Genomic DNA, 57,671 nt, shown 5'->3' on the forward strand with positions numbered 1-57,671 from the left:
TCTTACTTAAAATAGATAAATGGCTACGCAGAAGACTTCGAATGTTCATCTGGAAAAGGTGGAAGAAAACGAGGACGAGATATAAAAGGCTTAAGCAACTTGGATATAATCACTCAAACGCGTTGAAATATGCGAATACAAGAAAAGGCTACTGGCACGTAGCCGGTAGCCAAATACTTTCTTGTTCTATTACTGATGAGCGCTTGCGAAAACAAGGCTACCAGTTCTTTTCTGACAAATACAAAACTGTTAATGCATAAACTTGGGAAGCGCCGTATACGAGACCCGTACGTACGGTGCTGTGGGAGGTCGGGAAAGTTATTTAACTTTCTCTCCTACCCGATTTTCTAAAGATGAAAATGCACTTATTTTGATACAATATAGAAATTTTACTGTCATAAAAACAGCGCATTTGCGGCTATTCAGGACATAAGCTTTTTCATAAAATTAAAGAGAAGGGAGAAATCCCAACAGGTACTTTTGGTGAAATATTTGTACAAATATTTATCATCAATAGCCATCGTATAACGCTGTTTATATACGTTATCTTCAAAGTATCCCCCCATCCTCATAGAAAATAAAAGATCAAACAGGAGGGGTAATAAGTGATGAAAAAGCAAAATTCTGTGCAGGTAATCACGGGTGGTGCAGGTGGCATGGGTCTTGAAATTTGTAAGCGTATTGCAAATAGGGGGCATCTCTTTGTTGTAGATATCAATCAGGAATCACTTGATCGAGCGAAGAGACTGTTGATGAGCGAAGGGATTGAAGAGGCAACTTATATCCAATGTGATATTAGCGACAGAGCGGAAGTTGAGGCGTTAGCTGCAGCAGTTGAAAAAGCTGGAACATTGGGAAGTTGTATTCATACTGCCGCATATGCACCCGTTCAAGAGACTGGGAAACGGATTTTGGAAGTTGATGCGATCGGTACAATTAATATGATTGACGTATTCTTTGATTTAATGGTCAAAGATGCTTCTATGATTACCGTTGCATCTATTGCAGGTCACGCTTTGCCGGTAAACGATGCGATTAAGAACATTTTTAGTAATGCACATGCACCAGATTTTTTTGATAATATGATGGCCTGCTGCAAAAGCGACGACCCACGGATGGAAGCGGCAAAAGCCTACTGTTTTTCAAAAGCATTCAATATGCACTATACAAAGCAGTGTACGAAGCGATTTGCAGGAAAAGGTGCACGTATTTTGACTGTCTCAGCAGGGATATTTACAACGCCAATGGGACTCGCCGACATGCCGGGTGGCGCTAGAGTTTTAAATGATTTACCGGTAGGACGTTGGGGGTATCCTGATGAAATTGCTGCTGTTATTGAGTTTTTATCTAGTGATGAAGCGAGCTATATCACTGGAACAGATATTTTGGTTGACGGCGGTTATCGGGCAAGTCAAGATACGACACAGTTGGAACATATGCTCTAAAGCGGGGGCAGGGTTAATGATAACGGTATAAAAAGGCGCAATACAACAGTATGATTGTAAAGGAGAAGGGTTATGAGTGAACACATTGACGAAAGAATGCCTAGAGAAGTTGGTAAGGGAGCACTTCCGGATCATCCAGGCATCAAAACCCCTTGGGACAGAATTTTTTCATTTCATGATACGTATAAAAATCTCGTAAGACATATAGCCGTTGTGGATACATCCTTTATGGAAGCAATGCGAATTTTGATACCGGATTATGTAGAACGCAGTAAAATGATGTGTGAAATTAATCATAAAATTTTAAGAGGCATGTTTGGCATGGATATGGTGAGAAATGGTGCCGCCATTTCGCAAAACTTCCATCCCTTTATGAAGGGTGTTTTCCTTGGTGGTTTAATCGGTGATGTAGGTGATGAGCGCCAATATATGCCGGGGCGTGTTAATGATTTTGGAACGTATCGCGTTGAAAAAGAGCTCGATGTATGCCCATGGGATATTTTAGGCTCTGAGTTTTGTCGTGCGACAACGGCAACACTTCAGGCGGCCGGTGAAAGCTATGGCGGACATCACTTAGAGTACAACATGGTTGAAGCAAAAGGCTGTGGTGATTTACACTGTCGTGTCATTGCAGAAAGTCGTGAGAAATTTCCCATGGCGGATAAAGAATCTTGGGAAAAATTTGGACCGATCGCAACATCTGATCAAATCAAGTTTACACCAGAAGAAAATATGGTGACAAAACCGCAGCAATTTCGTGAGGAATGTGACTATAAAATGAGAAATGGTTTAAATACTGAGTGGTCAGCGGCAGATCTCTATAACAGTACATTAATCAATCCACTCGGTGTCACCTATGTTGTGCCCGTGTTGGAAGCAAAAATTGCAGCTGGCGTCTACACGAGAGAGTATGTGCAGTCCGTCGTTGAATGCGTTTGCAGAGGGGCAGGAAAAGCGATGTTTGGCGAATACTTTGCCATTAAAGGATTGCGCGACTGGATGGGCGTTCCAAATGATGTTGATGATGGTCGTGTGCTCGGTGGTTATATTGAAGTCGTTCTTCAAACGATTTTGTGCCAATATGAAGTGGTTGCCTTTAACAAGAATGAAGTCATCTATGATATTAATCAAGCAGGCCTTGAACGAAGAGTACCAATGCTGACACCAGCATATATTGCGATGTGGTATGGTATGTGTAAAACACTTGTCGGTTCACTATGGTCGGTATGGCGTGAGACTGAAAATGTTCCTGAAGGCACAATTCGTCTTAAGATTGCAAAGAAAATCGATAAGTTCTGTTTGTAATTCGGATGTTTTCCAGATCAATAAGGAGGGGAATATATGTTTAAAAACGTTTATCAAGATGACATTATGAAAAAAGCGCAACACGACGCTGTTCGCAATACAGTTGGCTGGTATCTTTGGACGCACCAACTGCTTGTCGTGACAGGTGAAGATGCCGACAGCTTTCTGGATAAAATGTTTGCAAAACCCATTGCAAATCTTAAAATAGGCAAAGCGCGTTATACAACGATGCTGAATGAAGAGGGGATCATCATTGATGATGTCGTTATCTTCCGCTTGGAAGAAAAGAAATTTTGGATAACGACGTTATTTGTAAGAAAAATGATTGCCTGGTTTGATCAACATAAAGGGGACAGCAGTGTTGCCTATACTGATGAAACGCCTTCTTGGGAAATGTATGCTGTTCAGGGACCAAATTCTAAAGCATTGATTAACGCCATTGCTAAAGAAGACGTTGAAGATCAGTCATTCTTTTCAATAAGAGATAATAAAATTGATGATATCCCCGTAAAAATTACCAGAGCTGGTTTTACAGGTGAGAAAATGGGATTTGAAATTTATGTTGCACCGGATAAAGCGCCTCTGATTGAAGCTAAGCTGGCAGAAGCAGGCAAAGCATTTGACGCCCTACAAGTGACCGAGTTTCAAGTCATGGTTTGGACGCTGGCAACCGAAAAAGGGTTTTATTTAATGGGTGATATTGCTTATACAAATCCATTTGAAGTAGGATTGGAGCGTGGAATCAAGTGGGATAGAGACTTTATTGGGAAAGAGGCCTTGGAAAAAGTAAAAGAAGAAGGTCCTAAACGACAGATGGTAGGCTTTGTCGTTGACAATGAAGAAGCGCATATTCCAGATCGTGCTAAGGGAGGACCAGGCGTCCTGATCTATGTAGACGGTAAAGCAGTGGGAAGAGTCGCAAAATTCACATATGGCTTTACAGCCGGCAGGAGTATTGGTATTGCCGTTGTAGACAGTGAAAATGCTAAAATAGGTGATAGAGCCGTTATTAATGGTTATGATGCGACCCTGACAGACCGTGTTTTTGTATCATAAGAACCCTTGAAATGAAACCAAATCAACTTAATAACTGATGACGATAAAAAAGCAGCTGATTGTGATGATCAGCTGCTTTTCATCTTGATTGCTATCAATTCCGCTGGCTAAACAGCCTGTGATTTTGATGCGGCCGGCGTCGTTTGATCTTCTGTACTTTGGGTATCTTTTTTCTGTAAATAGCGCATGGCAAGTGCTTCTTCAAAATCGGGCGATGACGTTGTCCCTTTTTCTTTAGCGATCCGGTAATATTCGACCTTGTAATTAATGCGCTTTAAGGCCGTTTCCAATTCTTTGATTTTTTCTTCAGTCTTTTGTTTTTGTGCTAAAAACAATTCGTAGCGCTGATCAATGGTATCATCGCCAATTTCACACCATTCAAAGAACACTTTTATGTCTTTAAGGGGCATGCCGGTTGTTTTAAGACATTCAATCATATTGAGGCATTCGATGTCCGTATCATTGAATCGCCTAATATTGCCTTCGGTGCGATTGACTAAAGGCAGCAGGCCTTCTTTGTCATAATATCTCAGTGTGGAAATTGATATGTCTAGTAGGTTTGAAACTTCACCTATCGAATAAGTCATTGTATCCTCCAAAAAATTCAATTAAACTATTGACCTAAAGTTAAGTTTATGGGTTATGTTTATTATAGAGGATATGCTCTAAGATCGTCAAGTGAAACTCAATCGCTAATAAGATGTTTCTATATAACTGCAAAATACATAGGTTTTAAAGCAAGTATTAGAAACGCTGTTAAAGGTATTTAAAGGAGCGTGTACACATGAGGAAAAAGAGATTTTCAACACTTGTACTGGTAATTTTTTTGGTTTTTATAAGTACGAGTTGTTCACAGCAAGATCAATCCGCAGAAACAGAATCAGAAGCGGTAGCAAAAGTGGAAGTAAAGGCGGCGGCAGAAACGGAATCAGAGGCGGCAGCAGAAACGGAATCAGAGGCGGCAGCAGAAACGGAATCAGAGGCGACGGCTGAAACGGAATCAGAGGCGACGGCTGAAACGGAATCAGAAGCGGCAGCAGAAATGGAATCAGAAGCGGCAGCAGAAGTGGAATCAGAAGCGGCAGCAGAAATGGAATCAGAAGCGGCAGCAGAAGTGGAATCAGAAGCGGCAGCAGAAGTGGAATCAGAAGCGGCAGCAGAAGTGGGAGCAGAAGCGGCAGCAGAAGTGGAATCAGAAGCGGCGGCAGAAGTGGATGTAGAAGCGGCGGCAGAAGTGGAATCAGAGGCGACGGCAGAAATGGAAGCAGAAACAGAAGAGAATGAATCAATAGAGGAGAATGAAAAAGTGAGTGAAAATACAATGCATATTACAGTAAATGGAACGGTATTAACAGCAACACTTGTGAACAATTCATCGGTGGATGCACTAAAAACACTTCTTGAAGACGGTCCGATTGTTATTGATATGAAGGACTACGGCAGTATGGAAAAAGTTGGCGGTATCGGAACGAACCTGCCAACAAACAACGAACAAATAACGACGGAAGCTGGCGATATTATTTTATATCAAGGTAGTGCACTCGTTATCTATTATGAGCCAAATTCATGGAGTTTTACACGATTGGGAAAAATTGACGACATCAGTAAAGCGGATCTAAAAAAACTGTTGGGTACAGGGAGCGTGCAAGTCACATTATCGTTGCCGGAGTAGTAGGATCACTTAGACAGACTTTGGATATACGCATAAAATACGGTATTGATTAAGCAGATGCACTAAAATGTTAACAAATCATAAACTCATGAAATAGAATTGACCTCAAGTTATGTTTAGGGTGTAAGATGATAGAGGTAATAAGCGTGTGAATGAAATATAGAGAATAGAAGGATTTTAAATGAACAAATATTCAGAACAAAAATTTGTAGGCGAGAGAGCGCTTTTTCAAAGCTGCGAAGTAGAACTTAACGACTGTACTTTTGCAGAAGGCGAATCGCCGTTGAAAGAAAGTAAAAATCTCGTGATTAACAATACATTGTTTCAGTGGAAGTACCCATTGTGGTATTGTGCGAATGTTACTATGGAGAACAGTGTATTCTTCGAAATGGCAAGAGCTGGGATATGGTACTCAGATCACTTAAAAATTAAGAACTTCACAGTTCAGGCGCCAAAAACTTTTCGAAGATGTCAAAACGTTGAAATGGAAAAAGTAGAAATGCCTAATGCATCAGAAACACTTTGGTTTTGTAAAGATATAAAGATGAAGAATGTTTCCGCCAAGGGAGATTATTTTGCTATGGGCTGCGAAGACATTGATATTGATGGCTTTACACTGATTGGCAATTATTCATTCGACGGCGTTAAAAATATGACGATCAAAAATGCGAAAATACTCTCAAAGGATGCTTTTTGGAACAGTGAGAATGTGACGGTTTACGATTCTTTTATTTCTGGTGAATATTTAGGCTGGAATGCTAAAAACGTAACGCTTGTTAACTGTACCATTGAAAGTCTTCAAGGGATGTGCTACATGGAAAATATCGTTATGAGAAATTGTAAACTCTTAAATACGAACTTGGCATTTGAATATTCAACCGTAGATGCTGAAGTTACGACTCGGATTGATAGTGTTAAAAACCCGTACTCGGGTAAGATTATAGCCAAGGGAATTGATGAGGTTATTTTTGACAATAAAGAAATGAAAGCCGAAAATACAGAAATTATTATTAGAGATAAGGCAAAAGTATGTAATTTATATTGAGAAGGGAGATCGCATGTCATACAACTTTAATCAAGTTAACAATCGAAGAAACACGAATTCTTTAAAATGGGATGTTGCTGAGAACGAATTGCCTCTCTGGGTAGCCGACATGGATTTTCAAACGGCTCCGTGTATTGTTGAGGCACTTGAAAAACGTGTAAAGACTGGGATCTTTGGATATACAATTGTACCTGATGCATGGTACCACGCTATCCAGAAATGGTGGCAGAGAAGGTATCAATACGAAATTGACGAATCATGGCTGATTTTCAGTACCGGTGTGGTGCCGGCAATTTCGACAGCTGTTAAACGGCTGACAAACGTCGGCGACAATGTGGTGCTTCAAACACCTGTCTACAATATTTTCTTTAATTCTGTCGTCAATCACGGCAGACATGTTTTGGAGAATAAGCTTCAATACGAGGACGGCAATTATACGATTGATTTTAAAGATTTAGAGGCAAAACTGGCACATCCGCAAACCACGATGATGATCTTGTGCAACCCGCATAATCCCATTGGCAAACTATGGGATCGCGAAACATTAAGTCACATTGGCGAATTGTGCGATCGATATCATGTTACTGTTATTGCAGATGAAATACACTGCGACTTAACGAAACCCGGTAAAAAGTATACGCCGTTTGCCGCTGTTTCAGAGCAGTGTGCCATGGTGAGTGTCAGCTGCTATTCGGCGACAAAAGCATTCAGTATTCCGGGATTGCAGTCAGCGATTATTTCTATTCCAAATGAGGCACTCAGAGCAAAAATGTCTAGAGGGCTCAATTCAGATGAAGTTGCCGAACCAAATGCTTTTGCTGCAGAAGCGGTTATTGCTGCTTTCAATGAAGGTGAAGCGTGGTTGGAAGCATTGAATGCCTACATTGAGGCGAATAAAAATACCGTTCGAGTATTTTTAGAAAAAGAACTTCCGGCAATCAAAATGGTAGATTCTGAAGCGACTTACTTATTGTGGCTTGATATGTGTGCTGTTGATCCAAATGCGACTGAAATCTATCACTTTTTAAGAGCGCGCGTGGGGCTCTATTTATCCGATGGCAGTCAATTTGGCGGCAATGGCAGTCAATTTTTAAGGATGAATATCGCATGTCCAGAGGAGACGCTCATAGAAGCATTGAAGCGGTTGAAAACTGGTATTGATGCATATCAGCAAAAAGATGTTCATTAAGGATTTTAACTGAGATCGTAGAAGATGCGTGTCCATGTGCTTGAAAAATCTAAGTGAGGCAATTACCGTAGGTAAAACCACTTGAAATTAAATTATATAGGAGGCTTAAGATGAAAATTATGAATGAAGCGGCATTTAATGAACAGAACGTATTTGGTAAAGGACAGGAAAATACTTTTTTCGCAAAGTATTTCGTAGGAGAATCATTCTTGAATCCGTTGACAATGCCTGGTGAATACCCTGTTTTCTTGGCAAATATAACATTTGAACCGGGATGCCGCAATAACTGGCACATCCATCATGCCAAAGAAGGCGGCGGACAAATTCTGCTGTGTACAGCCGGCAGCGGCTGGTACCAAGAAGAAGGTAAAGAGGCAGTGAGCTTGGAGCCGGGTACAGTCATCAAAATTCCAGTAGGCGTTAAACACTGGCATGGAGCGAAAGCTGACAGCTGGTTCAGTCATATTGCCGTAGAAGTGCCTGGTGTCGATACGAGCAATGAATGGTGTGAACCTGTATCAGATGATGCCTATGCCAAACTGTAATGGTCAAGTGCTAAAAACAATCAAACGTTGAAAGGTCGATAAAGATGATAGATAAGTATAATTTAATGGCGACAGACCCTGAATTTATACAGCGTCATGAAGCTTTTGCCTCAGATGAAGTCGTTAACGAAGACGGACAGACATTGGATCATGAAACGCGCTATATGGCAATATTGGCGACACTGTTGGGATGTCAAGGTGTTGAAACGTTCAAGGTTATTTTAGCGGAGGCGCTCGATCAAAATTTTTCTCCAATTATGGCCAAAGAAATTGTTTACCAAGCAGTAGATTACTTGGGATTTGGAAGAGTGTATCCTTTTTTGACAGCTGCAAATGACGTGATGACTGAAAAGGGTATTCAACTGCCGCTTGAAGATCAAGCGACAACGACAATGGCAACGCGACTCGAAAAGGGTTCGGAAGCACAAATGGCAATCTTTGGCCCAGGGATGAAGGATTTCTGGCGCGGCGGTCATATTAATCGTTGGCTTGCGGCAAACTGCTTCGGCGATTATTACACGCGGAAAGGCTTGGATTTAAAACAGCGCGAGCTGATAACATTTTGCTTCTTAGCAGCGCAAGGCGGTTGTGAATCGCAGCTGTCCAGCCATATATTCGGTAATCTAAATTTAGGGAATGACAAAGCGCTCTTAATGAAAGTCGTTTCACAGTGTTTGCCTTTTATTGGTTATCCGAGAAGTTTAAATGCAGTTGCCGCCATTCAAAAGGTGACGGAAGAAATGCAAAAAAATGCGCCTAAATAGAGGTCAATAACAAATTGGAGAATCATTGTGGAGGAAATAAAAGTATGCGCATAAAAGTAGAAGCAGATACGCGTTCAGTTGTCTTTGAACTAAATGACAGCGCAGCATCAAAATCGCTGCTATTACAGCTGCCAATGACGATTGAGGTTAAAAATTACAGTAACGATGAAAAAATTTTTTACCCGGAAAAAAAATTAGATACATCGGGGACACCATCAGCACGCGCGAAAGCAGGTACGCTTGCCTACTATGCGCCGTGGGGCGATGTTGTGATGTTCTATGATCATTTTGGCAGTGCGCCTGGGCTCTATCAGCTGGGACAAGCGATTTCAGGTGTGGAGAACATTGCGCTCCTTTCTGGACAGATTAGCATTGCGGAATGCTAATGGAATAGGTTAAGATAATAACAGATGATATAGACGACAATGAGACAGCTAGCGTATGATTGACATGAAAAGGAGATTGCAATGAATTTAGATTTTAAATATCAAAATCCGACGACGATCTATTTTGGTAAAAAATCACTGGATAATTTGAAAAAGGAATTGTCTAACTATGGCGACAATGTATTATTGGCGTATGGCAAAGGATCTATCAAAAAAATTGGTCTTTATGATGAAGTGATCGGGATCTTAAAAGAAGCGGGCAAAAATGTTGTTGAATTAACAGGTATTATGGCCAATCCAACATATGATAAGGTGCAAGAGGGGGCAGAACTTGTTCGTGCGAATGATATAGACATTATTTTGGCGGTTGGCGGCGGTTCGGTTATTGACTGTGCTAAAGGTATTTCTGTTGCAGCGTACTGTGCCGGTGATCCGTGGATGAAATATTGGCTGCAATTTCAGCCAGTTGATAATAAAATCGTTCCGGTAGGTTCAATCCTTACGTTGGCGGGTACGGGATCAGAAATGAATGGCGGCTCTGTCATTACCAATAATGCGATGAAACTAAAAATGGGACGTGTATTTCCTGCGAAAGTTAATCCGAAGTTTTCCATTTTAAATCCAACTTATACATTTTCATTGCCGAAATATCAAATGGTTAGTGGTATTTTCGATATGATGTCACACTTGATGGAAGCCTATTTTTCAGGTGAAGATGATGTTACGACGGATTATCTCATTGAAGGAACACTGCGTTCTATTATTCACAGTGCGAAAATTGCCGTTGAAAATCCAGAAGATTATGAGGCGAGAAGCAATCTGATGTGGAGTGCGACACTTGCCATGAATCCAATCATGGGATTGAGCAAACCGCAGGACTGGCAAGTACACATGATCGAGCATCAATTGGGTGCTTATACCGATTGTGCACACGGTATGGGGCTAGCGGCAGTGTCATTACCATATTATCGGATGGTGCTGCCATATGGTGTTGAAAAATTTGCGAGGTTTGCAACGCAGGTTTGGGATATCGACCCAACTGGCAAATCAAAAGAAGAACTGGCTAACGCTGGTATTGATGCACTCGAAGCATTTTGTGATGCCTGCGGAATCGTCACCAACTTGAAAGATTTAGGAACGACAGAAGACATGTTGCAGCTTATTGCAGATTCGACTGTCATTTTAGGAGCCTATAAAAAGTTGACGAAAGAAGAAGTGTTAGAGATATTAAAAACTGCTTACGAAGCATAGTACTCTAAAAAAGAACCCCATTGCGGTTTATTCATTGAAATACGTTTTAAAAACGCAGACAATGACAAGAACGGCATGCGGGTTCTTTTTTTATGCGTGAATACCGAATCTGACTGGGCAGGCTCGACGACATTTAAAACAAGTGATTTGGAGACGTTCATCAGAACTGTCAAAAGCATGTTGCCAGCATTTTCCCTGATGAATATGGGGCGGCATTGGTAAGAGCGCTTGAGCTTCACATGCATCTATGCAGCGGGTACAGGTTTTAATGCACAGAGATTTGGATTCATGCAGAATGGATTCTAGCGGTGCCGCGGTAATGACAGCTCCGAACCATAAACGATTGCCATACTTTTGATTTAAGATCAGCGTATTTTTACCAAAAGTACCAAGCCCGGCAAGTGAAGCTGCATGCTTGAGCGAAATAATGCCTCTGCTTCTGCCGTGGGCATCTTTAGTCGTTGGACCTACGGCGTCAATGGGGACAGCATCAAAGCCACTGGCTTCAATCGTATACGCTAATGACATGCTAATGCGATTGATCTGATCCGAGAGCGTATTGCGAATGAAAGCATAAGGTTCTGCTGTCGGTCTGTCATAGGTGCTTTTTAAATGCGGCAAACCAAATATGATAACGTTTTTAGCACTGGCTAAAACGGTATTTGGATGATGTGGATCAGGTGCGTCAACAAAGGCATTCGAAGGAACAATGCCATAGATTTCTATTTGTGCAGTATGCATTGCGGCAATAATGGTATCCGTTAAAGAAGAAGAGGACGTTGCGCGTATCATTTTATGACTCCTTTGATTTTGATAAGTTATAAATTGAGCTATTTACGATAAGCTGTTGCTATGGTATGATTTTACCACGACATAATACATCGGTAAAATTGATAGATTCAATAGCATGTATTTATAGAAAAGATAGGTGAGATGATGGAAATACGCGACCTCTATTCCTTTAAGGAGATTATTAAAACTGGAAGTTTTAGCAAAGCGGCGAAACAGCTAGGGTACACACAATCGACTATCTCAACGCATATTCAAAGGTTGGAGATGCATTATGGGGAAAAACTATTTGACAGAATTGGCAGAACCATTCAACTGACAACATTTGGCCAGGACTTAAATGCGGAGATTGACGTGTTGTTGAGTCGATTTGAAGCCGTTGAATCGTTTCATATGAAAGAAGAAAAAATTGAGGGAACCATCCGAATTGGCGCTCCTGATTCGCTGATGATGTATAAGCTCTATAAAATTATCTACGCATACAAGCAGCGCTATCCGTTGGTTAATATTATTATTACAGGCGGTTTATGCCCCGACTTGAGAAAACAAGTGGCGGCGGGAACTTTGGATTTATGCATGATGCTTCAGCCGTTATACGAGTATGAACATTTAACCGTGCATGCGTTGAAACGCGAATCTTTTTCGCTTATTTTCCCGCCGGGGCATGTAGAACCATATCTTCCATCGTCAAAACAAATGGTTATTCTTGCAGAGGAAGGCTGTACTTATCGAGAGGTTTTTATAAGCTATTTGTCAAGCCATGGTTATCATGCAGCCAATATCATTGAAACGGGCAGTGTTGAAGCAATTAAAAAATATGTTATAGACGGTCTAGGCGTCTCATATGTACCTAATTATGCCATTTTGGAAGAGCGAACGAAAAAGCAAGTCGTGGCAGTTGATTATGAATCAGATCTCGAATTTTATACACAACTGCTTTACCATAAAAAGAAATGGCAAAGCCCTGCAATCCAGTATCTCATCAAAATGATTCTATCCGATGATCATGATTAATATTTCTACACGAACCGATGGTGTTAGGTGCGTATTTTGAAAGCAATGATTTTTAACATCATATTATCGCATCCGATATGTTTGAGTCATATAGGCATAAAGCATTAGATCGAATAAGGCATAGATGGTATAATGGGTAGACTAGAGATTATTGAAATGGAGGAATTTTATGAAAAAAATGGCGGCATTGCTGCTGGTGATTATCTTATTATTATCAGCTTGCGGCAGTGAAGAGAAAAACGCAGGGGGGAATGCGGAAAACAGCCAACCTCAAGCTCAACCTGATGTATCAAGTGAAGTACCTGCTACAGAAGCAGAAACGTCGACTGAGGAACCATCAGATGCGGTTTCAGTACAGAATTTACATGATGAAAGTGCACTGAAAGCCTACTTCTATAATTTGTATAAAGTAATGGCGGCGCCTGACAATATGCAAGATGAAGCGTTTGTCATCGACCAATTAAGCTTTTACTATGCTGATGTTAACGGTGATGGTGAAGAAGATGTTATTTGTTATTCAGAATCACCCACTTCATCGTTTACAGAAATTGCAGTGGTTACGATCAAAGACGGTGAATACGCGACGCTTCCAAATGATATTGAACCAGTATTCGTTTACGAACAGTCGTTTTCAAAAGAGGGTGATTTTCTCATCCGCAAAGTGCGCGGAGGTGGTACTGGGGTCAGCGATACGTCAAATATAATCTATTATGCTGCCGAAGGCATGGTCGTCAACACAGGGACTTCATTGACACTGGAAGGTTATACGAGTATACCGCCAATGCCGTCTGCACCAAATGGTGTATCAGAAAGTTATAAAGGTGAGATCTTTGATATGTCTTATAAAGTCGGCACAGACGATGATCAATGGCTCATGTTCCAATATGATTATACAGAAACTGATGATATGAATGAAACGGTCATTTATTCAAAATCTGAAACCTACACATTTGAACCGTCAACACATCAATACGATGTTCAAGTCAATGAGGAAAGCGGTAAGGCAGGAACGCAGGGGGCAGCGCCGCTCAGTGAAAATGTATACGTGCTCGGAAATCTAAGAGCTGGTCAGACGCTAAGCGGTTTTGATGTCACAGAGGCTTATGACAATGTTGGCAGTGATGCTTTTGTGGGTCTGGCTAATGGCAGTGTTGTGATTGAAGGTGACCTCTGGTATGATCAGGAGATGTGGGATGAATTCTTATTTACCGCAGATGATCCTGTGATCGATTATCCAATCCGTTTCGATATTGATGGCCAAATATTTGATATTGACCGTCCGGGTTATGCAAGTTTTCAAACGAATATTGAGGAGTACTTAACAGCCGAACAGATTGATTACGTTAAAAATCAGGGACAAAGTGCGAAAATAAAGCTGACCGTGACAAGTTTTAATATAGATATTGCCTATGCGTCAGAAGGCGGCGAAGGCATTGCCTTTTCATCTTTTGAATGGCTGGATGATATGGGAGAGGACGAGCGTGATCAGCCGCTGTCGAATTCGGAAGCGGCAGAAAGCATCAACGGTGATAAACTGACAGGGTTGCATAATGAAACTTTCTATACCACGGCGCAGGGTGAATTCGTTGTTAATTATCCTGATTATCGACTTGTTATTGTACCAATGTTTGATACGATAAATGAGGATTCAGTTAAAACGCAGACTGTAGATTTTGAAGGGGACTATTTGAACACGTTAAAGTTTACGGTATTTGGCAAATTAGAAGATGTCACCATTCTTAATATTGAGGGAATGGATGATACTGGGACGCCGGAATATCTTGGCGACGTTGCCAATGCACAAGTGATCGTCAATGCCAATTTACCAAATGATATGGCCACTGTTAAAGTGACAGGCAAGTTTTATGATGGTGAAGGCACATACCTTGATGTCTCATTTAATCTCGACAACATGCGATCGCTTGAGGAATACCAAATTATTGTAATGGAATAAGGTTTTGCCGCGTTAGAAAACAGCATCCAATAATAAAGATTAGAAAAATATAAAGGCGTTCATCGCTGTCTGGATTATCAGACTTGCGTGAACGCCTTTTTTGTCGTATTTGCCGTTTTAAAAAGGGCTGTATTAAGATGCCTTCTTTGTCTTTTGTTTTTTTTCCCAGACGAGATAAGCATCGAGAAGCTGCAAAGAACGTTTCATCGTTTTGTTTTTAACTTTGGAACGATCTTTTAATACGGTAGACATTTGGAGCAATTGAACTTCTAAATATTTCGGATTGTTGAATTTCCCCATATTTGCCGGTTGTTTTGATTTTTTCTTTGATGATGCAATAGATTCGTGAAACATCAAAAGTAAAAAACTGATGCGTTTTTTAGGGGGAACCTGCATTTGTGAATTATAAACATCATTGAACAACTTGTTCATATTCTTGTTTCGGTAATAGATGTAGGCGCCAGCGCCACCTATGACAGCTAAAACTAAGATGACAATTAAAATTGTATTCGTATTTCCCATAAATGATCCTCCGTTTTTCTCCTTTCATCAATATATATGGAAATTGTATAATTACCTTTCGTTGATCCTTCACACAATATGTTGAATTATCATCTTGTGAGAATAATACAGATTGTAGCGAAAGGATTAAAACCTGAATGATTCAATTTCCTCATATACTATTTAATCAGAAAAACGGTTAAAATGCACGAACATTTTGGCATAAATCTTTAAACTTTTAAATGCCGCCATTCCCATAAATAAGGAATAAACGAAGAAGTGGGGAATTGCAATTTCAAAATGAATTGACAGAAAATTCAAAATATAGTACAATGTTATTAAGCAAGGGCGCTCACGAAATCGGGGCGACCCTGTTTTTTATGTGATGAAAAAGTGAAGCCGTGTTTGATCATATTGATCCAAACACGGCTTTGTTTGTCAACGGCCTATTCAAGGAAATTAAAAATGGCTAACTAAAATTTTTCAATCCAGTCAATGAAGGCTTTAAGGAAATCATTTAAAAAACCTTTTAGGCTATCGCCCACGACTTCGCCCGCATCGTTAAGTGATCCCATCACGCCGCCAACATATGCTTCAGGTTGTTGAAGAACATAGACGTTGAGGAAAGCAAGTACTTGGCGTAAATGATGATTGGCACCAAAGCCGCCAATGGCACCTGGTGAAACACTAATAACAGCGCCTGGTTTTCCGCTCCAAGCATTTTCGCCGTATGGTCTTGAACCAACATCCAATGCATTTTTAATGGCTGCGGGATATGAACGATTGTGTTCAGGTGTAAAGAACAGGAATGCATCAACTGATTTCAATGCATCGCGAAAAGTTGTATAAGAAGCAGGTGAATCTGCGTCTAAATCTTGGTTGTATAATGGGAGATCAGCAATATCAATAAATTTAAATGCGTAACCTTCTGGCGCCTGTCCTGCAACATATTCTGCCAATGATCTGTTAAAAGAACCTTTTCTCGTACTGCCTACAATAATACCAATTGTTTTCATAATGTAACCTCCTAAGTTTTTATATAAGTATGATAATCTGATTAAATGCCGATTTCATCGGCAGAAGTCATTTGAGACCTTCTAAAATATCTGAAAGGTGAATAGACGATAGTGTCAAATCGACTTGCGATTGAACCTGATCGTTCACATTGGCCAGTACTTTACCAATCCGTGCACCGACTGGGCAGTCGCGATTAGTATCTTCATGAATGGCAAAGAGTGTTGTTTCACGTTCGACTGCTTTAAAAACTTCGCTCAATGAAATCTGTTCACTTGGCTTTGCCAATCCAGTGGCACCAACTTTTGTCTGTGTCGTGATGAGGTCGGCTTTTTTCAGTAAACTCATAAGCCTTCGAATCAGTGCTGAATTGGTATTGATACTGCCTGCGATGTATTCAGATGTAATTGGTTTGCCGTCACTTAATGCAATCATACTTAGAATATGAATGCTAACGGTAAATTTACTTGAGTACATTTAAGATCACCTCTATTTGTAACCATTATAGTTACAAATAAAAGAGATGTCAATACTAAATGATAATAATTATCATTAATAAATTGAAAACAAAGAATGAACGGGAAGTCACAAAGATGGCTTCATATTTGGTATAAAAGTGCTATGAAGACATTTTAACGTTGCGTAAAAAAATTTGGTATAATAAGAACGGAAACTTAATCCGTAGTCAACAGTAAGTGAGTAAAATAATTTAACGATGATGTCAAAAAATTTGGAGGACACCCAATGAAACATCGAATAATTGCAGCGGGCATACTGCTGGTATTTTTAATCGCAGGCTATACATACTTTATTAATCGAGAAACGATTTATATTGATCAGACGCTGACAGGTGAAAGTGTACACTGGAAACTGGAGATGGCTGCAAAGGGCAGTGCTTACTTTAAGACGAAAAAGGATGTACTGCATGTTGAAAGCGATGGTGATTATCAGCTGACATTGACTTACAAGGGCACTTTGGATGAAATCCAAACAATGAGATCAATTAAGATTGATCAGCGGCAACCCATGTTTACTTCTCTCCAAGAAACATCTGATTCGGCGCCGACATCATTGACTTTTCAATATAAGAATCATTTAAGCGCATCTGCAATTAATGCGATTAAAGAAGGTGAGACATTGACGATTACTGTAACATGGGATGGCGAAAATGGTGATACCGAAACCATTGAACTCCAGTAGTACAGATAACCGAACAGATTGGAAAGCGACTATTGAATGAGGCAGAAGACAGACGTGAAAGACACATTGGAAAATGATGCCGTAAAAAAATTTGAAACAGTTGAAGCTTCTATTTTGGAAGACGCAAAGAAGGCACAGTACTTAAATAAAGTACCGGAACAGACACACCAAAGTGCTGGGATGTCTTGGAATCGTTTTAATACAATGAAGCCGAAGCTTCGATCTGGTATGCGCATTTTCCTTGGCAAAAAGTATTACACGATGGCAAGGTATTTAAAATGGCTTAAAGATTATCACCATTTTGCACGTAAACGAATGGCCGAAACATTACCTTATCAAATAACGGCACATGAAACGCCGCTTTATCGAAAACTGCGCGATGTAGACATGTGGCTTCAGGCGAATAAAGCAGTCAATCTAAAATGTGCAGCAGCAAAACTCAATGGGATCTGCCTCTATCCGGGTGAAACTTTTTCATACTGGCAGTTGATTGGCAAACCCACATATCGAAAAGGATATCGGGATGGCATGATACTGCACTATGGACACTATAAACATGGTGTTGGCGGCGGTTTATGCCAGCTTTCCAATATGATATACTGGATGGCCCTGCATACGCCCTTGACGGTAACAGAACGCCATCGACACAGCTATGACGTCTTTCCGGATTCGAACAGAAAACAGCCTTTTGGCAGCGGTGCGACCTGCGTTTACAATTATCGTGATTTGCAGATAAAAAATGAAACCGATCAAGTCTTTCAAATGTGTTTTGAGATCAATACTACACACCTGAAAGGACAGATTAGATCGAGTGATTCAACTAAATGTCACTATGAGGTTTATGAAAGCGAACATGCCATTTTGCCGCAGGCTTGGGGAGGCTATATCAGACATAACGTCATTTGTCGGAGAATCATGGATGATGACGGACAATTGTTTCGAAGCGAACGCATTTGTGAAAACAATGCCCTGATGATGTATGAACCGCTATTGCCAGCGAATGAGAATCACAAACATACAGATAAATAAAAATGTGCAGTATTGGGGGGGATGTCATGGAAATAAGAGCTTACCGGGATACAGATGCGGAGCAGACGATGGCAGTATTTTATTCTGCCATACGAGAAAATGCAAATGGCTATTATTCAGAGGCACAATTGACAGCATGGGCACCTGATATGCCGGATATGGTACAGTGGCAGCTGCGAATGAATCAAATGCAGCCTTTTGTCGCCGTTGAGAATGACATTATCTACGGATATGCTGATTTGCGGGATGATGGCTATATTGATCATTTTTTTGTCAGAGGGGGCAGCGGTCGAAGCGGTGTCGGACGACTCATGATGGCCTATTTGATCAATCGAGCTGAAGCACTGGCGCTTCCGAGTATGACGTCTGAAGTAAGTCTTGCGGCACAGGGATTTTTCCGGCGTTTCGGCTTTGTTATTGAAAAGCGGCAAAAAGTCGTGATCAGAGGTGTGACACTTGAGAATGCGTGGATGCGAAAAACATTTAATTTATAAATTTAACCTAAACGCGACATAGATTTTACATTGGTATGAGACGATAGGCATAATAATAAAATGAGTTGGACTGTGTCAACGCTCGAAGAAGGTGAAAAGATGAAAGCATTGGTTTTGTCAGATGTCGCTTATATGAATGCGACACATCAAATGATTATTCAAACGCTGACCGACTATTTGGCATCTTATGGCATGACAGTTGAAACGGAGACCGTTAGTCAGGAAACCATCACAGATTGTATCGGTTGTTTCGGATGTTGGACGAAAACACCTGGAGAATGTGCTATTCAAGATGATTTATTTGTCATTAACCGAAAAATGATGTTAAGTGATTTTGTTGTTTACTTGTGTCCAATTGTCTATGGTCAATGTGCTGCCAATATGAAGACGGCTATTGACAGATGGCTGCCCAACATGCTGCCGTTTTTTATAACGAGACGTGACGGTTCAACGATGCATCCGGCGCGTTATGAAAGCTATCCAAGCCAGTTGATGATTGGCTATTCAGATCATTTTGATGAAGCGGAGGCGCAGCTCTTTTCGGATATTACGCTAAAACACCGTGAAGGTGTTCAGGTTGTGCTTTGGCATGACAGTGTGGACGGCCTATTATCGGCACTGGATAAAATTGAATTGAAAAGAGTGGAGGGCAGACTATGAAACGCGCTGTGGTTATTAATGGGAGTCCTAAGTTATCTGAAAAGGGATCGTTTTCATCTTTTTTGGCGCAGCAGCTTTCAGAGTCGTTAAGGGCTGAAAAATTACAAGTTTTTTCGTATAATGCAAGAGCCGCTCAGAAAGCAGATGATCTTGAATCCGTTTTTAAAACAATGGCTGACGCAGAAGCACTTGTCTTTATTGTACCCCTCTATTTCTTTTGCCTGCCCGGTAATTTGATGCGTTTTTTAACCGCTTTTGAAACCTATCTGAAAGAAGTACCGCTAAAAGGTGTCAAAGTCTATGCAATGGTTCAGTGTGGTTTTCCAGAACCGGAGATTTGTCTGGAAGCGGTTCAAGTCATTCGATATTTCGCAAAAAGTATTGGTGCGACATTTAGGTTTGGAACGATGATTGGCTCAGGCGGCATGGTGCCGGCGACGATTGATGCACCGTTTATGCGCAAGACGCGAACGCTGTTAATGAGAACGCTGAAGCGCATTGCTGAGGATATTGGTTTAAAAGATAATGCGCCAATTGAAAATATACCAATCCGCGTTCAATTTCCAAGGCGCCTTTACTTTATGATGGGCAATACGCAATGGTCCTCAATGGCGCGAAAGAGCGGTTTAAAGAAGCGCGACCTCTATCGAAGACCTTATATTTACTAGGGTTCGCCGTAGGGTGATCCTATTTGATGAACAATCGCAATAAGCTTATGAAAGTGCTTCGTTCAATGTTGTTGAATAAAGCACTTTTTTCTTGCACATAGGATTCCATTGACATAGACTTGTAATAGGCAAAATCAAAAATGCAACAGGGGATGGTACCGCGATGGCACAGAGCATACTGATAATTTATTTTTCCGGCACGGGCAATACAGAAGCTGTATGCCGGCACATTAAAACTGCATTTGAAAGTACCGATGCAACAGGACAGGCTAATGATAAGTGTGAACAATATACGGTAACGCTTATGCGGGCTGAAGACTATTTAGCCTGCGACGAGAATCAAAACATGACGTTTGATCAGCTGGGTATCGCGTATCCGGTGCATGCATTTAGTTCACCGCCTATCATTGAACAGGTAATACGCCAGTTGCCGAATGGCTGCGATCGAGCGGCATTTTTGCTCTACACAGCGGGGGATTTTGTACGCATTAACCAGATGGCTGGCCGTAAAGTCATTGCATTATTGAGGAAACAGCGGTATAAAGTGAATTATGAAAGGCTGATCGTCATGGGGTCTAATTGGCTGATTGGCTATGATGATGCTTTTAACAGCAGGCTGTATCAAGCGGCACAAATAAAAGCAGAGCACATGGCAACACAATTAAAACAGAAGCGAGAACATCGCTATCATTTTGTGCCGGTTATGCATCATGGGGGATGGCTGTTTCACCATATGGAAAAATTGGGAGCGAAACTGTTCGGCAGATTGCTCTATACAACAGATGCGTGCACACGCTGCGGCAAATGTCTAAAGGCCTGTCCCACCGGCAATATTCAGCGTAAAAATGACCAGATACAGTTTCGCGGTAAATGCCAAATGTGCATGCGCTGTGTTTATCAGTGCCCGGTCAATGCCATTCGTTCACATGGCTTGCAGTGGATGATTCTCAAAAAAGGTTATTCAATTGAAAAGATCATTAAAGGCGCATGCGGAAAAAATGGTGGCAGCGCAATTGATAAAACATTAAACGGCAACAAGGACGGCAACAAAGCGGGAGATCAAACGGCATTAAAAGGGTATAGTCGGCATTTTATCGCGTATTTTGATGATATTGAGCGCTGATTGATAGGATTGTTTTTGCTCTTAATGCAATTACTCGACAAAAATATGAAATATTATCTTTTGAATATGAAAAAGTCAGCATTTTATTCGTGCTGACTTTTCCTCAATTTATATGATATTAGGATCGTACTCTATTTAGTTTGATCTTGCACCGTTATTTTTTATGACTTTCTCGGCGAAATCATGTGGCGTCGCACAATAGCGTGTATTGACATAATGGCGTCGCAAGCGTTCCTGAATAAATGCCGGTTTCTCCTTGAATTTCAAAATTGTTGGTAAATAAGGTTGCCTTGAAAAGGTTGGCTTTAAATCAGATCTTTTTAATCGGAATTTGAATTTCAAATGCATATTGATCTGAATGAATATCGCCTAAGGTGTAATATTCAATATCGCAGCAGTCTACAAATGTGTATTCAGAGAAGGGAAACCACTCTGCATAGATGCGCTGCCACAGATTTTGAATGGCTTCCGGCATTTTGCCTTTGCCACTGAAAATTGCCCATGTCAGGGCAGGAATTTCTCTGATTTCAAAACCATTTGGGACTTTATCAATGCAGGCGCGTTCACAGCCAATACCGTATTCAAATGCTTCAACAGGCGAATGATCAAAAAAACGAACGCCAAGTGCGCCTGGCACACGCTGGTTGTCACCACTTGCTATATAGACTTGCCACATTTTTGGAATGTCCGAAAAGGCGTCCTCAGCCTGAAATTGATCGATGCGCAAGGCAACCTTAAAAGCGGGTTTTGAAACGATCTGATAATCCATCATCATGCCGCCTTCTATACTGATTTTAAGCCTCATCGGCTCAAAGTACTTTAGAACAGCACCCTCGGAGCGTGCCTGTGAAGGCGGAAAGCCGTGAAAGCGTTCGAATGCTTTTGTAAAGCCCTCAGGGGTATCGTAGCCAAAGCGCAGTGCCGCCTCAATCACTTTGATGTTGCCCTGCGCCATTACCTGTCCCGCTAGGGACAGACGGCGGTTTCGGATATATTCGCTGACGGTTAGCCCTGTCATGAGCCGAAATGTACGCTGAAAATGATGTGAAGAGATGTGAACGTGTTCAGCAATCAGCGCAGGTGTCAATGGCGTTGTTAAATGTGCTTCCATAAAGTTGAGTGCGCGATTAAGTGCATTGATCCATTCCAAATTGCTCACCCCCTATGCTTGTCTATTTTACAGTTGGCAGCATGTCAAACCTAAAAGGCGATCTGTTCAAAAAAATCTGGAGTGGGTGCCTTTGAGGCAAGTACAATAGCATGATGTGTTGCCTGTTCTTCTTTATCAAAGGAATAGGTTTGCCAGCCATTTTCAGCATTTCCGCCCCAGCAAATCTGATACTGCCTTGTTTGTATATCCATTATAACACTTTTGATGGTGCCAAAGTAAGCATCGTAAAATGAACAGTTAAGGCCGTTTGGATAAGCGGTTAAGAGCAATTTTTTTACATCGCCAAGTGTAATGGCCTGATCAGATTCGGCTTTATTCAAAAACGCAGCAATTGTCTCATAGCGCTGAATAGAATTGCGCATGGCGGTTGGCGTTTGTGCGCAAAACGGCTCAACGATAGGATGATTGGTTGTGTGAAGTGCCTTTTCCAGCGTTTGGATAGCGGCATGTGCACCGTCTTGTGTTTCATATAATGCAACATGGCCGGCAGAATCGGCTAGCAGGAGGTTAATATTATAAGCGAGCGGCATCGTTTCGATTTTTTTGAGCGCTTCGCCGACATTTGCACAGGTTTCGAGCAGTTCGCGAATCACGGCCCAGAATTGCAGTCCTTTGAGTGCCGGTGACTTCATGCCGGACATATTGCCAACAGGCATGCCGGACGACGTCATACTGACGGTAAGACCGCATTCGTTAATGCCTTCTGATCTTCCGAAGAGTGCAATTGTGCCGCCTATATGTGCATAGCGTCCTGTCGGTTTAAGTTTGATAACGGCAAAATCTTCTGCAAATGGCGCAAATTCATAATTCCTTGCCATCATGGGGTGACCGTCTGCCATGAACTTTGCCGGTAAATAAAATTGGCTGCAATGCGGTTTGAGATAAGTGAGCTGGTGATAATAAAGGGTCATAGGATCAATTTTCAATGCCTGTGCGTAAGCATTTAATTCCTCAATGATTGTAGGACAGTATTTTGTAAGCATTGCGATTCCTTCGGAGACTTCTTGCGCTGTTAGAGGCATAGGCGGTTTAGGAAGGCCGGAGGCGATTTTCGAATGTTCTGGATAGAAAGCGGCAAGCGCATTACCAATTGCTGCCGGAGAGCCTGAAAAGGTGCCAAACCGTGCGTTGCATTGTTGTGTAGATGCATCATTCATATGACATGCTCCTTCAATAATAATTTTAGTTTTGGTGTTAAATGACTTATACCGGCAGTATATCGAATGCCTTTTTTAAATGCCTGTCTTTGCGTGATCTGTTTTGTCAGCTTCTGACGCGATACGTTGTTTTGACAACTGTCTTGTCACATGTATAGTCATGTGTTATAATTTGCATGAATCGATGGAGGAGGCGAAACCAGTGGAGACAAATCAGGAACAGGATAGATCCATATCAATTGAGGAACAGATAACAGCGTACAAACACCAGAAAGACGTCGTGATTTTAGCGCATTATTATACAGATTCAAGTGTTCAGGCACTGGCAGATTATGTGGGTGATTCTTACTATTTAAGCAAAATTGCCGTTGAGGTGCCCAATAAGATTATCGTCTTTTGCGGGGTTGGTTTTATGGGCGAGAGTGCCAAACTGTTAAATTCCGACAAGATCGTTTTAATGCCGGATGTCGAGGCAGATTGTCCGATGGCACATATGGCATCTGTTGAAAAAATTGAGGCAGTGCGAAAGGCAAATGAAGATGTGGCGGTTGTGTGCTACATTAATTCAACAGCGGCAATTAAAGCGGCGTCAGATGTTTGTGTGACTTCGGCAAATGCCGTTAAAGTCGTTCGATCACTGCCAAACAAAACAGTTTATTTTATTCCCGATGCAAATTTGGGAAGATTTGTAGCAGCGCAAGTACCGGAAAAAAGATTTCTTTTTAATGACGGCTATTGTCATGTTCATACCACCATTACAGCAGAAGGCGTTGTACGTACGAAAGAAAAACACCCGGAAAGTCTTGTACTCGCACATCCTGAGTGTACACCGGAAGTACTGGCTGTTGCAGATTATATTGGCAGTACTTCCGGTATTATTGAATATGCAACGGCAAGTGATCAGTCTTCTTTTATTATTTGTACAGAAAAAGGTATTCTCTATAAACTCAAACAGGACAATCCTAAAAAGCGTTTTCACTTTGTCGATGGCGGCCAGGTATGCCATAATATGAAGCGCATAACGCCTCAAAAAGTGTTAAAACAGCTAGAGCAAATGGATCAGGCTGTTGAACTGGACAAAGCGCTCAGTGAGCGTGCGGGGCATGCTTTGGATCAGATGCTGTTGCTGGCTAAATAGGGGGAATGAACATGTATGAAAGAGCAGATGTGGTTATCGTGGGCACAGGTGTAGCCGGACTCTATTGCGCCCTTAATTTGCCGGATACAATAAAGGTCGTCATTTTGACAAAAGATGCGCCTGAAATGAGCGATTCATACTTGGCGCAAGGCGGCATATGTGTCTTGTCAGAGAAAGGCGATTTCGATAGCTTTTTTGAGGATACGCTTAAAGCGGGCCATTATGAAAACAATCGGCAATCCGTGAAAATGATGATCGAAAAATCACCTGAGGTGATTACGGATTTAATGCGTTATGGCGTGATCTTTGACCGTGAAGATGGCGCCCTTCACTATACAAAGGAAGGCGCTCACACCAATGCGCGCATACTGCATCACAAGGATATGACGGGTGCGGAGATAACGAGCAAGCTGCTGCGTCAAGTCATGATGAGACCGAATATTCAAGTGATGAGTCATACTGCTATGGTCGATTTGCTTGTGGATGACAGAGGATGCAACGGCGTTGTCATTCGCCGCGAAAACGGTGCATGCTCAATCATAGGCGCCGGTGAAACCGTTCTGGCAACAGGGGGGATAGGCGGATTGTACAGCGATTCAACCAATTATGCACACTTAACCGGCGATGGGATTGCCGTGGCGGTTAAACATGGCATTGCCCTTCAAAATCTTCACTATATTCAGTTTCACCCGACGGCGCTTTACGAGGATAAACCTGGACGGCGTTTTCTGATATCAGAATCGCTTAGGGGAGAGGGCGCCCACCTTCTCAATGAAAAGAAAGAGCGATTTGTCAGTGAACTGCTGCCCCGAGATATACTGACAGAAAAAATTAAAGAACAAATGGCACTGGAAGGAAGCAAGCATGTATGGCTTTCCACCGCACATTTGGGCCGTGAACGTATTATGGGTCGATTTCCGGGCATTTATGAGCACTGCATGGAAATCGGTATTGACATAACAAAAGACTGTATCCCTGTAACCCCTGCACAGCACTACTTTATGGGCGGTATCGCCGTTGACTTAAAGAGCCGAACATCAATGCCGCATCTCTATGCTGTCGGTGAAACAGCTTGCAATGGTGTACATGGTGCCAATAGACTCGCGAGCAATTCACTGTTGGAGAGTATCGTGTTTGCGCGTGAAGCGGCAGAAGCTATTGTTTCCGGGCACTTAGATCATCGACAAGTGAAGACACAGCAATCAATTTTATCGGAAATTTGGAAAGAAAAGTGGCTGGCGAAGATTGATTTTGCTCAGTATGAGGATGCTGAACACATGGCTGAAGCGAACAGAGCATTGGTTCTCAGTGCAATAGAAAGGAATAGAAAGCATGGTAACAGACAGATTAAATGTGGATGAACAGCTGATGCGCGCACTCCGTGAGGATATCACCAGTGAAGATGTTACGACAAATGCTGTGATTGCCAAAGGCGTACGTGGCAACGTTCAGTTAATGTGCAAAGGCAATGGGGTCATTGCAGGGTTGGATGTTTTCCAGAGAGTTTTTGAGCTTTTGGATTCTACGGCAGTAATAACCTCTTATGTAAAGGATGGGGATACTGTTTCGTCGGGGCATAAACTGGCAACGGTAGAAGCCGATGTTCGAGCACTACTCTCTGGAGAACGTACAGCACTTAATTACTTACAGCGTATGAGCGGGATTGCGACACTGACGCGAGAAATGATAAAACTACTGGAAGGGACAGAGATTAAATTGCTCGATACCCGTAAAACGACGCCAAATATGCGTATTTTTGAGAAATATGCCGTTCGCGTTGGAGGTGGACTCAACCACCGTTACAATCTTTCGGACGGCGTGTTGCTGAAAGATAATCATATCGCAGCGGCTGGAGGCGTCAGGGCAGCAATTGAGCTTGCAAGGAATTATGCGCCATTTGTACGGAAAATAGAAGTTGAAACAGAAACAATTGAAATGGTGCGTGAAGCAGTAGCGGCAGGTGCTGATATTATTATGCTGGACAATATGACCATAGAACAGATGAGAGAGGCGGTAGCATTTATTAATGGGCGCGCTGAAACCGAATGCTCAGGCAACGTTACTAAAGCGCGTATTGCAGAACTCAGGACAGTTGGCGTCAATTATATTTCAAGCGGCGCCCTGACACATTCTGCGCCGATTCTCGATGTCTCTATGAAGCACTTAACAGTACTGGAATAAATTTTAGTCCTTAATTTTAGGATTGATGGTGCAGCTAAAAATATTGTGCTCTATTAAATGCAGATAAATATAAAAATGCAGTCTCGCAGATACTCCTTATGGTTAAAGAAAAGGATGGCTGCAAGACTGCATTTTTGTTTCATAATACAGAATATTTGATCTAAGTGCCTGTGCTCATAGGACTGGGGACACTATAAAAAACGCACATCGGCTGTTTTTAATAAATCTAAAATGGAAAAAGAATCAAGTTTATATGTATGGATGAGTTCGTGGTAAACAGAATCGAGTTTATGATTACTGTTTCTGAGCATGCTGAGCTGAATATACTGGAGAAGCTCGGATTGACCGCGGATGCAATAGCCGCGTTTGTAAAGCGAACGGCCGTAAATATTTTTCAGCATATCCAAATACTCAAGATGATTATAGGTGTAACAATACTCGATGCCACGCTTTGAAAGCGTCATTGATACATCGTAACGCGCCTTTAAAAAATGGAGGCGCGAGAGGTTATAAAGCGATTTAAGCAGCAATGCGCGTTCGTTGATGTTGTTTCGCTTTTCAAGTGCGCCGATCATATCGTTTAAATGACGTTCGGCACGGTCGTAGTCAGCATTATTTAGAAGAATAAAAATGATGGAAGCGATAATATTGTACTCAATAGTGGTCAAATTCTCTTTAATCAACTCATCGAGTGCATTAAAATCGTGAAAGCGCGCCAATAAGTTCAGGAAATCGTCAATGCATACATCGCGGATATTCAAGTGCATTTTAGAACTTAAAAATAGCCAGTGTACTTGAAGTGCGAGATTTGGACTGTTATACTGAATTTTTGTAAGTGCTGTCAACTCTGATTGCACTTTATGAAATTCTCTCATCTCATAGTCATGCTGTGCACGTTCCAAAATATTTTTAATTTCAAAGCCTTTGGCTTCTGTTGCATAAGGAACGTAGAGCAGCAAATCCGTTCCCAGCCGTTCGGAGAAATGCTGTAGTAGAAAGAGCGAAGGAGAACTCACGTTGTTTTCAATTCTCGATAACTGTCTGATCGTACAGAGATCATGGCAAAGTTCATTTTGTGTCACATTGTTGCGTTCTCTGATGATCTTAAGGATATTGCCAAAAAAATTGTCCATAAAATACTCCAATTAGATCCGGTTACATCAGTGATATAGTCGCGTTTGAGTTTCTAAGTGCTGTTAGAGAGCATGGTTGACTGCAAAGTATATAGACATATATGTCTATATATATCATATTACCATATCGTTATAATTGATGTGAAAGGTGGTGATAAAATGCGCAAGTTAATCATTTTTAGCATGCTGTTTTTAACGCTGACATTTCCATTGAACCCGCTTTGGCCAAAAGGTGACGACAACATCATAACACCGATGGACGAAGATGAAGGCTGGGCTTCATTGGAAATTTACGCTGTTTGCTGATAACAGCATTGTTTATACATATTGGTTATAAGACTCATTCGCCTGTGGATTCGTAATAGAATTGAATAATCGAATGAACGCTAATGACATTCCATCAAAGCGACAGGTCACTACAGTATTTTATCATACCACAACCTCCTATCATCCGACTATTTAAAATATTTGAGCCACGATGTCTTATAACCAATTTGTATTACTTCTTTTAAAATAGTGCCTTTGCGGACGAGCGCAAAAAAATGAAGCAGCAATGTAGAGACGGAAGGCGTGATGCATTTTTTATATGAAATTATTGAATACTCGAAAAAATAGAAGAAAAAATTCGAAGGCGTCCAAGGCATTTGCAGTCATTTGGACGTTTTATTATATGTCGTTGGTCTATGGTATCGCCATTTGCTTAGTCGGCGGCAATTTTACACAATACTTTGACCACAAAGCGCTTTCGTATCGTCAAAGTGGATTTTTGCTCATGATTCCCTTCTTGATGATTGGGATGTCGGAACTGTTTTTTTCCCATATAGCCGAACTGATAGGCAGGCGCAAAGCGATTTTAATTGGCATCTTATTTACGGCTTCTGCTTTTATTGGTATTTCACAGTTTACGGCGATGCCGAGACTGATACTGTGCATGTTTTCGTTAGGCATTGGCATGTCGCTGCTCTATGATGCTTTTAGAGCCTGGACGAATGCAGCATTGGATGATTTGTATGGCGGCAATCGCCCTGTGGGCATTCATGAGAATAGTTATATACGATATGCAGCATTGCTGCTTGGCAGTTTGGGCGGTGTGTACCTACTTGCACACGACGGTGCATATACATTTATGGTTTCAGGCATCTTAATGCTGCTTGGTTTTGCCCCCGTCTTATTTATTCCTGAGAATTACGGGCGTGCGCGCTATACTCAGTTAAGTGGGCATTTAAAGATGTTGGTTAATGAAATTTTCAGCAATCTTGTTTTTAAATACTTCGCAGCAACTTGTTTTCTTACATATATCGCAAAAGGCATTTTTTTCTTTGCGTGGCAGCGCCATCTGATACAAGTGGGACATTTGGAAATGCACTTGGCAATCTTTTACTTTATTATGATTCTGTCTGGTGATTTAGGACGTTATGTCTTTAAACATTTCTTATCTGAGATGGCTGTTGATTCACGCGGTATCAGCTTTTTTATGATTGTCTCGGCAGGGATGGCCATTACAGGTGGACGGGGTGCGGTGCATATCGGTTTTGTCCTGTACTATTTTTTTGCCAATATTTATGATTTGGTCTTTGAAATTTCAATGGCGCGTGAAATGCCGCAGATCAATGCGAAGCTGAGTATGCCGTTGATGAACAGTATCAAAATGTTTGGAATTGCCTGCGGCCTAATGCTGTGCGGATTTGTTTACGATGTTGGTGCACCGTATGTGTGGCTGTTTATGGTCGGTCTTATATTCTCGATTTCCATGGTTAGCACATACAAAGGCTACTGTATGATACGAACAAAGTAGTCCATAGTGATTTTCTTGTTGTTAAAATTGTTTTTTGATGATTCATTTTTGACAGCGGAAAATCCCTATGGATTTTTATTGCGTTAAATTTGATTTTACAATGGTGTATGGCAATTGAATGTCAAAAAAGTTTTGTCATTTAAATGTTGGCAGAAGGTGAAAAGCCGCAGGCGAAAAACAGGTGTATGCAGAGAGGAATATTCAAATACATAACGTTATATAACATAATGTCATTGACGCAGAAGGCGAAATTCAGTATTGTATAATAAAAGCATCTGAAGTCAGGAAGGTAAGAAACGTGAAAAAAATAAAAATGCTAGCAATTGGTGATAACTGTATGGATGTCTATGTTCAATCCCATATGGAATATCCGGGTGGGAACCCTGTCAACGTCTCTGTTTATGCTGTCAGGCTTGGCGGTGAAGCCTCTTACATCGGTGCAGTAGGAACAGATGATCGAGGAATCCGCTTAATTGAATCATTAAGGGCAAAGGGTGTTCGAACAGAACGAATTAAAATACTCGAAGGCAGTACGGCGACAACTGAAGTTTTTTTAAAACAAGGTGATCGACAGTTTGGAACCTATACGGAAGGCGTTCTAGCGGATTTCCGCATATCAGATGAAGATATTGCCTATGCAAAGGACTACGATATCATGGTGACGGGCATATGGGGGATGATTGAGCAGGATCTTCCGCGCTTCAAGGCGATTGACATTCCTATTGCGTTTGACTTTTCAGATCAGTGGGCACATGAAATCGTCATGAATGCCCTGCCAAATGTAGATTATGCCTTTTTTGCAGGCGAACACGACGGTGCATCACTTAGAGATTTTATGCATGATGCATGGCAAAAGGGGCCCAAAGTCGTTGTGGTGACATTGGGGAGCAATGGCAGTATCGCCTATGACGGCAATGATTTTATTAAAATGGGTGTCGTCGACTGTCCCGTTGTCGATACCATGGGCGCAGGCGATAGTTTTATTGCGGGTTTTCTCATTGCACTTATGGAAGGCAAGAATCTGAGGGATTGCATGCAGATGGGGGCAGAAAACAGCGCTGTTACGATTCAATATCGAGGCGCCTGGTGAAACCAGTTAATGAATACCTTCAAAAAAATGATCGCCGCAGCTTATTTGCTTTAATGTTTGCTTTGGCTTGGCCGACAGTGATGGAACAATTCCTAGAAACGATCGTCCAGTACATCGATACGGGAATGGTTGGCCAAATTGGGGCTAATGCTTCTGCGGCAGTCGGCTTGAGCACTTCGCTGACATGGTTGATAATCAGTCCGATGTTTGCAATGGGCATTGCGCTCTTGGCGATGATGGCGAAAGCAGTCGGAGAGAATGATGCGAAAAAAGCACAAGCCGTTGCGCATCAAGCCGTTTTCGTCGTTATTGTACTCGGCGTTGTGGAAGGTGTTCTCGCGATAACGCTGAGCGGCTACGTTCCCGCATGGATGGGCGCCGATAAGGTGATTCAGAAAGATGCAGCAATGTATTTCAAGATCATTTGCATGCCCATGATATTTCGCGCGGCTATTATTGTCTTTGCCAATGTGATCAGAGCGACGGGTGATACGAAAACGCCTTTGAAAATTAATCTCATGGTTAATGTGCTGAACATCATTTTGAACTTTTTTATGATTTACGGTACACGTGAAATCAGTGTATTTGGAACAGTGTACCGTATTTGGGGTGCTGATATGGGAACCACTGGCGCTGCAATCGGAACGGCGATCTCACTTACCTTAGGCGGCATACTCATGACAGTTGCATTTTTCAGGCGTTCGTTATCGAGGATGTCTTTCAAGCACATTGCTTATAATGCCGGCATGATGCGCCAATCAATAAAACTCGGATTGCCAATTGCACTGAATAAGACGATTACAAGCTTAGGCTATGTTGTGTTTGCAGGGTTGGTAAGCAGTATGGGGGCGGTTATCTTTGCAGCACACACCATCGCAACCGTTGCTGAAATGGCATTTTATATTCCCGGGTACGGTATGCAGACGGCGACATCCACAATGGTAGGTTATACGCTTGGCAAAAGAGACGCGGAGACCTTTATGCGGATCGTAAAAATGACGCTTGCCGTTGTCGTCGGCATTATGATAGGTTCCAGTTTAATATTATTCTTTGGCGCTGAAGCCGTTATGCGCTGTTTCACAAGTGACGAGGCCGTAATTGCACTTGGGGCGACGGTTTTAAAGATGATTGCCTTTTCAGAACCCTTTTTTGCGGCCGCAATTGTTTTGGAAGGTGTGTACAATGGGTTGGGTAAGACAAAGATTCCATTTTTCATTGAAACGTGCTGTATGTGGGGCGTGCGGATAATCCCTGTATGGGTCATTGTGAATATGCCGGGCGCGTCTTTACAAAAAGTGTGGCTTTGTATGATTTTGGATAATTTAATCAAGACGGCACTGCTGGGACGCGGTATTTTTCGTGGCGGTCGCGGCAAAGCTATTTTCAAAAAGATGTGCGAAACCGTTTAACGAAATACCGTTCAAAGTGCCTTGAAAATTTGATAAAATAATGTGGTAGACAGAAAAATAGGAGATCGGGATGAAACTTGAATTCGACAGTACGACACCGCTGTATCAACAACTTAAAGAGACGATCAAAATTGAAATCGTCAATAAAACATACAAGCAGGGACAAAAAATTCCAACAGAGATTGAACTCAGCAAGATTTTTGGCGTCAGTCGGATAACGGTACGCAAAGCGATCGAAGCGCTTTGTGATGAGGGTTATCTAATAAAGAAACAAGGGAAGGGCACGTTTGTAAGACGCAAGAAAATTCAACGAAAAATAGAACATCTCGTGAGTTTTAGCGAGGCCTGCAAATTGAATAATATGACGCCGTCCGCCGTCGTTCTGGTGAAGCAGATTGTCGAGCTCAATCCCACGACAGCAGAAGCGTTCGATATGCCTATCGGCAAGAAAATGGTAGAGATCAATCGCCTTAGAAAGGCGGACGATATTCCCGTGATGCTGGAACAAATCTATTTTGATTATGACCAGTTCAGTTTTCTCCTGGAGGAAAATCTGGGCGGGTCGCTGTATGAACTGCTGGAGAAAGAATACGGTATCACAATCAATGCGACAAAAAACACCTATTTGGATGTTGTTAAAGCGGATCTTAAACGCGCAGAACTTCTTGAAGTAGATTTTGGCGAGCCGCTTTTCTGTATACATGCTAAAATTTATGATCAACATGACAATTTAGTGCATTTGGCGACGGAATACACGGTATGCGACTGCTATCGGTATGCTTTGACGGACTATTATATTGATAAGAGCAAATAGCAACAAAGTAACAACGAATAATATAGAATAAGCAGCTAGCGGTGGTGTGCATGTTTATACGGCATGATGGCCAGAGGTGTTATTGAAGCACTATTTCGAAGATGAAAAATATCTCTGACAGGTTATGATGACCGCAATTTCATATACCTAAAATGAACATAATGTTATATAACGTTATGTTTTTTTATTGACTTTGATAAGGGGCTATAGTATATTAAAAACAATTAAAATCGTAGGTCTATGAAAAGCATACGATTTGGGGGATCCTCTCTTATCAAGAGAAGATTTAATGCACTTATTGGTTAAGAGTGCTATTAAAGACAAAGGAGAATTAATTATGAAAAAGAGAATATTAGCGTTGTGGATAGCAATTTTAATGATTGCAAGTATTTTTACGGGCTGTGCCCAAAAATCCGAAAGCGGTGATCCGGTGTCAAGCGAACCTGAAAAAACAGTTTTCAGAGTGGGAATGGAATGCAGTTATGCACCTTTCAACTGGACACAAAAAGATGATTCTAATGGTGCTGTTCCCATTATGGATTCGTCGGATTATGCTTACGGCTACGATGTTGAAATGGCAAAACGCATTTGTGAAGCCAATGACTGGACATTAGAAGTCTACAAGATTGATTGGGACGGGTTGATTCTAGCACTCAATGCTAACAAAATAGATGCAATTATCGCCGGTATGGGTGTAACAGAAGATCGATTGAAAAGCGTTGATTTTTCAGATTATTACTGGAGCGGCGATATGGTTATGATTGTTAAAGAAGACAGTCCATATGTCGATGCCACCTCTTTAGAAGATTTTAAAGGCGCCAAAGTGACGAGTCAGCTTAATTCAGTCTGGATGGATCTCATTCCTCAAATTCCAGAGGTTGATGAGCAGCCGGGCTTAGGCGGTAATTCTGAAATTCTCGTTGCAGTTCGCTCTGGTAAAATTGATGCTACCGTTTTAGGTGAAACAGAAGCATATTCGGCAGTGCTGGCAAACCCTGATCTTAAGATTGTCTCTTTCGAAAAAGGCAAGGGATTTGATTACAGTGAAGGTGAGGCTTCAAATGCGGTGGCGCTTCGAAAAGGCGATTCTGAATTACAAGCCACCATCAATGAAGTCCTTGCAGGTATTAGCAGTGAAGAGCGATCTAAGTTAATGGCGAAAATAACAGAATTACAACCGATGGCAGAGTAAATGGCATCAACAATAGGAGAAATTAAATGAATGGTATACCTGAGACCTTTTTCGGATGGGTATCACTGATTTTTTCGGAATATGGCGACATGTTCATCAAAGGCATGTGGTCAACACTTTTCATCGCTGCGCTGGGAACTATTTTTGGATGTGTCATTGGCTTTTTAGTGGGCATTATTCAAAGTACGCCGATTGAAAGCGGTAGCAGCCTCATGCTCAAAGGCGTCATAAGACTTACAAAATTGATGGTAAGTATTTATGTGGAGATTTTTCGAGGCACGCCGATGATGGTACAGGCAATGGTAATTTATTATGGCAGTATGCAGGTCTTTGGATGGAATATAATCCCTATCTATGCCGGTGTTTTGATATTGAGCCTTAACACGGGGGCTTACATGGCAGAATCTGTTCGAGGGGGGATTGTCTCTATTGACCCGGGGCAAACAGAAGGCGCCAAGGCGATGGGGATGACGCATGTGCAGACCATGCTCTATGTTATACTGCCTCAAGCTTTTAGAAATTTAATACCGCAGATTGGCAATGGCTTCGTCTCGGCGATCAAAGATACTTCTGTTTTAAATGTCATATCTGTGACTGAACTGTACTTTATGGGACGAACCGCTTGCGGCACCTATTTTCGATATTTTGAAGTCTTCTTTATCATCTCAATGATTTATCTCATTTTAACGTTTATCAGTTCAAGGCTATTGATACTGCTGGAGAAAAAACTTGATGGTGAGAGCGATTACGAGCTGATTGCAGAAGATGAAATAGGAGCGGTTTAGGATGGAACAAAATATGATGAAATATGATGAAACCATATTAAGCGTCGAGCATCTAGGTAAGTCATTTGGCAAAAACGAAGTGCTGAAAGACATTGATTTTAGCGTAAGAAAAGGCGAAGTTATCAGCATTATCGGTGCGTCCGGCTCCGGTAAATCAACGCTGCTAAGATGCATCAATATGCTGGAAACACCGTCGAGCGGCAACGTGCTCTATCATGGCGAACCCGTAAAGAATACACCGAGGGACGTCGTTGCATACCGTTCAAATGTCGGCATGGTCTTCCAGTCGTTCAACTTGTTTGCCAATATGAAAGTGTTAAAGAACTGCATGATTGGCGTCCAAAAAGTGAACAAAAAGCATGAAGCGGAAGCGAAGGCCTTGGCACTGAAATTTTTAAAAAAAGTTGGTATGGGTGCTTATTTGAATGCCAGGCCGCATCAACTCTCTGGCGGACAGAAACAACGTGTTGCCATTGCCAGAGCTTTAGCGATGGAACCCGATCTGCTGTTGTTTGATGAACCAACCAGTGCACTTGACCCTGAAATGGTCGGAGAAGTGCTGGAAGTTATCAAGCAATTGGCAAACGAGGGATTGACAATGGTTGTTGTTACGCATGAAATGGCCTTTGCCAGAGACGTTTCTACGCGTGTCGTCTTTATGGACAAAGGGATTATCGAAGAAGAGGGTACACCAGATGTGATTTTTAATCACCCTCAAAGTGAAAGAACAAAGGCTTTCCTAAACCGATTTATGAATCAGTGATTGGTATGAGAAAGAAAAGAGAGGTATAAAAACACTTGGAGATTGACATGTTGAAATTTGATGAAAAGAAACAGTTAGATAGTATTAATGGTGCTTTAGCACTTCGTTCTGAAATTAATGCGATCGTTGACAGCTTGTGCGAACAGGGCTATAACAATCTCTGTTGGCTCGGCATTGGCGGTACTTATGCATCGTGCCTGCAGGCCGTCGTGCATATGAAAGAAAAAACATCTATGGAAGTATTTGCAGAAAATGCTGCAGAGTACTGCTTGACGGGAAATAAAAGAATTGGCCCTAAAACGATTGTCGTCATCTCTTCTGTAACGGGAAGCACAGCCGAAGTAGTCGAGGGTGTAAAAAAAGCACAGGCTGACGGGGCGATCGTCATTGGATTTGTAGATGTCGAATCCTCAGCATTGGCAAAGTTGGTCGATTATGAAGTTGCGTACCCTGCTAATGAACAATTAAAGTTTTTCATGCTCGCGGATCGATTTATGGCTAAGGCGGGTGAATTTCCTGATTATGAAACCTATTATGCCGAAATGGATCAATATTTAGCCAAAGCATTGGTAGCGGTTGAAAAAGAAGCAGATGCATTCGGAAAGGCTTTTGCACAGGCGCATAAAGATGACAGCATGCATTATTTCGTCGGGACAGGTAATCAATGGGGGGCAACGTATTCCTACGCAATGTGTTACTGGGAAGAACAGCACTGGATTCCGACAAAATCCATCCAGTCAGCTGAATTTTTTCATGGCATGTTTGAAATCATTGAGCGCGATACACCTGTAACGGTATTTGTCGGAGAGGATTCACAGCGTATGCTCAGTGAGCGCGTCGCTGCATTTTTACCACGGATTTGTAACAACTATACGATAATTGATTCGAAAAATTATGCCTTGGAAGGGATTAGTCCCAGATATCGCGGTAGTATTTCACACCTTGTATTGCAGATGGTGACACGACGCATTGATGCGTATATTGAAAAATTCAATTGCCATCCGATGGAAATCCGACGTTATTACAGACAAATGATTTATTAACGGTTTTCTTATAAGCGTTGATTCAAGTTGCTGATCGTCAATGGATGCTCATCAATGTCTCTACAATAATAAAGACGCCTTCATCTATGCTTAGCGCTCCTCTGATACAAACAGAGGCAATGCTCCAACAGTTTTCTGTGAGCGAAGCGGGACAGCAAAGGAGGGCGTCTTTTGTGTTAACACACTGTAAAAAAGGCGTTAAAAGTCTGATGGGACGGCAATATATTATTGCGCAGATGTCATAATGTATTTAGAGCTGTATTGAGTAGTGTTAAAACAAATTGGAGCATTTGTGTGAGTAAAAAAGTAAAACAAAGACATTGGGAAATTATTCGAATTTTAGAAGTAGAAGCAATTGTTTACGTCGGTGAGCTAGCCGATTTATTCAAAGTGACAAAGGAAACGATTCGGGCAGATCTCGACACCATTGAAAAAGAACATGGCTATGAAAGAATCCACGGCGGTTTAAAACGGCGAGAGCAACAGGCGATGGCATCGAAATACCACTATCAGCAACAGATCGCCGAGCATATTGACGAGAAAAAACGCATTGCCTTTAGAGCACTGGATCTCATTTTAGACGGCGACTGTATTTATTTAGACAGCGGTTCGACAGTGGCCTGTCTAATGCACTATCTGAGCAGGCGCAACAATCTCACTGTCGTGACGCCATCAATTGCCCTTTTGATGAAATATGTGCTGGAAGGGTATGATGAGATGTTCAAAACCTATGGGCACCGTTTTATTTTTGTCGGCGGCAATGTCGATAGCGATATTCATACGACCTATGGCTCCGTATTCAATCAAACAGTTGAAACCTTCTATTTCAATACGGCATTTGCATCCTGTGATGGCATTGATCTGACGTTTGGCGGGAGCAATAATGATGAAGTATCACATCAAGTCATTACGCGTGTACTAAAGCAATCACAAAGGACAATTTTATTGGCTGATCAGTCAAAGTTTGATAAGATTCGACCTTATCTTACTTTTAAGTGGGAACAAATAGACTACCTCGTCACCAATGCCGTGCTCAATGATGAACAAGAAACGGTTTTAAAGCGAAAAAATGTCATTTACTACAAGGCATAAAATTTGGGAATCAAAATAAAACGAGAAAATCACCTGTAAAAACCAAAATTAAGGCGGTGTTTTAACATTGCTTAACATGGTTTTTACTTTTTTTTACGCTTTTTAGTGATATTCTCAGGTTGAAAGTGATCGCTGATTATAAAATGTGAAAAGGCATCTGGTACAAAAATTGACGTCATCAAGATTGTCGGACAGGTGCATGTGTAATCGAAAAAAACAAAGTAAATATGCAGTAAGTTGTTAATGAAGGCAATTGCCTCAATGGAGAAATGACATGAAAAACGATATGAAAGTTAAATGGGTATTCATGCTGCCCTTTATGATTCCGCTGTTGCTCTTTTGGATAATCCCGCTTGCCAGTGCCTTTTTTATTAGTCTGACGGATTGGGATTATATTTCGCCGACCTTTAACTTTGTAGGCATAGAAAATTATGTTTATATGCTGACAGATCCCGATTTTATTGAAGCGCTAATCAACACCTTTTACTTCTCGGTGACGACAATCGTCGGCACCATTATCTTGGGGCTGGCTTTTGCGTTGATTTTTCAAAAAAAATTTTCGGGAAGCAGGGTTTATCAATTAATTATCTTTTCACCGTGGATCACGCCTACAGTCGCAGTATCGCTGGTATGGTCGTGGATTTACGAACCGGATAAGGGCTTTGCAAATTATTTGTTGGGACTAATGGGGATTGCACCTTTAAAATGGCTGCACAGCAGTGAGTCGGCGATGCTCGCCATTATCATCTTTACGATCTGGAAATCGATTGGATGGACAATGCTCTTTTATCTCGGAGCGGTGGAACGCGTACCACAGAGTACTTATGAAGCAGCGCGCATTGACGGCGCGGGCTATTGGTCACAGTTTTTCCACATTACACTGCCGTTGATTTCACCAACGACCTTTTTTCTCTTTATCGTCAATTTGATATCGACTATTCAAGTTTACGATCAAATTCAAATGATGACACAAGGGGGCCCTGGCGGTAGTACGACGACACTCTTGTACCTCTATTATGAGAAGGCTTTTCAAAATTTCCAAATGGGGCCTGCTAACGCCGTTGCAATGGTCATTCTACTGCTGATTCTCGTGCTGTCATTGATTAGTACCTATGTGAGCAGCAGATTTGTCCATTACGATTAGGGGGAGATACTTATGAAAGAAGAGACAATAAAAAAATACGTTGGCAGCAGTTTAAGACATCTCGTTCTCATGATCTCATCTATTTTATTTGCTTTTCCGTTCTTTTGGATGATTATGGGCATTTTTAAAACCAATAATGAGATTTGGCAGACACCATATAAAATACTGCCCGAGCATTTTGACGTCATTGGCGTATGGGCCAGTGTCCAAGAAATTCATTTCGGCAAATATATATTAAATAGCTTTTACGTGGGCATCGTTGGTACGGTTGTCATGCTCTTTGTGACCATGCTGTTCACCTACGTCATCGTTTTTATGCCTGGACGGTGGACAAACCGGATATTTGCGGTGGTATTAGCGATTTACATGCTGCCGGGTGCGGTAACTTATGTGCCTTCCTATGTGATCTTAAGCCGACTGGGGCTTCTGGATACATTAGCTGGATTGATGTTCACCTATCTGGCAAACATATTTGCCGTCTTTTACTTAAGGCAGTCCTTCATGAAGACGAGTCGTTCCTATATTGAAGCGGCACGCATTGATGGCGCCAGTCATTGGGAAACACTGCGCTATGTCGTATTTCCCATGAACAAATCCGCATTTTACACGGTGTTTATTCTAACATTTGTGCAGCAGTACAATAATTATATGTGGCCGAGTATTATGCTGAAAGATCAGGAAAAGTATTTGGTATCCCAAGGGCTGCGACAATTTTTTATCCAAGATGGCGCTTATGGTATGAATTGGTCTGAGGTCATGCTGGCCAGCACTCTGACTATTCTGCCGGTTATTGTGCTCTTTATCTTGGGGCAAAAGTGGTTTGTAACCGGGATCATGCAGGAGAGTGGTTTAAAATAAATGAATAGGAATCGAGCAAAGTGAAACAAAAAGTGAAAACAGCTGAATAAAATGTGATTCAAATTGCAAAGCATTGGATGCGATTAAAAAAGGGAGCGTAAATGAAATGAAAAAATTGATGATCTTATTATGTTTAATGTTAATCATGCTCGCTGCACTGGCAGGGTGCAGTCAAAATTCGGCAACGGCTTCAGATAATGTGAATAAAGCTGAGGCGCCGTCTATGACGCAGTCGTCTGGAGATGATAACGAATCAGATGGACCGGTAGAAATTGAGTTTTGGCATGCACTCGGCGGCAGTCTGGGCGACGGATTACAGGCGATTATTGACGATTACAATGCCTCACAGTCACAATATGTTATTGAGCCGGTTGTCGTCGGCAGTTATTCAGAAATTGATGAAAAACTCCAGGCGGCTTACGCAGCGAAAAATGTTCCGGCATTGGTTGTCGGCGGTTCACAGGAAATGTTTTATCAAAAAGGACTTGTTGAAAGTTTTGAAGACTACATGCCGTCGAACTTCTATAAGTCAGATCTCGTTGGCGGCTTCCTGACAGCGGCGACGAAGGATGGCAAGCTGGTATTTGCACCGGCTTATGGAACGTCACAAGTATTATATTACAATAAAGCTGTTTTAGAGGCAGCAGCGCTTGATACAAGTGTACTTGAAAACTGGAATAGCGTTGCAGGCATGCATGACAGCGTGAAGGGCATTGATACAGGGGTGGACTCTATTGAATACGCATGGGAACCGATGTGGGGTTCCGGCAATATTATTGACATGGCCTCCAGCAACGGCGCTGCGTTTATTTCAGAGGATGGTAAAACGGTGACCATCAACAGTGAAGCATGGGTAGACGTCTTAGAACAAGTTCGGATATGGCTGCACGATGATCAATGCATGGCTATTCACTCAGGCGGACAGGGCTGGGAATACTGGTACAAGACGATGGACGATTGGGTATACGGCAAAGCTGTAGGCTATACAGGCTCACCAGGTGATTATACGATTGCTCTCGATGCTGTTAAAAAGGCAAATGAAGAGGGCTATACCAATACATTTGCCGTTACACATCAGCCGGGCTGGGGTGACAATGATCCTGCACCGTTCTTTTCAAGCTTAATGTACTTTATACCAAAAGGTGATAATTTGACAGAAGCGCAGAAAAAGGGAGCCGCTGATTTTGTTTCCTTCGCAATAAACACGCAGAACACCGCAGATTTTTCCATGGCGACGGGATATGTTGCCGTCAGAAAATCGGTACTTTCGCTACCGGAATATCAGACTTATCTTGAATCGAATCCAGATGCGGATGCAGCTTTAAAACAAATTGATCAATACGCTGTACCGGAATTTATCGACCCAACAGGTGGTGCGATCCTCAGTGCACTCAGTGATGCTGTCGACAAAGTTGAGATTGAAAACATATCGGCAAAGGAAGCGCTTGATGAAGCACAGGCAAAGGCACAGCGAGAGTTGGACAAAATTAATTAATCACAACTGGGAGAAGCAAATGGCAACGATCAAATTAACAGATGACTATGAAGAATTGGACTTGAAAATCGGAAAAACCGGCGATGTGCTCAATAGCGTGATTCTTAAATTGGATACGACGATCACTGTCCCGCTTTACCTTTATCTTTACGCGCCAAACGGTGATTATTTAGGCGGTATTTGGAATGTCATGACATCCATGCCAACCTGTTTAATCCTTGGCAGTTCTTTTTGGAGCCTTAATGGCAAACGTTCGACACTAACTGGCGGATTTTACAGACTCGTGATGACCGGCATACGGCAAACGGGTCTATCAACTGGTGTATTGTCATATGAAAGCGACTTGTCGCTGGAAGATTGCAGCCGTTTTGCAGGTGAACTGCCAGCGGGTTTTATCCTGACGGAGCATGATGTTCAACGAGTGGAAAGACTGACAAAAGAGCAGGAGGCTATAATTGAGCATCAATCGGCGGAAGACCAATTAGTAGCGGTGCAAACTGCTGGGATGAAATTATTCAAAGGCGATTTTCACAGCCATACGTTCTTTTCAGACGGTCATATGAATTATGCAGAAGCGTCAGAGGTTATAGCGGCACAAAGACTTGACTTTATAGCGCTGACGGAACACAATGCCATTGACTTAAACGCATGTCCTTTTGGTGCAGTCGTACTGCCATCCTTTGAATTGACACTGCCAAAAGGACATTTCAATATTCATGGTATCCCACGAGATGCCGTTATTTCGGAAACGAGCATCCATTATCTCAATACACTTCAATCAATTGATGCCTTAGAGGCGAACAGGATACTGAGGCAGTATCAGCCGAATGCTTTTATAACACTTAATCACATGTTTATGGAACCGTGGCATTGTCAAGACAGTTCGTTGGATATGCAGTTAATTGATGCCATAGAAGTGATCTGCGATCCAACTTATCCGACAGCGGCACAGGCAAATGACCGTGCGATACGGTTCTTAGATTTTCTATGGCAAAAAGGTGTCAGAATTTTTGGCGTTGGCGGCAGTGATAGTCATAACTGTCGAGGTGAATACTATGAAAGTGCTGTCTTGCCGAGCATTTATGGTGATCCGGCTACTTATGTCTACAGTGAGTCATTAGAGGCGGATGCCCTTTTGTCAAATGCGTCACTGGGTCGTATGATTGTATCGCGGTTTGTAAAGCTGAATGTGATGATTAATGCGGGAGAAATATTGCCTGGTCAATGGCTTAAAATAGAAGCAAATAAAACGATTCAATATACAGTGACCATTGACTGGCCGGATGTTTATGAGGGGATTGACGCAGTAGAATTGCTGCGTGATGCCAAGTGCCAGTTTATTGTCAATGGTGCTGTATCAGAGCAGGCGACACTTGTAAAAGACAGAGTATATCAAATGACGGTTAGCGTTAATGCGACACAGGATTTCTGGATGAGATTTGGAATCATTGATGGCTCAGGTCATGTTATCGCCTATGTAAATCCCATTTACAGCAGAAGGGAAAGTGTGCCCCGCATGACGTATAATACCTATTTAGAGGAGTTTGACAATATTAATGATTAAAGGGATTTTATTTGATAAAGATGGTACCCTCATAGAGTTTGAGGAGACATGGCATTACATAATGGGTGCTGTGTTTAATCAAATGCGCGAAACGGGTATTGCAAATGATGAAAGTATTCGACGAATCAAAATGTATTCCGGTTATTTAACAGATGGTTTTGAACAGGAGAGCAATATTCAACATCTTCCGACAAGTGTCCTCGTTGAAGGCTGGCTGAAAATAATCGCCGAAACGGAGGCGATAGACGTATGGTGTGATCGGCGTTATCATCACCGTGTGATGCGTATTCTTGATGAAGTGAGCCTTGATGAGAACGTGCCGATCAAACCGCTCGAGGGTGTAATGGAAACATTGCGTTACCTTTACGAAAAGGGATACCGCCTTGGTATTGCGACGGCTGATCGACAAAAATCGATGTTTGGGGCGCTTTGCAGATTGGGTGCTATTCACTTTTTCGATTATTTTGGCTCTGATGACGGCGAAACACCGGGAAAACCTCATCCAGAGATGGCACGTAAATTCTGCACACAGTTTGATATAAAACCTGAAGAACTCATTATTGTTGGAGATAGTATCAGCGATTACCAATTTGCCGTATCATCAGGGGCGTATTTTGCGGGACTTATGACACCATACAGCAGTCTTGCCGAAGCAATTGATGCGATTGAAACAAATGCTTCGGCAGTGACTTTAAAGACAATAAACGAGTTAATTGAGGTATTTCATCTATGAAGGCAAATGATAAATTTTACGAGCGCATCGGATGGCTTTTATTCCTTGGGTGCAGTATCTGTTATATGTGGTCGAGCTATCAGAATCGCGATGTCATTAGCATGATCGGCGGCATTCTTTTTTTTGCGGCGTGTTTGCTTTTTATGATGCCGTTGATGAAAAAGGAGGATTGACATGGCGACCTTATCGTTGAAAAACATCTATAAAACTTATCCAGGCGGTGTTGCTGCCGTACAAGACTTTTCGCTGGCAGTTGAAGATCGCGAATTTATTATATTCGTTGGGCCCTCTGGGTGCGGCAAGTCGACGACGCTTCGTATGATTGCGGGGCTGGAAGATGCCACAGACGGGGAAATAACGATAGATGGCGTCTGTGTTAACCGCATGGCACCAAAGGATCGAGACATTGCCATGGTTTTTCAAAATTATGCGCTTTATCCGCATATGACTGTTTATGATAATATGGCATTCGGCTTAAAATTGCGAGGATACAGCAAAAAGGCCATTGAGCAGAAAGTATTAGAAGCCGCTGAGATTTTAGAAATTAAGCCGCTTTTAAAGAGAAAACCAAAGGCACTTTCCGGCGGTCAGCGTCAGCGCGTTGCAATGGGCAGAGCGATTGTCCGTGAACCGAAAGTCTTTTTAATGGATGAGCCATTATCGAATTTAGATGCAAAACTCAGGGTGCAAATGCGGGCTGAAATCGCCAAACTGCATCAGCGGTTAAAGGCTACGATGATCTATGTAACGCATGATCAGGTTGAGGCAATGACACTCGGCACGCGAATTGTCGTCATGAAAGATGGTGTTATACAACAGGTTGGCACGCCGCGCGAGCTTTATCAGCATCCCATCAACATGTTTGTAGCAGGCTTCATTGGATTACCGCAAATGAATTTTATGCATACAACAGTGAGAATAGAGAGTGATAAGGTGGGCATACGTATGTCGGATAAATGGCTATGGTTGTCTCATTTACAGGATCCGATCAATAATACACCAAATGAATCTTTAAAAGAAGCGATTATCGCGCAAGGCTACTTTGCAGATGCGTTGGCCAATGAGGCCACGCTGCAAAATGGCACGGCCGTCGTCGTAGGCTTTAGGCCGGAAGATTTATCAATTACCAATGCTTTAGACGCAGATTTTGTGATGACAGTCACTGTTACAGAAATGCTTGGTGCAGATCTTAATATTATCGGCAGTGTCGGCAATAATGAAATAACGGTTATTGTACGGGCGAGTGAAGACATTCGCGTGGGTGATACGCTCTACCTTAAACTCAATCAGTTGGCAGTACACCTATTTGATCCGGTTACAACATGGCGTATTGTGTTATAGTGTAAAATACAATCAATTTTAAAGTGCGCCTTGACGATAGGCTGTGTTATTGTATACAATGTCATACATTTTTAAAGTTTACAGTGCAGTTAATGCAGTGACTTAAATGATACGAAATGCTATGATGAGTATGGAGATGTCAGTTTATAGGACCTCGATCAAAAAGCGAAGGGTGTATGATGCTGACAGTTCTACCGGTTCTATTGTATAAGGAGGCAATCATGCTAAGAATAGGGAGTGTCGCGATTGAGTGGACATTTTTACTTCAGCTATTTAATACTGCGTTAGTCATTGGCGTGGCGATTTTTATTTACAGAATAGGTCGTAAGTATTTGAAGAATCAAACGATGGCAAGGCAGTTGAAGGACACAGAACAGGCGTTAAGGGTCAGTCAGGATGCGTTGCACACCTGTGAAACAGCACTCGAAAAAATGAAATCGGGTGTCCGATAACAATTTAATAAATGCTTTTTTTAATAAGAAGATTTGAACTTTAGGCTTTTTCGTGGATATTGTGACCATGAAAGGGACTAAAGTCCAAATCTTCTTTTCATTTTGGAAAAAAACTGCAAATCATCATGGCAACAAATGTGCCAAAAGTGTGCCGTGTGACACAGCGCGCACGATATGGCACAATGTGGCACACTTTTGTTTAAAATGTGAAACATTGAAATTTCAACGACACTAATCATTTGATGACCTTGGCACACAACTTGCGATAAAGATAAGTGTATCATAATCGAACGAAAAGGAAGTGAATGAGATGCAATACAATATGAATCGCGTTGCGGTCATTGGAGCCGGTGTCATGGGTGCCAGCATTGCAGCGTTAATTGCGGGAACGGGAACGCCAGTCATTTTACTGGATATCGTGCCCAATGCGCTAAGCCCGGATGATGTGGCGAAGGGGTTGACGACAGATGCGCCAGCTTTTCGCAATCGCTTTGCAGCAGCAGGTAAAGAACGCATATTAAATCCAAAGTTTCGGGCTATTTATCACAAGGACTTTGGCGACTTGATTACAGTTGGCAATATTGAAGACGATTTAGAAAGTCTTGGAACGTGTGACTGGGTTTTAGAAGTTGTTTTAGAAACGCTGGAAGTCAAAAGGCAGCTGTTCCAAAAAATAATGCCGTTTGTCAACCCGTCAGCCATTATTTCATCCAATACATCGGGTGTCTCCATTGAACAGATTGCAGAACCGTTTGATGAAGCGTTTAAAAAGCGGTTTCTCGGGACGCACTTTTTTAACCCGCCTCGTTATATGAAGCTCTTTGAGGTTATACCAACGGCTAAAACATCACCTGAGATCGTCGCTTTTATGGCGGCATATGCACAGAAAAATCTTGGCAAAGGGGTGGTTTATGCGAAAGATACACCAAACTTTATTGCCAATCGCATTGGTGCACAGGCTAATATCGCGGTGATGCAGCTCACTGAAAAATACGGATACGATTTGCCAAAGGCAGATCTACTAAGCGGTGTCATGATTGGCAGACCTAAGTCAGCGACTTTTAAGACCATTGATATGGTGGGGTTGGATATACTTCTCCACGTTGCAGAAAATGTAACGAAAAATCTTTCATCGGATGAAGAAAACGCAGCGTATCACGTACCGGATTATGTTCAAAAGCTCGCTTCGCTCAAATACTATGGCGATAAAACAGGTGGCGGTTTTTATAAAAAACAGAAAACGGAAAAGGGATTGGAACGATTGGTTTGGGATCGAAATACTTCCGCTTATGTGCCGCTTGCAAAGGCACAGGTTGATGTTTCAGCACAGCTAAAAGGTAAAGCAACACTATCCGAAAAGCTGAACACACTCGTATGGGGCGATACAGATGAAAATCGTTTTGTATGGGATGTTATTAAATCAAATCTTCTCTATAGCGCTAGATGCTTGCCGACGATCTCGGATAGCGTTGCAGAAATAGATAACGGTATGAAATGGGGCTTCAACTGGGAGCTTGGACCTTTCGAAATATGGGAAGCACTCGGCGTAAAAAAAGTTGTTGAACGCATGAAGGCTGAGGGTGACACCATCCCGGAATGGGTGATTGCACATTTAGAAAAAGGGAAGACGGCTTTTTATGAAAGTGCTGATAAACAGTCGACAGTAGCGTTAATCAAACCAAAACAGGAATCAATCATAGCTGAAAATGGCGATGCCGTACTGGTGAACATGGGTGATGGCGTAACATGTCTAACGATTAAGACAAAGGGCAATACAGTTAATCGCGGTGTAATCGATATGATCAATACAGCTGTAGAGACTGTTGAACAAGGTAATTACAAAGGCCTCGTGATCGGCAGCACATCTAAGAATTTTTCAGCAGGTGCTGATTTAGGCATGATTGCATCGTTAGCGTCAGAAGCAAAATGGCAAGCGCTCGATATATTGATTCACGATTTTCAATATGCGAACTTGGCACTTAAATACTGTCGTAAGCCTGTTATTGCAGCAACTAGAGGGATGGCTCTCGGCGGTGGTGCAGAAATGGCAATACACGCACATCGTCAAGTTATGAATGCGGAATCCTATATGGGGCTCGTCGAATTAGGTGTTGGTTTAATTCCAGGCGGCGGCGGTTGCAAGGAACTGCTGTTTAGAGAAATGACAAGTCTGGGTAAAGCGCCGCTTGCAGAGCGCATTACCCATCTAAAACGCATTTGGCGAAATATTGCGATGGCAAAAGTATCTTCAAGTGCTTACGATGCTAAAAAAATGGGCTTTGCAAGATCAGAAGATATTATCAACATGAACACGGACTTGCAGCTTGAAGATGCGAAGCGGGAAGTACTGGCGCTTTCGGAAACAGCCTATAGCGGCAATTTGAAAATGCCGATCAGCGTGACGGGCAGAACGGGCTTTGCTGCCATTCAGCTTGAGCTGATGCAAATGGTAGATGGCAGATTTGTTTCAGCGTACGATGGTTTTCTAGCTGAAAAAGTTGCTGCGGTATTAACTGGTGGTGATGTTTTGCCAAATACGATGATGTCGGAAGAAGCTATTTTAGATCTTGAACGGGAAATATTCTTAAGTCTGTGTGGTGAAGCAAAAACACAGGAACGTATTCGTCATATGTTGACAAAGGGTAAACCGTTACGAAATTAGGGAGTGATTAACATGAGAGAAGCAGTAATCGTCGCCATGGGCAGGTCGCCGATTGGCAAGGCGCCTAAGGGAAGCCTTAGCAAGACAAGACCTGAATCCATTGGTGCGCAAGTATTGAAAGGTGTTGTGGCAAAACTGCCGGCGCTGAACTTAAAAGAAATTGACGATGTCATCGTCGGCTGTGCTTTCCCAGAAGGTGAACAAGGTGTTAATCTTGCGAGAATCATCAGTCTCAAGGCAGGACTGCCGGATGATGTCCCTGCGCAAACGGTAAACCGTTTTTGTTCATCAGGTCTTCAGACCATTGCGACAGCGGCAAACAGCATCATGGCAGGGCAGGCTGACTGCATCATTGCCGGTGGTATTGAATCGATGAGTGCCGTTCCTATTGGCGGCAATATGTATCATCCGGATCCGGCACTGATTACAAGCAATCCTTCAGCCTATATTTCGATGGGATTGACAGCTGAGAATGTAGCCGATGCTTATGGTGTTACCAGAGCAGAACAGGATGCGTTTGCAGCAGAAAGTCATCGAAGGGCGCTTGAAGCCATTGCAGCAGGCAAATTTGATGAGGAAATCATTGCGATTGATGCAGAAAGAATGAGTGTCGATGGTAATGGCAAACCAGTCGTTGAAACCTTCCAGTTTAAAATGGACGAGGGTGCCAGAAAAGGTGTTACAGCAGAATCACTTGGTAAACTCAGAACCGTTTTCAAGATGGGTGGGACTGTAACGGCTGGAAATGCTTCGCAGATGAGTGACGGCGCAGCATTTGTCATGCTGATGAGCAGAGAAAAGGCAGAGGCGCTGGGGATTAAACCCATTGCGGCATTCAGAAGCTATGCCGTAGCAGGGGTCGATCCGGCGCTGATGGGCATAGGGCCGATCAAGGCGATTCCAAAGGCTTTGAAGATTGCTTCATTGGCAATTGACGATCTTGAACTCATTGAATTAAATGAGGCATTTGCCTCACAAAGTTTGGCATGTATCCAAACGCTGGCGCTTGACCGTGCTATTGTCAATGTTAATGGTGGTGCCATTGCCCTGGGACATCCTCTTGGATGCACGGGAGCCTATCTCACCATAAAACTATTGTCTGAAATGAAACGAGGATCACAGCAATATGGTCTGGTAAGCATGTGTATTGGCGGCGGTATGGGCGCAGCAGCAGTCTTTGAAATGATCCGTGAATAATAGAAGGAGGATTGATGATGACTTTTTCAAAAATTAATTATGAAGTGCTGGATTCTGTGGCAGTGATGACACTAAACAGTCCCAAAAATCTTAATGCATTTGATGAGGCGATGATTGACGATGTGCTGAGTGCACTAAAGGCGGCAGAAGATGATGCGGCCATCAGGGCGCTCATCATAAAAGGCAATGGTCCGGCATTCAGTGCAGGCGGTGACATAGGCTTTATGTATAAGAGTTTGAAGAGCGGTCAATTGAGTTTTGAAGGTGAAATCAAAAAAATTGCACAGATTTCTGTCAACATCAAGAAAATGTCAAAACCAGTGATTGCATCTGTTCACGGCGCAGTCGCAGGAGCCGCTTTCAATATTGCACTGGCATGTGACTTCTGTATCGCAAGTGATGACGTTAAGTTTATGCAGGCTTTTGTCAATATTGGACTGATCCCAGATGCCGGCGGCCTTTACCTGCTGAGCAGAGCAGTTGGTGTCAATCGCGCGATTCAACTTGCGATGACCGGCAAACCGGTATCAGCGCAGGATGCAAATGCACTGGGGTTTGTCACCAAAGTGGTTGAACGGGATGCACTTGATGCAACGAGTCTGGGCATGGCGAAAAAGTTGGCTGCTGGTCCGTCACAATCGTACAAGCATATGAAAGCGCTGCTTTATCAAAGCCAATTTGCTGATTTTGAAGCGTATATTGCACATGAAGTAGCAGCACAAACGGCTTGTGGCAGTACAAAAGACTTTGCGGAGGGCATTTCGGCATTTGTCGAAAAACGCAAACCGTCTTTTGAATAATATTTGATTTTTTATGATGCAATCCTCTTTTGAAACGTATACAGCGGCACAACACTTTTTAAAAGAAGCACTGCGAATAGCGTTACAAATGGATTGGGTGAGCAAACAATTAGGTAGGTAAGGAAACTGCATCATCATCTTAAGTTGATCAATCGGTCTAATCCATGTCTGGCATAGATTATGGCGAAGGAATATAAATTTGAATGATGCAATGACCTAAGGTGGATAAAATTGAGGAGGTTAATCATGCAGTGGAAAACAATTTATCAGGAAAAATTAGTATCGGTAGAAAAAGCGGCTTCGTTGATCGAATCTGGTGACAGCGCATGGTTTGGTGCATGTTCTTCAGCACCAATTCAGTTGCTGGAAGCTATTGGCGATCGTTATGAATCGCTTGAAAACGTCGATCTTATCACAGCAATGGCACTTTATCCTTATAAATTCCTGAAATCTAAGGATTATATTGGGCATCTCAATTTTCATACAGTATTTTATGGGGCATTTGAAAGACAATTCTTTAAAATCGGCAATGTCAACGTCAATTCCGTTCATCTCTCCAATATTGCACGAACACTTAGAGAGCATTACAAGGTGAACACATTGCTTGCAGATGTCTCTGTACCCGATGAAGAAGGGTATATGTATTACGGCCCAATGGGGGTTGTCGTCAACGGTGAAGTGGCGGAAGTTGCTAAAAAGATTATTGTACAGGTCAATAAACACCAGCCTCAGGTAAAGGGCATGAAGCATCGAATCCATGTCAGCGAAGTCGATTGTATCTGCGAGTATGACCATGAGCTGCCCGTATTGCCGCAGCCCCCAGTCTCGGAAGTCGATAAGAAAATTGCTGAATTGCTTTTACCGATGATCCCAGATGGTGCAACGATTCAAGTTGGATTAGGCGGGCTTGCCAATGCCGTTGGGTATGGACTCGAAAGCAAAAAGAACTTATCGGTTCACACGGAAATGTTTACAGATTCCATGGTGTATTTAGCTAAAAAGGGCGTTGTCAACGGCAAAATATTAGCTGCTTTTGGCCTTGGCAGTACAGAGCTCTACGAATTTGTCGGCGAAGGGAAAGTTGAACTCGCACCAATTAGTTATGTCAATAACCCATTTGAAATTGGCAAAAACGATGACTTTATTTCGATTAACGGCTCGCTGATGGTTGATTTAACCGGCCAAGTTTGTTCTGAATCGCTGGGACACAATCAATATAGTTCAACGGGCGGACAATTGGATTACGTCAGAGGTTCAAGCATTTCGAAGGGCGGCAAAAGCTTTATTTGCTTAGCGTCTACAGTTAAGAACAAAGACGGGAGTGTAAAATCCACCATTTCATTAAATCTTCCTGCAGGCGAAGTCGTGACCACACCGAGATCGGATGTAATGTATGTGGTGACGGAGTATGGTATTGCCAACCTCTTTAATAAGCCAATTAGAGAACGTGCAAAAGAATTGATCGCAATTGCGCATCCTGACTTTAGAGAGCAGTTGACTGTTGAAGCTAAAGCAGCTGGCATTATTGCCTAACAGCTACAAGCGCTTACAATGCCTATAGGCAGATAGGCGCTCAGATGTTACAATGGGAATATGACAGTTCGATTGAAATTCTGGGGTGAGAGATGGATAATTTGCTGAAAAACGAGTGGAAATCATATCATGAAGATACCAATAGACGCGCCATGATGCGTGATATCGTGCGAACGCTATGGCAGGAGGACGATCAAAGAGAGATTGATTACCGACACGCACTGCCGAAAAAAATGGCATCAACAGATTATCAAAAAGCAAAGCAAAGGGCGCGTAGACTCTATGTTTATGCGAACAGCGTGATTAAGCATCTTGAAAAAACTTCTCAAACCAGTAATATCGGCGTTGCGATTTTTGACAATGACGGCTGCCTGTTAAAGCTCTTTGGCAAAGCAGAATTTACAACTTGGGCAGCCGATCATCATATTGAAATTGGGACGATTTGGCGTTCGGAATTTATTGGCACCAATATTTTTACAGTTGGTGATCGATTGCAGGCGAGAACGTCACTCATTGGAGCGGAAAATTATGCAGCGTTCTTACTGGATACTGCTTGCTATGTCGCACATGTTTCGCTGGATAATGGCATCAAACTCGGAAGTGTCGTGGTGATGACGCGATATGAAGATAGAAGCCCGTATTTATCGAATTTAGTCATGACCATTTCACGACTTATTGAGCTGCAGATGTTTTGGCTCGAGATCACGGAGATTAGTACCGGAATTATCGAAGGGTATGGTATTATTTCACTGGATCAGTCAAACGGCGATAACCGCGTTTTGACAATGAGTAAAGAAGTCTTTCATATTTTGGGCCTTCAGAGCCGGAATGTTCATTATGAATATTTGGAGGCAGTTATTCACAATTCAGGCGAGAACGGTGAATTCTTTGCGATTATCAATGAAAAACGCATTGTCAATGATCTCAGTATTCGTTTAAATATAAATGGGAGACAAGTTGGGCTTACCATCAGCACCTACGCTTTTAAAGAAAACAAATTTCACATGGACGGACTCATTATTGCCATCAATTCCATGAAGCGTATTAATACTTTGCTTTCAAAATACTCAGTTAATACAGCACGTGTGACATTCGATGAAATTTTAGGAAAGAGTGATGTCTTTTTGGCGACGACAGATAAATGCCGAGTGGCGTCTAAGTCAGGCAGTCATGTCCTGCTGCTGGGGGAAAGCGGTGTTGGCAAGGATGTGCTGGCGCAAGCGATACACAATGAAAGCCATCGGCGATTGCAGCCATTTGTCGCATTGAACTGTGCATCACTTTCAAAAGAACTCATCAGCAGTGAGCTCTTTGGCTACGAAGAGGGTGCTTTTACAGGAGCGAAAAAGGGCGGCAACATCGGGAAATTTGAGATGGCCAATAATGGGACGCTCTTTCTAGATGAAATCGGCGATATGCCGCTTGATTTGCAGGCTTTTCTATTACGAGTACTGGAAGAAAAGAGTTTCATGAAAATTGGCGGTGATTCTCCCATACACGTTGATGTACGCATCATAGCGGCAACGAACAAGGATCTTAAAAAGTTGATTCAGCAAGGGCGATTTCGCGAGGACTTATTTTATCGGCTGGGGATTGTGAGAATACACATTCCACCGCTCAGACGGCGAGCTGGGGATGCTTTACTGCTTGCAGATGCTTTTATTGAACAAATCTGTAAACGACATCAGCGTCCTCAAATTGTTCTTTCTGATACGGCAAAAGCTTTTATGAGCTCATACGATTGGCCGGGCAACGTCAGAGAAGTGCAGAATATGCTGGAAGGGATCATTAGTACACAGCGGGGCAATTTGATTACACGTGATGACATCAACCGCTATCTGGCTTTTGATAATGCACTTGAACAGCCTGTGATGAGACCTTACAGAAGGATAGAAGGAATGCAGCCGGTTGCAGAAGGTGATATTTATGAAGCGTTGCGTCTTTGTAATAATAATCGGACACGTGCGGCTGCCTATCTCGGTATTTCAAGGCGGACACTTTACAGGCGACTGGCCGCACTGGAAGATCAGTCATAAACGTGTGAGACTTGAAAAAACACATCAACACATGCGACGGCGGCATGTGCTGATGTATTCAAATTAAGTCATATTTTTAATCTATAAAAAGAGCTCTGGTTCACGTCGAATAGAGAAATTATCAATCAGTTTTTGTTGCACTGCTTTAATGGGTGCTTGCGTGAAAGCTTTAGCATCTTGAGGACATTTCTTGATACAGCTGCAGCAGCGGATGCATTTTGTGGAATCGACGATGCTATAATCTTTAAAATCAATGGCTTCAACTGGACAATTTTCTGCGCAAATGCCGCATGCATTGCAAGTCTCATTGGTTTCAGGTGCCATTGGTGCAGCAGGTGGATTTTGCCGATACGGATCGTTGCCCTTAACCGAAAGCGGTCTCTTTTGAAATGCGGCTATGTTTGCGGCAATTGTTTGCCCGAATTGGTGAGCGGTTTCGAGATCATTACGATCTGGGCGGCCGCCAGCCACTGACGCAGTGAAAGAGTGTTCGCCAATGAAAGCACCCGCTGCAAGGGTTGTAAAACCGCGTGCTTCAAAGAAATCTTTTAATTCAAGCAATGCATCGTCGTAGTCGCGGTTACCGTAGACAACGACGGGAACAATGTTTGCATCAATACCTTTAATGTCGGCGATTGTTTCTAGAAATAATGCTGGGATCCGTCCTGAATAAACAGGTGCGCCAACGATGACGATGTCATTTTTTTCAAATGCGGTTGTTTGAAATTGCTGACGTGCCTGTAAATGTGTAAGATTAATGACTTCAAAAGGTGCATCAATGCCTTTGGCAATTGCAGTGAGGACTTTTTCTGTTGTACCAGTGGGACTAAAATAGAGTATCGTTATTCTTTGATTCATTGTGTGACACCTCCATAGCGTAAAAGATAGCTTAAAACATCGTAATCATCATACAACTTGCGCAGCAGTGTGTCAAAAGCAATCTGTTTTAGGTTGAATTTTAACCAAAATCATGCTAAAATACCAGCAGTAGAGGTGAAAGATGATTAATATTTCTTGTTAAAAGCGTACAATTGAAAATGACTTAGGCTTTGTGCAAAAGTCATTGATTAAGCAAGCGACTTGGGTTGTTTGTTTAATGTGCTATGCAAGAAATACAATCTTTGACTCGGAATAAACAATCGTTATTCATGATTATGCAAACCGGAGCGGAGTGCATTCATCAGAATGATCCTGCTTCAAAACAGACAGCAAAATGATGGGTCTGTTTTGAATAATCGTTGCTTCCAAAGCCATGAGAAAGTAGTTTTCTCATGGCTTTTTTAATGCTGGAAATTAGATGCTGTCAAGTGATTGCAGTTGTACTAAAGAGCTGTGTGTGCAACGGACGGCGCAGGATGAACATATAAATCAATGAAAGGGGTGAGAGGATGTCTAGTACTTCAAAAATCTACGGAATACTTTAATTTACGCAGAGTTGAAAAATATTCCGACTTTGCGCTTGATACCAGTGAGGCCCCGTCTGTTAATGATGACAGTAAAGTCTCACTGAACACAGAGGAGGAACTATCTATGTCACAAATCAATGTCAAGAACCTTACATTTGCTTATGAAGGCACTTATGAAAATATTTTTGAAAACGTTAATTTTCAAATTGATACCGACTGGAAGCTTGGCTTTACTGGGCGGAATGGCCGCGGCAAGACGACGTTTTTAAATTTGCTGCTGGGGAAACATGTTTACAGCGGTCGTATCGACACGTCTGTAAACTTTGAATACTTTCCCTATGATGTTCGTGATGAGCGTGTGATGACAATGACATTGCTGCATGAAGTCTGTCCTACAGCAGATGATTGGGAATTTATGAAGGAATTGTCATTGTTAGAGGTGGATCTGGCGGTTCTTTACCGCGCATTTGAAACGCTTTCTAAAGGTGAGCAAACCAAGGTGCTCATTGCTGCCATGTTTTTAAAGCAAAATGCATTCATGTTGATTGATGAACCAACCAACCATTTGGACGCGGCCGGACGATTAAAATTGGGTGCTTACTTAAAGCGAAAGCGAGGATATATCCTCGTATCACATGATCGCTATTTTTTGGATCGCTGTATTGATCATCTTCTATCAATCAATAAAACAAACATCGACATTCAAAAGGGTAATTTTTCGTCATGGTGGCGCAACAAGGCATTACAGGATCAGTATGAACGGGCATCCAATGAAAGACTCAAAGGAGAAATTGTCAGACTGACGACAGCTGCTGCGCGAACGACAGGGTGGTCAAATGCTGTTGAACAGACAAAATACGGTACGCGTAACTCGGGATTAAGACCTGATCGCGGTTTTATTGGACATAAGTCCGCAAAAATGATGAAACGCGCAAAAAGTATAGAAGCAAGGCGGCAAAATGATATCGAATCAAAAGCAAAGCTGCTCAAAAATATTGAAACAAATGAACCGTTAAAGTTAATTGATGTGAAGGCAGACATCCATCAGTTCATACGGATTGCAGAGGTTTCTGTTGCGTATGATGATCGTGAGATTTTTTCAAATATTTCGTTTGAGGTTAACCGTGGTGACCGAATTGCCATTATTGGGAAAAACGGCAGTGGCAAGTCAAGCCTGTTGAAATTGATGAAAGGTGACAAAGTGCCGCATCAAGGTCTAGTGACAATGCATTCGCAGCTCATTATTTCTTATGTTTCACAGCATACGGAATGGCTTTGCGGCAGTCTTGCCAATTATGCAGAAACAATTGGCGTGGCGGAGCATCTCTTAAACGCAATGCTCAATAAACTTGGTATCGAATCAAAACAATTTGAAAAATCGCTCGAAACCTTTAGTGCCGGTCAAAAGAAAAAAGTGCTCATTGCCGGCAGCCTATGCCAGCGTGCACATCTCTATATCTGGGATGAACCTCTTAACTTTATTGACGTTATTTCAAGAATGCAAATTGAAGCGTTGCTTTTGGAAGAAAAACCGACCATTGTCTTTGTTGAGCATGACAGCGCGTTTTGTGAAACCATTGCAACTAAGACAATTGCCTTATAAAAAAGCAAACATTTTGATGCCGTGTTTGATAGAGGGGCAAAAGTGTATTTCAGGAAAAGCATAATCGCTTAGCAAACAATGAAAATGGGACGCACTGCCTTAGGCAGTGCGTCCCGTTTCGATCAGTGTCGTCTGGACATCATGGGCAGGCGATAATACGTCTGGCCCATAGACAGTCTGCACAGGAGGGACTGTTCCCCCAGCAGTCCATGGTGTTGCTCTCCGTGTAAGTGCAGCCATCTTGGTATTTACAATCCGTACACGACGGAAATTTGTTTTCTTGAACGGTTCGTCTAAAATTGACGTAACCTGGATCCATCCATATTTCCGGCAGTGTTTGATCGGCAATATTCCCGATATAGCAAGGTGTTATCTGCTTTTCACGTCCGTAAATATAACAATGGTATGTGTGCATCAATGCATAACACGGGCTGATTTCGCCGAGGTGATTGATACACAATGCGTGATCATCGACAAATTTGCAGGAACGCTCTGTTCGCAGCTTCATATTTGCAATTTGTGCAAAGATTGTGGTCTTCAGTGAATCCTTACCGAACATGACGTATTTATCTTCAAGGTCATAGACGATCTCATCAGTCATTGAAGCGTCATAGGGCAGCAGATTACTTACGATAATATGAGCGGCTTCAAGTTTTCGTGCCATTTGTATTAGTTCCGGCAATTGACTAAAATTCTGTTTCATGGCGACGAATTCGATGCCTAGCTCCGGTTTGGTAACTTTTCGCGCATGCTTAGCGGCCTGAAAAGCTTTTACATTTTCTGTGACATTGTTAAAATCTGCGCCAATCCGAATATCGTTGTAAGAATCGGCTTCTGGACTGTCAATGGAGGTGAACAGCGTGTCCAATGGCAGCGCTATGAGTCTTTCAATATTATCTGGTGTTAAATATGAACCGTTGGAAATCATCTCGACTTTAACGCCTAGATTTTTAACGGCTTTAAGCATATCGAAAATATGA

At 42.2% G+C, this 57,671-nt stretch carries 55 protein-coding genes and 1 pseudogene (1 of these 56 running past the window's edge); 46 read left to right on the forward strand and 10 right to left on the reverse strand.

Annotated features, from left to right (window positions below):
• From KHM83_RS01265 to KHM83_RS01280, 4 genes and pseudogenes are all read left to right on the forward strand, one after another.
• Nucleotides 1-260: pseudogene (locus tag KHM83_RS01265) on the forward strand (group II intron reverse transcriptase/maturase); the annotation flags it as partial.
• A gap of 348 nt (nucleotides 261-608) precedes the next feature.
• On the forward strand, nucleotides 609-1,445 hold the full coding sequence (locus KHM83_RS01270) for an SDR family oxidoreductase (RefSeq protein ID WP_213235090.1): 837 nt from the start codon (nucleotides 609-611) through the stop codon (nucleotides 1,443-1,445).
• A gap of 72 nt (nucleotides 1,446-1,517) precedes the next feature.
• Entirely contained in the window at nucleotides 1,518-2,750 is a 1,233-nt protein-coding gene (locus KHM83_RS01275; protein ID WP_213235091.1) for a hypothetical protein, read from the forward strand.
• Between the two features lie 36 nt (nucleotides 2,751-2,786).
• A complete protein-coding gene (locus tag KHM83_RS01280) occupies nucleotides 2,787-3,806 on the forward strand; it encodes an aminomethyltransferase family protein (RefSeq protein WP_213235092.1) in 1,020 nt (339 codons plus the stop codon).
• A gap of 107 nt (nucleotides 3,807-3,913) precedes the next feature.
• On the opposite strand, the gene KHM83_RS01285 is transcribed toward KHM83_RS01280, so the two are convergent.
• Nucleotides 3,914-4,393, reverse strand: a complete 480-nt coding sequence (locus tag KHM83_RS01285) for a MerR family transcriptional regulator (RefSeq protein WP_213235093.1) — start codon at nucleotides 4,391-4,393, stop codon at nucleotides 3,914-3,916.
• A 197-nt stretch (nucleotides 4,394-4,590) separates the two neighbouring features.
• On the opposite strand from KHM83_RS01285, the gene KHM83_RS19620 reads away from it, so the two are divergent.
• From KHM83_RS19620 to KHM83_RS01320, 7 genes are all read left to right on the forward strand, one after another.
• A complete protein-coding gene (locus KHM83_RS19620; protein WP_246542818.1) occupies nucleotides 4,591-5,478 on the forward strand; it encodes a cyclophilin-like fold protein in 888 nt (295 codons plus the stop codon).
• A gap of 181 nt (nucleotides 5,479-5,659) precedes the next feature.
• Complete coding sequence (locus tag KHM83_RS01295) at nucleotides 5,660-6,523, forward strand: DUF3737 family protein (protein ID WP_213235094.1); 864 nt, start codon at nucleotides 5,660-5,662, stop codon at nucleotides 6,521-6,523.
• Nucleotides 6,524-6,536: 13 nt separating this feature from the next.
• Nucleotides 6,537-7,712 (forward strand): MalY/PatB family protein, encoded by a 1,176-nt coding sequence (locus KHM83_RS01300; RefSeq protein WP_213235095.1) that lies wholly within the window; start codon nucleotides 6,537-6,539, stop codon nucleotides 7,710-7,712.
• Between the two features lie 110 nt (nucleotides 7,713-7,822).
• Entirely contained in the window at nucleotides 7,823-8,257 is a 435-nt protein-coding gene (locus KHM83_RS01305) for a cupin domain-containing protein (protein WP_213235096.1), read from the forward strand.
• A 44-nt stretch (nucleotides 8,258-8,301) separates the two neighbouring features.
• A complete protein-coding gene (locus tag KHM83_RS01310) occupies nucleotides 8,302-9,021 on the forward strand; it encodes a carboxymuconolactone decarboxylase family protein (RefSeq protein WP_213235097.1) in 720 nt (239 codons plus the stop codon).
• Nucleotides 9,022-9,065: 44 nt separating this feature from the next.
• The gene (locus KHM83_RS01315) at nucleotides 9,066-9,407 is read left to right on the forward strand and encodes a cyclophilin-like fold protein (RefSeq protein ID WP_213235098.1); all 342 of its coding nucleotides are present in this window, start codon (nucleotides 9,066-9,068) and stop codon (nucleotides 9,405-9,407) included.
• 81 nt (nucleotides 9,408-9,488) lie between these two features.
• Nucleotides 9,489-10,658: an iron-containing alcohol dehydrogenase gene (locus tag KHM83_RS01320; protein ID WP_213235099.1), complete on the forward strand. Its 1,170-nt coding sequence runs from the start codon at nucleotides 9,489-9,491 to the stop codon at nucleotides 10,656-10,658.
• Between the two features lie 90 nt (nucleotides 10,659-10,748).
• Here KHM83_RS01320 and KHM83_RS01325 read toward each other — a convergent pair whose 3' ends face one another.
• The gene (locus tag KHM83_RS01325; protein ID WP_213235100.1) at nucleotides 10,749-11,450 is read right to left on the reverse strand and encodes a hypothetical protein; all 702 of its coding nucleotides are present in this window, start codon (nucleotides 11,448-11,450) and stop codon (nucleotides 10,749-10,751) included.
• 144 nt (nucleotides 11,451-11,594) lie between these two features.
• Here KHM83_RS01325 and KHM83_RS01330 point away from each other — a divergent pair, with 144 nt between their 5' ends.
• Both KHM83_RS01330 and KHM83_RS01335 read left to right on the forward strand, forming a co-directional pair.
• The gene (locus KHM83_RS01330) at nucleotides 11,595-12,461 is read left to right on the forward strand and encodes a LysR family transcriptional regulator (RefSeq protein ID WP_213235101.1); all 867 of its coding nucleotides are present in this window, start codon (nucleotides 11,595-11,597) and stop codon (nucleotides 12,459-12,461) included.
• 169 nt (nucleotides 12,462-12,630) lie between these two features.
• Nucleotides 12,631-14,415: a hypothetical protein gene (locus KHM83_RS01335; protein ID WP_213235102.1), complete on the forward strand. Its 1,785-nt coding sequence runs from the start codon at nucleotides 12,631-12,633 to the stop codon at nucleotides 14,413-14,415.
• 132 nt (nucleotides 14,416-14,547) lie between these two features.
• On the opposite strand, the gene KHM83_RS01340 is transcribed toward KHM83_RS01335, so the two are convergent.
• The 3 genes from KHM83_RS01340 to KHM83_RS01350 form a co-directional block, all read right to left on the reverse strand.
• Nucleotides 14,548-14,937: a hypothetical protein gene (locus KHM83_RS01340; RefSeq protein WP_213235103.1), complete on the reverse strand. Its 390-nt coding sequence runs from the start codon at nucleotides 14,935-14,937 to the stop codon at nucleotides 14,548-14,550.
• Nucleotides 14,938-15,389: 452 nt separating this feature from the next.
• Complete coding sequence (locus KHM83_RS01345; protein ID WP_213235104.1) at nucleotides 15,390-15,932, reverse strand: NADPH-dependent FMN reductase; 543 nt, start codon at nucleotides 15,930-15,932, stop codon at nucleotides 15,390-15,392.
• Between the two features lie 67 nt (nucleotides 15,933-15,999).
• A complete protein-coding gene (locus KHM83_RS01350; RefSeq protein ID WP_213235105.1) occupies nucleotides 16,000-16,407 on the reverse strand; it encodes an Rrf2 family transcriptional regulator in 408 nt (135 codons plus the stop codon).
• A 267-nt stretch (nucleotides 16,408-16,674) separates the two neighbouring features.
• Here KHM83_RS01350 and KHM83_RS01355 point away from each other — a divergent pair, with 267 nt between their 5' ends.
• From KHM83_RS01355 to KHM83_RS01380, 6 genes are all read left to right on the forward strand, one after another.
• A complete protein-coding gene (locus KHM83_RS01355; RefSeq protein WP_213235106.1) occupies nucleotides 16,675-17,130 on the forward strand; it encodes a hypothetical protein in 456 nt (151 codons plus the stop codon).
• Nucleotides 17,131-17,184: 54 nt separating this feature from the next.
• The gene (locus KHM83_RS01360; RefSeq protein WP_343213090.1) at nucleotides 17,185-18,159 is read left to right on the forward strand and encodes a VanW family protein; all 975 of its coding nucleotides are present in this window, start codon (nucleotides 17,185-17,187) and stop codon (nucleotides 18,157-18,159) included.
• A gap of 26 nt (nucleotides 18,160-18,185) precedes the next feature.
• Nucleotides 18,186-18,653, forward strand: coding sequence for a GNAT family N-acetyltransferase (locus KHM83_RS01365; RefSeq protein ID WP_213235107.1), 468 nt, complete (start codon nucleotides 18,186-18,188; stop codon nucleotides 18,651-18,653).
• Nucleotides 18,654-18,752: 99 nt separating this feature from the next.
• Nucleotides 18,753-19,313, forward strand: a complete 561-nt coding sequence (locus tag KHM83_RS01370) for an NAD(P)H-dependent oxidoreductase (RefSeq protein WP_213235108.1) — start codon at nucleotides 18,753-18,755, stop codon at nucleotides 19,311-19,313.
• Nucleotides 19,310-19,981 carry an NAD(P)H-dependent oxidoreductase gene (locus tag KHM83_RS01375; RefSeq protein WP_213235109.1) on the forward strand — a complete coding sequence of 224 codons (672 nt, stop codon included), beginning with the start codon at nucleotides 19,310-19,312 and terminating at the stop codon, nucleotides 19,979-19,981. The genes KHM83_RS01370 and KHM83_RS01375 overlap by 4 nt, the downstream gene beginning before the upstream one ends.
• Nucleotides 19,982-20,144: 163 nt before the next feature.
• Nucleotides 20,145-21,104, forward strand: coding sequence for an EFR1 family ferrodoxin (locus tag KHM83_RS01380; protein ID WP_213235110.1), 960 nt, complete (start codon nucleotides 20,145-20,147; stop codon nucleotides 21,102-21,104).
• 310 nt (nucleotides 21,105-21,414) lie between these two features.
• Here the strand turns inward: KHM83_RS01380 and KHM83_RS01385 are convergent, their stop codons facing one another.
• On the reverse strand, nucleotides 21,415-22,254 hold the full coding sequence (locus KHM83_RS01385) for an AraC family transcriptional regulator (protein ID WP_213235111.1): 840 nt from the start codon (nucleotides 22,252-22,254) through the stop codon (nucleotides 21,415-21,417).
• A 50-nt stretch (nucleotides 22,255-22,304) separates the two neighbouring features.
• Complete coding sequence (locus KHM83_RS01390) at nucleotides 22,305-23,432, reverse strand: C45 family autoproteolytic acyltransferase/hydolase (RefSeq protein ID WP_213235112.1); 1,128 nt, start codon at nucleotides 23,430-23,432, stop codon at nucleotides 22,305-22,307.
• 202 nt (nucleotides 23,433-23,634) lie between these two features.
• On the opposite strand from KHM83_RS01390, the gene nadA reads away from it, so the two are divergent.
• From nadA to nadC, 3 genes are read left to right on the forward strand one after another with little or no spacing between them, the layout of a single operon-like run.
• On the forward strand, nucleotides 23,635-24,570 hold the full coding sequence (nadA, locus tag KHM83_RS01395; protein ID WP_343213091.1) for a quinolinate synthase NadA: 936 nt from the start codon (nucleotides 23,635-23,637) through the stop codon (nucleotides 24,568-24,570).
• A gap of 11 nt (nucleotides 24,571-24,581) precedes the next feature.
• The gene (locus KHM83_RS01400; protein ID WP_213235113.1) at nucleotides 24,582-25,931 is read left to right on the forward strand and encodes an L-aspartate oxidase; all 1,350 of its coding nucleotides are present in this window, start codon (nucleotides 24,582-24,584) and stop codon (nucleotides 25,929-25,931) included.
• Nucleotides 25,903-26,751: a carboxylating nicotinate-nucleotide diphosphorylase gene (gene nadC / locus KHM83_RS01405; RefSeq protein WP_213235114.1), complete on the forward strand. Its 849-nt coding sequence runs from the start codon at nucleotides 25,903-25,905 to the stop codon at nucleotides 26,749-26,751. Before KHM83_RS01400 ends, nadC begins: the two co-directional genes overlap by 29 nt.
• A 191-nt stretch (nucleotides 26,752-26,942) precedes the next feature.
• Here nadC and KHM83_RS01410 read toward each other — a convergent pair whose 3' ends face one another.
• Nucleotides 26,943-27,884: a helix-turn-helix domain-containing protein gene (locus tag KHM83_RS01410; protein ID WP_213235115.1), complete on the reverse strand. Its 942-nt coding sequence runs from the start codon at nucleotides 27,882-27,884 to the stop codon at nucleotides 26,943-26,945.
• 159 nt (nucleotides 27,885-28,043) lie between these two features.
• Here KHM83_RS01410 and KHM83_RS01415 point away from each other — a divergent pair, with 159 nt between their 5' ends.
• The 23 genes from KHM83_RS01415 to KHM83_RS01525 all read left to right on the forward strand — a co-directional run bounded on the left by KHM83_RS01415 (nucleotide 28,044) and on the right by KHM83_RS01525 (nucleotide 53,682).
• Nucleotides 28,044-28,190, forward strand: a complete 147-nt coding sequence (locus KHM83_RS01415) for a hypothetical protein (protein WP_213235116.1) — start codon at nucleotides 28,044-28,046, stop codon at nucleotides 28,188-28,190.
• A gap of 280 nt (nucleotides 28,191-28,470) precedes the next feature.
• Entirely contained in the window at nucleotides 28,471-29,679 is a 1,209-nt protein-coding gene (locus tag KHM83_RS01420; RefSeq protein WP_213235117.1) for an MFS transporter, read from the forward strand.
• A gap of 298 nt (nucleotides 29,680-29,977) precedes the next feature.
• Nucleotides 29,978-30,769, forward strand: coding sequence for a fructoselysine 6-kinase (frlD, locus tag KHM83_RS01425; RefSeq protein WP_343213092.1), 792 nt, complete (start codon nucleotides 29,978-29,980; stop codon nucleotides 30,767-30,769).
• Complete coding sequence (locus KHM83_RS01430) at nucleotides 30,766-32,178, forward strand: MATE family efflux transporter (protein WP_213235118.1); 1,413 nt, start codon at nucleotides 30,766-30,768, stop codon at nucleotides 32,176-32,178. Before frlD ends, KHM83_RS01430 begins: the two co-directional genes overlap by 4 nt.
• A 70-nt stretch (nucleotides 32,179-32,248) precedes the next feature.
• Nucleotides 32,249-32,992, forward strand: a complete 744-nt coding sequence (locus KHM83_RS19820) for a GntR family transcriptional regulator (RefSeq protein ID WP_213235119.1) — start codon at nucleotides 32,249-32,251, stop codon at nucleotides 32,990-32,992.
• A gap of 337 nt (nucleotides 32,993-33,329) precedes the next feature.
• The gene (locus KHM83_RS01440; RefSeq protein ID WP_213235120.1) at nucleotides 33,330-34,184 is read left to right on the forward strand and encodes a transporter substrate-binding domain-containing protein; all 855 of its coding nucleotides are present in this window, start codon (nucleotides 33,330-33,332) and stop codon (nucleotides 34,182-34,184) included.
• 26 nt (nucleotides 34,185-34,210) lie between these two features.
• The gene (locus KHM83_RS01445) at nucleotides 34,211-34,969 is read left to right on the forward strand and encodes an amino acid ABC transporter permease (RefSeq protein WP_213235121.1); all 759 of its coding nucleotides are present in this window, start codon (nucleotides 34,211-34,213) and stop codon (nucleotides 34,967-34,969) included.
• A gap of 1 nt (nucleotide 34,970) precedes the next feature.
• Entirely contained in the window at nucleotides 34,971-35,732 is a 762-nt protein-coding gene (locus KHM83_RS01450) for an amino acid ABC transporter ATP-binding protein (protein WP_281415015.1), read from the forward strand.
• A 47-nt stretch (nucleotides 35,733-35,779) separates the two neighbouring features.
• Nucleotides 35,780-36,775 (forward strand): SIS domain-containing protein, encoded by a 996-nt coding sequence (locus KHM83_RS01455; protein WP_213235122.1) that lies wholly within the window; start codon nucleotides 35,780-35,782, stop codon nucleotides 36,773-36,775.
• A gap of 294 nt (nucleotides 36,776-37,069) precedes the next feature.
• On the forward strand, nucleotides 37,070-37,867 hold the full coding sequence (locus KHM83_RS01460) for a DeoR/GlpR family DNA-binding transcription regulator (protein ID WP_213235123.1): 798 nt from the start codon (nucleotides 37,070-37,072) through the stop codon (nucleotides 37,865-37,867).
• A gap of 274 nt (nucleotides 37,868-38,141) precedes the next feature.
• The gene (locus KHM83_RS01465) at nucleotides 38,142-39,011 is read left to right on the forward strand and encodes a carbohydrate ABC transporter permease (protein ID WP_213235124.1); all 870 of its coding nucleotides are present in this window, start codon (nucleotides 38,142-38,144) and stop codon (nucleotides 39,009-39,011) included.
• Between the two features lie 12 nt (nucleotides 39,012-39,023).
• The gene (locus KHM83_RS01470; RefSeq protein ID WP_213235125.1) at nucleotides 39,024-39,869 is read left to right on the forward strand and encodes a carbohydrate ABC transporter permease; all 846 of its coding nucleotides are present in this window, start codon (nucleotides 39,024-39,026) and stop codon (nucleotides 39,867-39,869) included.
• 106 nt (nucleotides 39,870-39,975) lie between these two features.
• Nucleotides 39,976-41,364: an extracellular solute-binding protein gene (locus KHM83_RS01475; RefSeq protein ID WP_213235126.1), complete on the forward strand. Its 1,389-nt coding sequence runs from the start codon at nucleotides 39,976-39,978 to the stop codon at nucleotides 41,362-41,364.
• 19 nt (nucleotides 41,365-41,383) lie between these two features.
• A complete protein-coding gene (locus tag KHM83_RS01480; RefSeq protein WP_213235127.1) occupies nucleotides 41,384-42,928 on the forward strand; it encodes a CehA/McbA family metallohydrolase in 1,545 nt (514 codons plus the stop codon).
• Nucleotides 42,921-43,661, forward strand: coding sequence for an HAD family hydrolase (locus KHM83_RS01485; protein ID WP_213235128.1), 741 nt, complete (start codon nucleotides 42,921-42,923; stop codon nucleotides 43,659-43,661). Before KHM83_RS01480 ends, KHM83_RS01485 begins: the two co-directional genes overlap by 8 nt.
• Nucleotides 43,658-43,834 (forward strand): hypothetical protein, encoded by a 177-nt coding sequence (locus KHM83_RS01490; protein WP_213235129.1) that lies wholly within the window; start codon nucleotides 43,658-43,660, stop codon nucleotides 43,832-43,834. Before KHM83_RS01485 ends, KHM83_RS01490 begins: the two co-directional genes overlap by 4 nt.
• 1 nt (nucleotide 43,835) lies before the next feature.
• Nucleotides 43,836-45,002, forward strand: a complete 1,167-nt coding sequence (locus tag KHM83_RS01495) for an ABC transporter ATP-binding protein (RefSeq protein ID WP_213235130.1) — start codon at nucleotides 43,836-43,838, stop codon at nucleotides 45,000-45,002.
• 221 nt (nucleotides 45,003-45,223) lie between these two features.
• A complete protein-coding gene (locus KHM83_RS01500) occupies nucleotides 45,224-45,454 on the forward strand; it encodes a hypothetical protein (protein WP_213235131.1) in 231 nt (76 codons plus the stop codon).
• Between the two features lie 310 nt (nucleotides 45,455-45,764).
• Complete coding sequence (locus KHM83_RS01505; protein WP_213235132.1) at nucleotides 45,765-48,116, forward strand: 3-hydroxyacyl-CoA dehydrogenase/enoyl-CoA hydratase family protein; 2,352 nt, start codon at nucleotides 45,765-45,767, stop codon at nucleotides 48,114-48,116.
• Between the two features lie 12 nt (nucleotides 48,117-48,128).
• The gene (locus tag KHM83_RS01510) at nucleotides 48,129-49,313 is read left to right on the forward strand and encodes an acetyl-CoA C-acyltransferase (protein WP_213235133.1); all 1,185 of its coding nucleotides are present in this window, start codon (nucleotides 48,129-48,131) and stop codon (nucleotides 49,311-49,313) included.
• 14 nt (nucleotides 49,314-49,327) lie between these two features.
• Complete coding sequence (locus KHM83_RS01515; RefSeq protein ID WP_213235134.1) at nucleotides 49,328-50,113, forward strand: enoyl-CoA hydratase-related protein; 786 nt, start codon at nucleotides 49,328-49,330, stop codon at nucleotides 50,111-50,113.
• Nucleotides 50,114-50,359: 246 nt separating this feature from the next.
• Nucleotides 50,360-51,646 carry an acetyl-CoA hydrolase/transferase family protein gene (locus tag KHM83_RS01520; RefSeq protein WP_213235135.1) on the forward strand — a complete coding sequence of 429 codons (1,287 nt, stop codon included), beginning with the start codon at nucleotides 50,360-50,362 and terminating at the stop codon, nucleotides 51,644-51,646.
• A gap of 92 nt (nucleotides 51,647-51,738) precedes the next feature.
• Nucleotides 51,739-53,682 (forward strand): sigma-54 interaction domain-containing protein, encoded by a 1,944-nt coding sequence (locus tag KHM83_RS01525; RefSeq protein WP_213235263.1) that lies wholly within the window; start codon nucleotides 51,739-51,741, stop codon nucleotides 53,680-53,682.
• Between the two features lie 81 nt (nucleotides 53,683-53,763).
• Here the strand turns inward: KHM83_RS01525 and KHM83_RS01530 are convergent, their stop codons facing one another.
• The gene (locus KHM83_RS01530; RefSeq protein WP_213235136.1) at nucleotides 53,764-54,540 is read right to left on the reverse strand and encodes an EFR1 family ferrodoxin; all 777 of its coding nucleotides are present in this window, start codon (nucleotides 54,538-54,540) and stop codon (nucleotides 53,764-53,766) included.
• 672 nt (nucleotides 54,541-55,212) lie between these two features.
• Here KHM83_RS01530 and abc-f point away from each other — a divergent pair.
• Complete coding sequence (gene abc-f / locus KHM83_RS01535; protein WP_213235137.1) at nucleotides 55,213-56,691, forward strand: ribosomal protection-like ABC-F family protein; 1,479 nt, start codon at nucleotides 55,213-55,215, stop codon at nucleotides 56,689-56,691.
• Nucleotides 56,692-56,830: 139 nt separating this feature from the next.
• Here the strand turns inward: abc-f and KHM83_RS01540 are convergent, their stop codons facing one another.
• On the reverse strand, nucleotides 56,831-57,671 hold the 3' portion of the coding sequence (locus tag KHM83_RS01540; RefSeq protein ID WP_213235138.1) for a tungsten cofactor oxidoreductase radical SAM maturase. Its footprint extends 347 nt past the window's final position; 841 of the gene's 1,188 nt are visible here — the last part of the coding sequence; the start codon falls outside the window, past its right edge; its stop codon occupies nucleotides 56,831-56,833.

Origin of the sequence: Fusibacter paucivorans, from assembly GCF_018390735.1 — a bacterium.
In the GTDB taxonomy this organism is placed as follows: Bacteria; Bacillota; Clostridia; order Peptostreptococcales; family Acidaminobacteraceae; genus Fusibacter; species Fusibacter paucivorans.

Bases quoted from the DNA above. Each gene is read 5' to 3' on its own strand.
- KHM83_RS01525 (WP_213235263.1), top strand. From the start codon at position 51,739: ATGGATAATTTGCTGAAAAACGAGTGGAAATCATATCATGAAGATACC.
- KHM83_RS01455 (WP_213235122.1), top strand. From the start codon at position 35,780: ATGTTGAAATTTGATGAAAAGAAACAGTTAGATAGTATTAATGGTGCT.
- KHM83_RS01330 (WP_213235101.1), top strand. From the start codon at position 11,595: ATGGAAATACGCGACCTCTATTCCTTTAAGGAGATTATTAAAACTGGA.
- KHM83_RS01500 (WP_213235131.1), top strand. From the start codon at position 45,224: ATGCTAAGAATAGGGAGTGTCGCGATTGAGTGGACATTTTTACTTCAG.
- KHM83_RS01380 (WP_213235110.1), top strand. From the start codon at position 20,145: ATGGCACAGAGCATACTGATAATTTATTTTTCCGGCACGGGCAATACA.
- KHM83_RS01445 (WP_213235121.1), top strand. From the start codon at position 34,211: ATGAATGGTATACCTGAGACCTTTTTCGGATGGGTATCACTGATTTTT.
- KHM83_RS01300 (WP_213235095.1), top strand. From the start codon at position 6,537: ATGTCATACAACTTTAATCAAGTTAACAATCGAAGAAACACGAATTCT.
- KHM83_RS01345 (WP_213235104.1), bottom strand. From the start codon at position 15,932: ATGAAAACAATTGGTATTATTGTAGGCAGTACGAGAAAAGGTTCTTTT.
- KHM83_RS01470 (WP_213235125.1), top strand. From the start codon at position 39,024: ATGAAAGAAGAGACAATAAAAAAATACGTTGGCAGCAGTTTAAGACAT.
- KHM83_RS01275 (WP_213235091.1), top strand. From the start codon at position 1,518: ATGAGTGAACACATTGACGAAAGAATGCCTAGAGAAGTTGGTAAGGGA.
- KHM83_RS01270 (WP_213235090.1), top strand. From the start codon at position 609: ATGAAAAAGCAAAATTCTGTGCAGGTAATCACGGGTGGTGCAGGTGGC.
- KHM83_RS19820 (WP_213235119.1), top strand. From the start codon at position 32,249: ATGAAACTTGAATTCGACAGTACGACACCGCTGTATCAACAACTTAAA.
- KHM83_RS01335 (WP_213235102.1), top strand. From the start codon at position 12,631: ATGAAAAAAATGGCGGCATTGCTGCTGGTGATTATCTTATTATTATCA.
- KHM83_RS01530 (WP_213235136.1), bottom strand. From the start codon at position 54,540: ATGAATCAAAGAATAACGATACTCTATTTTAGTCCCACTGGTACAACA.
- KHM83_RS01340 (WP_213235103.1), bottom strand. From the start codon at position 14,937: ATGGGAAATACGAATACAATTTTAATTGTCATCTTAGTTTTAGCTGTC.
- KHM83_RS01350 (WP_213235105.1), bottom strand. From the start codon at position 16,407: ATGTACTCAAGTAAATTTACCGTTAGCATTCATATTCTAAGTATGATT.
- KHM83_RS01365 (WP_213235107.1), top strand. From the start codon at position 18,186: ATGGAAATAAGAGCTTACCGGGATACAGATGCGGAGCAGACGATGGCA.
- KHM83_RS01480 (WP_213235127.1), top strand. From the start codon at position 41,384: ATGGCAACGATCAAATTAACAGATGACTATGAAGAATTGGACTTGAAA.
- KHM83_RS01465 (WP_213235124.1), top strand. From the start codon at position 38,142: ATGAAAAACGATATGAAAGTTAAATGGGTATTCATGCTGCCCTTTATG.
- KHM83_RS01375 (WP_213235109.1), top strand. From the start codon at position 19,310: ATGAAACGCGCTGTGGTTATTAATGGGAGTCCTAAGTTATCTGAAAAG.
- KHM83_RS01285 (WP_213235093.1), bottom strand. From the start codon at position 4,393: ATGACTTATTCGATAGGTGAAGTTTCAAACCTACTAGACATATCAATT.
- KHM83_RS01400 (WP_213235113.1), top strand. From the start codon at position 24,582: ATGTATGAAAGAGCAGATGTGGTTATCGTGGGCACAGGTGTAGCCGGA.
- abc-f (WP_213235137.1), top strand. From the start codon at position 55,213: ATGTCACAAATCAATGTCAAGAACCTTACATTTGCTTATGAAGGCACT.
- nadC (WP_213235114.1), top strand. From the start codon at position 25,903: ATGGTAACAGACAGATTAAATGTGGATGAACAGCTGATGCGCGCACTC.
- KHM83_RS01370 (WP_213235108.1), top strand. From the start codon at position 18,753: ATGAAAGCATTGGTTTTGTCAGATGTCGCTTATATGAATGCGACACAT.
- KHM83_RS01420 (WP_213235117.1), top strand. From the start codon at position 28,471: ATGAAATTATTGAATACTCGAAAAAATAGAAGAAAAAATTCGAAGGCG.
- KHM83_RS01410 (WP_213235115.1), bottom strand. From the start codon at position 27,884: ATGGACAATTTTTTTGGCAATATCCTTAAGATCATCAGAGAACGCAAC.
- KHM83_RS01355 (WP_213235106.1), top strand. From the start codon at position 16,675: ATGAAACATCGAATAATTGCAGCGGGCATACTGCTGGTATTTTTAATC.
- KHM83_RS01390 (WP_213235112.1), bottom strand. From the start codon at position 23,432: ATGAATGATGCATCTACACAACAATGCAACGCACGGTTTGGCACCTTT.
- KHM83_RS01515 (WP_213235134.1), top strand. From the start codon at position 49,328: ATGATGACTTTTTCAAAAATTAATTATGAAGTGCTGGATTCTGTGGCA.
- KHM83_RS01325 (WP_213235100.1), bottom strand. From the start codon at position 11,450: ATGATACGCGCAACGTCCTCTTCTTCTTTAACGGATACCATTATTGCC.
- KHM83_RS01415 (WP_213235116.1), top strand. From the start codon at position 28,044: ATGCGCAAGTTAATCATTTTTAGCATGCTGTTTTTAACGCTGACATTT.
- KHM83_RS01490 (WP_213235129.1), top strand. From the start codon at position 43,658: ATGAAGGCAAATGATAAATTTTACGAGCGCATCGGATGGCTTTTATTC.
- KHM83_RS01520 (WP_213235135.1), top strand. From the start codon at position 50,360: ATGCAGTGGAAAACAATTTATCAGGAAAAATTAGTATCGGTAGAAAAA.
- KHM83_RS01440 (WP_213235120.1), top strand. From the start codon at position 33,330: ATGAAAAAGAGAATATTAGCGTTGTGGATAGCAATTTTAATGATTGCA.
- KHM83_RS01295 (WP_213235094.1), top strand. From the start codon at position 5,660: ATGAACAAATATTCAGAACAAAAATTTGTAGGCGAGAGAGCGCTTTTT.
- KHM83_RS01450 (WP_281415015.1), top strand. From the start codon at position 34,971: ATGGAACAAAATATGATGAAATATGATGAAACCATATTAAGCGTCGAG.
- KHM83_RS01305 (WP_213235096.1), top strand. From the start codon at position 7,823: ATGAAAATTATGAATGAAGCGGCATTTAATGAACAGAACGTATTTGGT.
- KHM83_RS01320 (WP_213235099.1), top strand. From the start codon at position 9,489: ATGAATTTAGATTTTAAATATCAAAATCCGACGACGATCTATTTTGGT.
- KHM83_RS01495 (WP_213235130.1), top strand. From the start codon at position 43,836: ATGGCGACCTTATCGTTGAAAAACATCTATAAAACTTATCCAGGCGGT.
- KHM83_RS19620 (WP_246542818.1), top strand. From the start codon at position 4,591: ATGAGGAAAAAGAGATTTTCAACACTTGTACTGGTAATTTTTTTGGTT.
- KHM83_RS01485 (WP_213235128.1), top strand. From the start codon at position 42,921: ATGATTAAAGGGATTTTATTTGATAAAGATGGTACCCTCATAGAGTTT.
- KHM83_RS01505 (WP_213235132.1), top strand. From the start codon at position 45,765: ATGCAATACAATATGAATCGCGTTGCGGTCATTGGAGCCGGTGTCATG.
- KHM83_RS01475 (WP_213235126.1), top strand. From the start codon at position 39,976: ATGAAAAAATTGATGATCTTATTATGTTTAATGTTAATCATGCTCGCT.
- KHM83_RS01310 (WP_213235097.1), top strand. From the start codon at position 8,302: ATGATAGATAAGTATAATTTAATGGCGACAGACCCTGAATTTATACAG.
- KHM83_RS01315 (WP_213235098.1), top strand. From the start codon at position 9,066: ATGCGCATAAAAGTAGAAGCAGATACGCGTTCAGTTGTCTTTGAACTA.
- KHM83_RS01280 (WP_213235092.1), top strand. From the start codon at position 2,787: ATGTTTAAAAACGTTTATCAAGATGACATTATGAAAAAAGCGCAACAC.
- KHM83_RS01510 (WP_213235133.1), top strand. From the start codon at position 48,129: ATGAGAGAAGCAGTAATCGTCGCCATGGGCAGGTCGCCGATTGGCAAG.